The following is a 57671-nucleotide window of genomic DNA, read 5'->3' as shown; positions in this document are numbered from 1 at the left end:
GGGTGCAGAAGAGCGCGGCCAGTCTGAAGCCATTGCACGCAATCTGCGTGAAATGTCAGGCCTGAAAGTGCCTGTTATCTGTACGGTCATCGGTGAAGGCGGTTCCGGTGGTGCACTGGCGATTGGCGTGGGCGACAAAGTTAACATGTTGCAGTACAGCACCTATTCGGTGATTTCACCGGAAGGATGTGCGTCTATTCTGTGGAAAAGTGCTGACAAAGCTCCTTTAGCTGCGGAAGCGATGGGCATCACGGCTGATCGTCTGAAGGAATTGAAACTCATTGATTCAGTGATCCCAGAGCCGCTGGGCGGGGCACACCGCCATCCGGTAGACATGGCCATTTCGCTGAAACAGCAGTTACTGGCCGATCTGGCTGAGCTTGACGGCCTGAGTACCGAAGAGTTACTGGATCGTCGCTATCAGCGTTTGATGAGCTACGGCTACGCCTGATACTGATCATTTAAAACTAAGCGGACTCCGGTCCGCTTTTTTTATGTCTGTAATCTGACAGCGGATCAAGGGGGAATTCGCTATGCTTACCCATGCCACAACAACCGAGGAGGTGTGCAGTGAATATTCTGGCGATCATGGGCGGGCACGGTGTGTTCTATAAAGATGAACCGCTGCGCGAACTGGACGCGGCGTTAGGTCAGCAAGGTTTCCAACTCATCTATCCCAAAAACAGTGAAGATCTGCTCAAGCTGATTGAACACAATCCACGGATTAGCGGTGTTATCTTTGACTGGGACGCCCATAACAGCCTGCAACTGTGCGGTGATATCAATCAGCTTAACGAACATCTGCCGCTCTATGCTTTTATTAACACCCATTCACAGATGGATGTCAGTATTAATGAAATGCGTATGGCGCTGCATTTCTTTGAATACGCGCTCAATGCCGCAGATGATATTGCGCTGCATATCCGCCAGTATACTGATGACTATCTTGATCACATCACACCGCCACTGACCAAAGCCCTCTTCACCTATGTGAAAGAGGGAAAATATACCTTTTGTACGCCAGGCCATATGGGCGGTACTGCATTTCAGAAAAGCCCGGTAGGCTGTTTGTTCTACGACTTTTTTGGCGCGAATACGCTAAAGTCCGACGTGTCGATTTCTGTTACCGAACTCGGTTCTTTGCTCGATCATACCGGGCCACATCTTGAGGCTGAAGAGTATATCGCGCGCACCTTTGGCGCTGAGCAGAGCTATATGGTGACAAATGGCACCTCAACCTCGAATAAAATCGTTGGTATGTACGCTGCGCCATCCGGAAGCACAGTGCTGATCGACCGTAACTGCCACAAATCGTTAACCCATCTGCTCATGATGAGCGATCTGGTGCCCATCTGGCTGAAGCCTACACGCAACGCACTGGGTATTCTGGGGGGCATTCCGAAGCGTGAATTTACCCGAGCCAGCATTGAGCAGAAAATTGCGGCCACACCGCGTGCGACCTGGCCGGTGCATGCGGTAATTACTAACTCGACTTACGATGGCCTGCTCTATAACACCCAGTACATCAAACAAACCTTAGACGTGCCGTCGATACATTTTGACTCAGCGTGGGTGCCGTACACCAACTTTCATCCAATCTATGACGGCAAAAGCGGCATGAGCGGTGAGCGCATCCCGGGAAAAGTGGTATACGAAACGCAATCGACGCATAAACTGCTGGCAGCATTTTCCCAGGCATCGATGATCCACATTAAAGGCGACTATGATGAGCAGACGTTCAATGAAGCCTACATGATGCACACCACCACCTCGCCCAACTATGCGATCGTTTCCTCAATCGAAACGGCGGCAGCCATGCTGCGTGGCAATCCGGGCAAGCGACTGATTAACCGCTCAGTTGAACGTGCGCTGCATTTCCGTCGCGAAATTCAACGATTGCGGGAAGAGTCGGACAGCTGGTTCTTTGATATCTGGCAGCCGGAGCATGTAGACGAAGCGCAGTGTTGGGCGATCCAGCCTGGCGAGGAAGACTGGCACGGATTCACCCAGGCGGATCGCGATCATATGTATCTTGATCCGATCAAGGTGACTATTCTGACGCCGGGCATGAGTGAGCTCGGCGAAATGGCAGAAGAAGGGATCCCGGCTGCGCTGGTAGCAAAATTTCTTGATGAACGCGGCATTGTGGTTGAGAAAACCGGCCCGTATAACCTGCTGTTCCTGTTCAGCATCGGCATTGATAAAACCAAAGCGATGAGTGTACTGCGCGGCTTAACCGAATTTAAACGCGCCTACGATCTTAATCTGCGCGTAAAAAACATGCTGCCGGATCTGTACGCAGAAGATCCCGACTTTTACCGCAACATGCGCATCCAGACGCTGGCACAGGGCATTCATAAGATGATCCGCCAACACGATCTGCCGCGCCTGATGTTAAAAGCCTTTGATGTGTTGCCGGAGATGAAGATGACGCCGTATCAGGCGTTTCAGCAGCAGGTTAAAGGCAATATCGAAACGGTAGATATCAGTCAGTTAGTGGGCCGGGTCTCTGCCAATATGATTTTGCCCTATCCGCCGGGCGTACCGCTGGTAATGCCCGGCGAGATGATCACAGAGCAGAGCCGGGCGGTGCTCGATTTCCTGTTAATGTTGTGCAGTATTGGGCGTCATTATCCAGGCTTTGAGACGGATATCCACGGTGCTACATTGACGGAAGAGGGTGAATACCGGGTTCGGGTACTAAAAAGTGAACAGGTTCAGACCAATGCGGATTGCGACAGTTCAGTGCGGTCCGTAAGGTAAAGGATTGATTACGCTTAAGGAGCTGAAATGCTGCAGTTAACCCAAATTCATCACATCGCTATCATTGCGTCTGATTATCAGCGCAGTAAAGCCTTTACTGCGACGTACTCGGCTTTAGCCTGTTGGGAGAATATTACCGGGAAGCGCGCGATTCATGGAAAGGGGATCTGGCACTGGACGGTCAATATACTATTGAGCTGTTCTCTTTTCCCACGCCACCCGCGCGTGTCAGTCATCCTGAAGCCTGTGGGCTGCGTCACCTTGCGTTTACCGTCGTGGATGTAAAAGCTGCCGTACAGGCGCTGGCAGAAAAAGGCGTTGCTTGCGAACCGATCCGTATTGATGAACTTACAGGAAAGCAATGCACCTTTTTCGCTGATCCAGACGGTTTGCCGCTGGAGCTGTATCAGGCGTAAAATAGCTATCTTTTGCGGGCCGCATCCGGTGGCCCGACATGCTGGATTGCGCCATGTCTTTGCCTTATCTTGATGCCTTAACAGAAACAGACGCTGCGCTGGTGGTGGCGTTCAGCGGCGGGCTTGATTCTACCGTACTGTTACATCAGCTCTGGACCTGGCACCAACAACATCCTCATTCCCGGTTACGTGCTTTACACGTCCATCACGGCCTGAGCCCCAATGCCGACCACTGGGCTGCACATTGCGTGGCGATAGCAGAACAGTGGCAGCTCGGTTGCCAGGTGTTGCGTGTAAAAGTAGACCGCCGCAAGCAGGGCACTGAAGCGGCCGCCCGCCAGGCACGTTACCAGGCGTTAAGCGCGGCGTTACAGCCTGGCGAAACCTTACTGACTGCACAACATCTTGACGATCAATGCGAAACCTTTTTACTGGCGTTAAAACGCGGCAGCGGTCCGGCAGGATTAGCCGCGATGCCTTTAGCTATGACGCTGGGTGAAAATCGTCTGTTGCGTCCGCTGCTGGGCTGTTCACGCCAGAAGCTGGAAAACTATGCCCAGGCACATCAGCTTGAGTGGATCGAAGATGAGAGCAATGAGGATGTGCGCTATGACCGCAACTTTTTACGACAACACTTGTTACCTCAGCTCACTGCACGCTGGCCCCATTTTGCCGAAGCAACAGCCCGCAGCGCCGCATTATGCGGCGAGCAGGAACAGCTGTTAGATGAGTTACTGGCTGAACAGTTGCAGGCGTTGATACAGCCTGACGGAAGTCTGCATTTTACCTGTTTACTCAACCTGAGCGAGGTACGAGTCAATGCGCTGCTGCGCCGCTGGATTGGCTGGCATGGCGGCCCCATGCCATCACGTGACGCGTTAACACGCATTCGCCAGGAAGTCATGTTGAGCCGGGAGGATGCCCAGCCGCGCCTGCAATTAGGGCGTTTTGAAATAAGGCGCTTTCGTCAGCAGCTTTACTGGCTGCCGTTACAAGACACTTTACGAGACTGTGAATTACCCTGGCATAATCTCAGCGAGCCGTTGTTATTGCCCCAGGAATTAGGCTCGCTACAGGCCAGTCAATCAGAACATGTTTTACGCCAGCCGCGGGCAGATGAGCAGGTCAGTATACGGTTCCAGGCGCAGGGCTATTTTCATATCGTCGGACGTGCGGGAGGCCGCGAGATCAAAAAGCTTTGGCAGGCGCTGAACATTCCCCCGTGGCAACGTGAACGCATCCCTTTGATTTATTACAACCAGACGCTGATATGCGCGCCCGGTTTGTTTGTTACTCGTGAAGGCGCGAGCGCAGATGCGCTCGGCTGGCGGGTCGTTTGGCAAAAAAATGAGAACGCTGGAGAGCAATAATGAAATACCTAATCGCTGCCTTGCTGGTTGCGACAGCAGCACCCGTCTTCGCTAACGGCGACGTTAACGCGGGGGCGCAAAAAGCAGCGAGTTGCATGGCGTGTCACGGTGCAGAAGGCAAAACAACGGTACCGCTTTATCCTAACCTTGCGGGGCAAAACGCAGCCTATCTCAGTCATGCGCTGCAGGCGTATAAAAAAGGTGAACGCAGTGGGGGTCAGGCTGAAGTGATGAAAGCGTTTGTGGCGGGATTAAGTGATACGGATATAGAAGATTTGGCGGCGTATTATCATTCGTTGAAGCCTTGATGAAGGAGGCGGGAGTGATCCCGCCCATTGTTACTCTTCGCTAACGAATACCGTGCCCAGCTCAGGGTGACTAAAGCTGGCAATATGATCAAGACGTAACTCACGTGTTTCACCGGAGAGGTCAATCGCCAGATACTCAACATTCTTACGTGACACCATATCTTTGGCTTTTGCCTTAAGCTGCTCGCCATTTTTCAGTTCCAGTGAGAGCATCCAGTTTTTTTGGCAGGCGAGTTCCAGATTATCGTAGTCATCGCAATTGATGGGTTTATAAGCTTCATTCATCAACATAGTCGCTCACCAATAAGTTTGCAGCGGCATATGCCGCCTGTTCCCTGACAGAAGAGTTTAGCGCAGAATTTGCGGCAATATCATTTAGCGCCTTTAATGCGCAGCCTATGGCATCGGGGATGTAACCCAAATCCCCGCTGCCGATCTCGGCATATTTTTGGCGAACTAACTCACAATATGTTTGCACATGCACCTCCTCAGCAGAGCATAAATACTCTGGTTGATGAGTGACTATAACACAGGCATTTCCAGGAAATCAGCCAGACATAAGCAGGATCAGCTCGCTAATCACTGCTAAAGTGACAGATTACGCTGTCTGGCACAGATAAAATAGCAGTATAAAAGGCTATTTTGATGAAACAGTTAGGGCATTTAAGGGCGCATTTTTCTTCAGGAGGTGACAGATGATTATACTATCGCGTGCTGTGGAGCTTCCCGACAGTGAAATCGAACTCACTGCCATTCGTGCGCAGGGTGCGGGCGGGCAGCATGTGAATAAAACCAGTACAGCAATTCATTTGCGTTTCGATATTGCGGCATCGTCATTGCCGCCGTTTTATAAAGAGCGTTTGCTGGCTGCCCGTCATCATTTAATCACGGGTGACGGTGTGATTGTGATCAAAGCGCAGGAGTACCGCAGCCAGGAAATGAACCGTGAAGCCGCACTGCAGCGTTTCGTTAATTTGATTCGCGAACTCACAACTGTTGAAAAAGTCCGGCGCGCCACGCGTCCAACGCGGGCTTCGAAGGTACGTCGGCTGGAAGGCAAAGCGCGCCGCAGTACGACCAAAGCGTTACGGGGAAAAGTACAATAAAAAACGCCCCTGAAAAGGGGCGTTTTATCAGCTTACTTGTTCAAAGCGTTAAGCAGGAAATCAACAATTTCGCTCTGCTTAATCATCTCTTTCTCGCTCGCACGACGTGATTTGTATTCAATCTCTTCATTGTCGAGATTGCGATCGCCAATCACGATGGTGTGCGGTACGCCAATCAGTTCCATATCTGCGAACATCACACCCGGACGCTCTTTGCGGTCGTCAAGGATGACATCAACCCCTTTAGCACGCAGCGTATTGTAAAGCTCTTCCGCCACTTCTTTAACGCGGAAAGATTTCTGCATGTTCATCGGAAGAATGGCCACTTCAAACGGTGCCAGCGCCGCAGGCCAGATAATGCCACGGTCGTCATAATTCTGCTCGATCGCTGCGGCCACGACGCGGGTAATACCGATGCCATAGCAGCCCATGGTCAATACCTGATTGCGTCCATCTTCGCCCTGAACGGCAGCTTTCATCGCCTCCGAGTATTTAGTGCCGAGCTGGAAGATGTGACCCACTTCGATACCGCGTTTAATCTGCAGCGTACCTTTACCGTCAGGGCTGAGATCGCCTTCAACAACGTTGCGAATATCGGCGACGCGGGGCAGCGGCAGATCGCGCTGCCAGTTAATACCGGTGTAATGTTTACCATCAATGTTGGCACCCGCACAGAAATCGCTCATCTTCTCAACCGCACGATCGATGATGACGGGCATCGTCAGTCCAATCGGACCGAGTGAACCTGGACCTGCGCCGACAGCAGCACGAATTTCCTCTTCCGTGGCGAATACCAACGGTGAAGCGACGATATCTGCCTTCTCTGCCTTGATTTCATTCAGAACGTGATCGCCACGAACCAGAAGTGCAACCAGTGCATGACCGCTCTCTTCGCTGCCTTTAACAAACAGGGTTTTTACGGTTTTTTCAACAGGCAGCTGGAATTGCTCAACCAACGCGGCGATAGTTTTCGCGTTTGGCGTATCAATCAGGCTCAGTTCCTGAGTCGGTTCCGCACGCTCACCTGCGGGTGCTACGGCTTCGGCCAGCTCAATATTGGCTGCATACTCAGATTCAGTTGAGAAGATCACATCATCTTCACCGCTCTGTGCTAATACCTGGAATTCATGTGATGCGCTGCCTCCAATGGAACCAGTGTCCGCCTGCACTGCACGGAAATCGAGTCCCATACGGCTGAAGCTTTGACTGTAGGCGCGATACATTGCGTCATAGGTTTCCTGCAGCGATTCTTGCGAAACGTGAAAGGAATACGCATCTTTCATAATGAATTCACGTGAGCGCATTACGCCAAAACGCGGGCGCACTTCATCACGAAATTTGGTCTGGATCTGATACAGGTTAAGCGGCAGCTGTTTGTAAGAGCTCAGTTCATTGCGGATCAGATCGGTGATCACTTCTTCATGCGTCGGACCAAGCACAAAAGGACGCTCATGGCGATCGGCTATACGCAACAGTTCCGGGCCATACTGTTCCCAGCGGCCGCTCTCCTGCCACAGATCGGCAGGTTGCACGACGGGCATTGAAATCTCGATCGCGCCTGCGTTGTTCATCTCTTCGCGTACGATGTTTTCGACTTTTTCAGTACGCGTAAACCGGTCGGTAACCAGGTATACAAGCCAGAAGCCAGTTTACGGATCATTCCGGCGCGCAGCATCAGCTGGTGGCTGATCACTTCAGCGTCAGAAGGCGTCTCTTTCTGAGTGGAGAGCAGATATTGAGTAGTACGCATTGATTACGATTCCATTAATCGGAAAGTCACAGACAGAATTTTGCTGGCGGCTAGTGTACCAGCGAGATCACGGGCTCAAAAGCGGGTTTTCACGCTCGTCGATAGCAATCACTTCCGTACCGATATCGTCAATACGCCAGCGGACGTTAAAATCCAGCAGCCATGCGGCATATTCACGATCAGCGGCTTCGCCTTTTCGATAGGCTGGACGGGGATCTTGCGCCAGTACGTCACAGATAAATCGCGCTAAGTGGGGATAGCGTGATTGCTGTTGCTGAAGCTGCTGTTGCGCCAGCGGGGAAAAGCGTACTGGCATGTTTGCGTCTGGTGCAGCCTGGGCAAAACCCGCTCGCGCCTCAGGCAACGCCTCCGCAAAGGGCAGATAAGGTTTGATATCCACCACCGGCGTGCCATCTACTAAATCGAGGCTGCCGAGTTCCAGGATCACCTGCTGCTTCTCGTAGCGAATGCCTTTTAACTCAACCAGAGACATGCCAATCGGGTTGGGACGAAAAGTTGAGCGTGTAGCAAAAACACCCATGCGCGCATTGCCGCCGAGACGGGGCGGACGTACCGTGGGCCGCCAACCGCCTTGCATCGTTTGATGAAAGACAAACAGTATCCACAGATGACTGAAGCCTTCTAAACCACGAACTGCTTCAGGTTGATTATAGGGGGCAGCAGATGCAGTTCGCCGCCGCCATCTTTCACCAGACCCGGCTGTCGCGGTACGGCAAATTTCTCTTTCCATGGCGAGCGAATGACGCCAATTTGCGCAAAGGCGAATTCACTCATTGACGGCTGACTTCAAGCGCCGAGCCCTGGCAGATCGCCTGACGATAGCATCCCGGCGTGCTGCTCACAATTTCGCACTTATGCAACAGCACTGCATTGGCTTTCATTTGTGATGCTTTGACCTGCAGGCGCTTGCGTGCAGTAGCGATATTTGGGGGTGAATCCTGGGTGCTGGTTTGGCAATCATCGCCAGAGACTTCTCCTAAATCGCGAAACGGTTTGCTAATCAGGTCCGTTGCATCTGTGTAAACCTTGACCGGTGCGGGACGCGGAGCCGGTTTGTGTGTCGGCTTGCTGGATTGTTGTGGGCGAGAAGGTGCACTGCTTATTGGGTGATATTCCCGAACACACCCCGTCAGCATCAATGCCAACAAGCAGAGCGGTAAAAGACGCATAACCACATCCTCATATAATAAAAAGTGGCGTTATTGAAACAAGGACCAGAATAAATAACAAGTCGGGCAGGGCGCTAAGCAAAGAAAGGGCGGCATTACGCCGCCCTGAGCAGAACTGGAAGGTAAAATTACCAGCCTTTAACTGCGCCACCGTTGAAGATTTTGTTCGCGGCGTCGTTAACTTCATCAGACTGATAAGCCTGAACGAATTTTTTTACGTTCTCAGCATCTTTATTGTCTTCACGCGCCACGACCAGGTTTACATAAGGTGAATCTTTGCCTTCAACAAAGATGCCATCTTTCGCTGGCGTCAGGCCAATCTGGCTGGCGTAAGTGGTATTGATAACAGCCAGTGCAATTTGCGCGTCATCCAGAGAGCGTGGCAACTGCGGCGCTTCCAGTTCGACGATTTTTAGCTGTTTTGGATTTTCAGTAATGTCCAGTGAGGTTGGCAGCAAGCCAACACCCTCTTTCAGTTTGATCAGACCGACTTTTTGCAGCAGCAGCAGGGTACGGCCAAGGTTGGTTGGATCGTTGGGAATGGCGATTTGTGCACCGTTCTGCAATTCGTCCAGAGATTTGATCTTTTCGAGTAACCCGCAATAGGGTAAACGAAGGTATTACCAACCGGCACCAGCTTGTAGCCACGATCTTTGATCTGCTGGTCGAGATAGGGTTTATGCTGGAAAGCGTTAGCGTCGATGTCGCCTTTGCTCAACGCTTCGTTTGGCAGAACGTAATCGTTAAACGTCACCAGCTCAACGTCGAGACCATATTTCTCTTTCGCCACTTTTTGAGCCACTTCAGCAACCTGCTGCTCTGCGCCGACGATCACACCCACTTTAATATGGTTTGGATCTTTTTCTTTCTGATCGCATCCTGCCAGCGCAATCGCGCCAATTAATGCACCCACAGCGGCAATGTTTTTAAAATTGAAAGACATATCCCTTCCTTAATAGTGATATTGCTTGCTTACTTATGGGACACAGCACGCACGATGCGGTCGCCACAGAATTGAATTAAATACACCAGAACGACCAGTAGCACTAATACCGTATTCATCACGGTCGCGTTATAACCGATATAACCGTACTGATAACCAATCTGACCTAATCCGCCCGCGCCCACGGCACCGCCCATAGCAGAGTAGCCAACCAGCGTAATCAGCGTAATTGTAGCGGCGTTTATCAATCCCGGCAGAGCTTCAGGCAGCAGCACTTTGCGCACGATTTGCAGCGGCGTTGCGCCCATTGCACGCGAGGCTTCGATTAAGCCCGTCGGCAACTCCAGCAAGGCATTTTCTACCATGCGGGCAATAAAGGCGCAGCCCCTACCGTCAACGGCACGATTGCTGCCTGTAAGCCAATTGAGGTGCCAACAATGACGCGGGTAAACGGAATCATCCACACCAGTAAAATGATGAACGGAATCGAGCGGAAGATATTAACTACCGCTGAAAGCACGCGATATAAGCCACGGCTTTCTAAAATCTGTCCAGGTCGGGTCACGTACAGCAGCACGCCTACCGGCAAGCCCAATACAAAACCAAAAAAGCCGGAGACAAAGGTCATCATCAGCGTTTCCCACACGCCACGCGCCAGTAACCACATCATCGCGTCAGACATAGCCTAATACCTCTACTTTTACATGGTTCTCTTGCAGCCAGGCGATGGCCGCTTTGGTGTCGCTTTCCGTTCCGTGCATTTCGGCCAGCATGATGCCGAACTTCACGCCACCGGCATAATCCATCTGGGCACTAATAATGTTGTTGTTGACGTTGAAACGACGTGCTGCTTCTGACAGCAGCGGCGCATCCACTGATTTGCCGGTAAACTCCAGACGCAGCAGTGGCACGCTGTCACTCTTCGCTTCTGAAGAGAGACGCTGTTGATAGTCATCAGGAATATCAAGGTGCAGCGTAGACTGAATAAACTGCTGCGCCAGCGGCGTTTTCGGATGCGAGAACACTTCGCTAACGCTGTCTTTTTCAATCAATTCGCCGTGGCTGATAACCGCAACCTGATCGCAGATGCGTTTAACGACATCCATCTCATGGGTGATCAACAGAATGGTCAGGCCAAGACGACGATTAATGTCTTTCAGTAATTCGAGAATCGAACGTGTTGTTGCCGGATCAAGCGCGCTGGTGGCTTCATCACACAGCAGGACCTTTGGATTGCTGGCCAGTGCACGAGCAATCGCCACACGCTGTTTCTGTCCACCGGAAAGATTGGCAGGCCAGGCATCATGTTTATCAGACAGGCCCACTAAATCCAGCAATTCCGTGACGCGAGCTTTGATTTCATCACGAGACAGGTTACCCAGCTCCAGCGGCAGCGCAACATTACCAAACACGGTGCGCGAGTTCATAAGATTGAAGTGCTGGAAGATCATGCCAATCTGGCGGCGCGCCTGCGTCAGTTGACGTTCGCTCAGGGCCGTTAAGTCAGCGCCATCCACCAGTACGCGGCCTGATGTCGGACGCTCAAGCAGGTTCACACAACGAATGAGTGTACTTTTACCGGCACCGGAAGACCCGATGACGCCATATATCTGTCCGGCAGGCACATGCAGGCTAACGTCAGATAGCGCCTGAATTGTGCGTGTGCCTTGCTGGAACACTTTTGTGATATTTTCGAGTTTTATCATTAGGTTATTTATTATCGTATTACGTTGTCCGTGGTGTGGAGTGCTTTTTTATAGCCGGGCTACACTAAAGCTGGATGGATGTTAAGGCATCCAGACGTCTAAATCAATCAAAGTCATTCAATCTGGCGTTCTCCCTTTTATTGCAATCATGCGATACTGAACGGCAATTTTTATAGCAGGAGTTCCTACGTGGCGAATAAAGTCCCAGCCATTTTTCTTGATCGTGATGGCACCCTCAACGTTGATCACGGTTACGTTCATGAAATCGATAATTTCCAGTTCATCGACGGCACCATTGAAGCACTACAGCAGTTAAAGAAGATGGGATACGCCCTTGTGGTGGTAACCAATCAGTCGGGTATTGCGCGCGGTATGTTTACAGAAGAGCAGTTTATGCAGCTTACCGAGTGGATGGACTGGTCGCTGGCGGATCGCGATGTTGATTTAGATGGCATCTATTTCTGTCCGCATCATCCAGAAGGGACAGTAGAAGAGTTTCGTCAGTCGTGTGATTGCCGTAAACCGCAGCCCGGCATGTTGTTGTCAGCGCAGCAAGAGTTGAATATTGATATGGCTGCTTCTTATATGGTTGGTGACAAGCTGGAAGATATGCTGGCCGCGCAGGCGGCGGGGGTAGGTAAGAAAGTGCTGGTTCGTAGCGGTAAAGCGGTAACGGCAGAAGGAGAAGCGGCAGCAGACTGGGTCATTGAGAGCCTTGCGGACCTTCCTGCACGGATTAAAAAGGGCTAAGACACCGCTTTTGAACAAAATTCAGACGAACAGCAAAAAGTTTAAATTTGCCCTTGCGCTCTCCGAATCATTCCCTATAATGCGCCTCCACTGACACGGCACGCCGGCTTACGGAATGACGTGTTGAGAGGTTCAGGAGACTGAGCCGCCGGAGAAAAACTTCGAAAAAAGAAGTTGACTCTGAAGGAGGTTAGCGTAATATACGCCACCTCGCGACAGACGGTTAACCCGCTGGTCGCACTGCTCTTTAACAATTTATCAGACAATCTGTGTGGGCACTCGCAGGATTGATATCAGCGTCTCCGGACGTAAAAAATATCAAGTCTCTGCTGGGTGAACACGTAATTCATTACGAAGTTTAATTCACAGAGCATCGCTTCACGGGTTGAAGCAAATCAAACTTTAAATTGAAGAGTTTGATCATGGCTCAGATTGAACGCTGGCGGCAGGCCTAACACATGCAAGTCGGACGGTAGCACAGGAGAGCTTGCTCTTTGGGTGACGAGTGGCGGACGGGTGAGTAATGTCTGGGGATCTGCCCGATGGAGGGGGATAACCACTGGAAACGGTGGCTAATACCGCATAACGTCGCAAGACCAAAGTGGGGGACCTTCGGGCCTCACACCATCGGATGAACCCAGATGGGATTAGCTAGTAGGCGGGGTAACGGCCCACCTAGGCGACGATCCCTAGCTGGTCTGAGAGGATGACCAGCCACACTGGAACTGAGACACGGTCCAGACTCCTACGGGAGGCAGCAGTGGGGAATATTGCACAATGGGCGCAAGCCTGATGCAGCCATGCCGCGTGTATGAAGAAGGCCTTCGGGTTGTAAAGTACTTTCAGCGGGGAGGAAGGGATGAGGTTTAATACGCCTCGTCATTGACGTTACCCGCAGAAGAAGCACCGGCTAACTCCGTGCCAGCAGCCGCGGTAATACGGAGGGTGCAAGCGTTAATCGGAATTACTGGGCGTAAAGCGCACGCAGGCGGTCTGTTAAGTCAGATGTGAAATCCCCGGGCTTAACCTGGGAACTGCATTTGAAACTGGCAGGCTTGAGTCTCGTAGAGGGGGGTAGAATTCCAGGTGTAGCGGTGAAATGCGTAGAGATCTGGAGGAATACCGGTGGCGAAGGCGGCCCCCTGGACGAAGACTGACGCTCAGGTGCGAAAGCGTGGGGAGCAAACAGGATTAGATACCCTGGTAGTCCACGCCGTAAACGATGTCGACTTGGAGGTTGTGCCCTTGAGGCGTGGCTTCCGGAGCTAACGCGTTAAGTCGACCGCCTGGGGAGTACGGCCGCAAGGTTAAAACTCAAATGAATTGACGGGGGCCCGCACAAGCGGTGGAGCATGTGGTTTAATTCGATGCAACGCGAAGAACCTTACCTACTCTTGACATCCACGGGATCAGGCAGAGATGCCTGAGTGCCTTCGGGAACCGTGAGACAGGTGCTGCATGGCTGTCGTCAGCTCGTGTTGTGAAATGTTGGGTTAAGTCCCGCAACGAGCGCAACCCTTATCCTTTGTTGCCAGCGATTCGGGTCGGGGACTCAAAGGAGACTGCCGGTGATAAACCGGAGGAAGGTGGGGATGACGTCAAGTCATCATGGCCCTTACGAGTAGGGCTACACACGTGCTACAATGGCGCATACAAAGAGAAGCGACCTCGCGAGAGCAAGCGGACCTCATAAAGTGCGTCGTAGTCCGGATCGGAGTCTGCAACTCGACTCCGTGAAGTCGGAATCGCTAGTAATCGTGGATCAGAACGCCACGGTGAATACGTTCCCGGGCCTTGTACACACCGCCCGTCACACCATGGGAGTGGGTTGCAAAAGAAGTAGGTAGCTTAACCCCCGGGAGGGCGCTTACCACTTTGTGATTCATGACTGGGGTGAAGTCGTAACAAGGTAACCGTAGGGGAACCTGCGGTTGGATCACCTCCTTACCTGAAGATACCTTCCCGCGAAGTGCTCACACAGATTGTCTGATAGAAAAGTAATGAGCAAGACGGCTGCGAAGTCGTGACACTGACGTGTCCCCTTCGTCTAGCGGTTAGGACTCCGCCCTTTCACGGCGGCAACAGGGGTTCGAATCCCTAGGGGACGCCACTTGCTTGGTGACAGGTGAAAGGTGTCGCTGCTCAGTATCTCAAAACTGATTTGGTCAGCTGATGACCGCATCACGTTTGAGATATTTGCTCTTTAACAATCCGGAACAAGCTGAAAATTGAAACGACGCGTCGCGCCATTTCTCCGTAACAGGGAGTGGCACAGCGATGCGGACGAGTCTCTCAAATGCTTGCAGTCTGCACGCGTTGCAAAACGCCTGTGGGTTGTGAGGTTAAGCGACTAAGCGTACACGGTGGATGCCCTGGCAGTCAGAGGCGATGAAGGACGTGCTAATCTGCGTAAAGCGCCGGTAAGGTGATATGAACCGCTACAGCCGGCGATGTCCGAATGGGGAAACCCGGTGCACTCAGTGCATCATTGCAGCATGAATACATAGTGCTGCAAGGCGAACCGGGGGAACTGAAACATCTAAGTACCCCGAGGAAAAGAAATCAACCGAGATTCCCCCAGTAGCGGCGAGCGAACGGGGAGCAGCCCAGAGCCTGAATCAGCTTGTGCACTAGTGGAAGCGTCTGGAAAGGCGCAGGGTACAGGGTGACACTCCCGTACACAAAAGTGCACGAGCTGTGAGCTCGATGAGTAAGGCGGGACACGTGGTATCCTGTCTGAACACGGGGGACCATCCTCCAAGGCTAAATACTCCTGACTGACCGATAGTGAACCAGTACCGTGAGGGAAAGGCGAAAAGAACCCCGGCGAGGGGAGTGAAACAGAACCTGAAACCGTGTACGTACAAGCAGTGGGAGCCTTCGTGGGTGTGACTGCGTACCTTTTGTATAATGGGTCAGCGACTTATATTCTGTAGCAAGGTTAACCGTATAGGGGAGCCGCAGGGAAACCGAGTCTTAACTGGGCGTTAAGTTGCAGGGTATAGACCCGAAACCCGGTGATCTAGCCATGGGCAGGTTGAAGGTTGGGTAACACTAACTGGAGGACCGAACCGACTAATGTTGAAAAATTAGCGGATGACCTGTGGCTGGGGGTGAAAGGCCAATCAAACCGGGAGATAGCTGGTTCTCCCCGAAAGCTATTTAGGTAGCGCCTCGTGAACTCATCTCCGGGGGTAGAGCACTGTTTCGGCTAGGGGGCCATCCCGGCTTACCAACCCGATGCAAACTGCGAATACCGGAGAATGTTATCACGGGAGACACACGGCGGGTGCTAACGTCCGTCGTGAAGAGGGAAACAACCCAGACCGCCAGCTAAGGTCCCGAAGTCATGGTTAAGTGGGAAACGATGTGGGAAGGCACAGACAGCCAGGATGTTGGCTTAGAAGCAGCCATCATTTAAAGAAAGCGTAATAGCTCACTGGTCGAGTCGGCCTGCGCGGAAGATGTAACGGGGCTAAACCATGCACCGAAGCTGCGGCAGCGACGCCATGCGTTGCTGGGTAGGGGAGCGTTCTGTAAGCCGCAGAAGGTGGTCCGTGAGGGCTGCTGGAGGTATCAGAAGTGCGAATGCTGACATAAGTAACGATAAAGCGGGTGAAAAGCCCGCTCGCCGGAAGACCAAGGGTTCCTGTCCAACGTTAATCGGGGCAGGGTGAGTCGACCCCTAAGGCGAGGCCGAAAGGCGTAGTCGATGGGAAACAGGTTAATATTCCTGTACTTGGTGTTACTGCGAAGGGGGGACGGAGAAGGTTAGGTCAGCCGGGCGACGGTCGTCCCGGTTTAAGCGTGTAGGCTGGTTATCCAGGCAAATCCGGATAATCAAGGCTGAGGCGTGACGACGAGGCTCCACGGAGCTGAAGTGACTGATACCCTGCTTCCAGGAAAAGCCTCTAAGCATCAGGTAACACGAAATCGTACCCCAAACCGACACAGGTGGTCAGGTAGAGAATACCAAGGCGCTTGAGAGAACTCGGGTGAAGGAACTAGGCAAAATGGTGCCGTAACTTCGGGAGAAGGCACGCTGGCGCGTAGGTGAAGGGACTTGCTCCCGGAGCCGAGGCCAGTCGAAGATACCAGCTGGCTGCAACTGTTTATTAAAAACACAGCACTGTGCAAACACGAAAGTGGACGTATACGGTGTGACGCCTGCCCGGTGCCGGAAGGTTAATTGATGGGGTTATCCGTAAGGAGAAGCTCTTGATCGAAGCCCCGGTAAACGGCGGCCGTAACTATAACGGTCCTAAGGTAGCGAAATTCCTTGTCGGGTAAGTTCCGACCTGCACGAATGGCGTAATGATGGCCAGGCTGTCTCCACCCGAGACTCAGTGAAATTGAACTCGCTGTGAAGATGCAGTGTACCCGCGGCAAGACGGAAAGACCCCGTGAACCTTTACTACAGCTTGACACTGAACATTGAGCCTTGATGTGTAGGATAGGTGGGAGGCTTTGAAGCGCGGACGCCAGTCCGCGTGGAGCCAACCTTGAAATACCACCCTTTAACGTTTGATGTTCTAACGTGGGCCCGTGATCCGGGCTGCGGACAGTGTCTGGTGGGTAGTTTGACTGGGGCGGTCTCCTCCCAAAGCGTAACGGAGGAGCACGAAGGTCAGCTAATCACGGTCGGACATCGTGAGGTTAGTGCAATGGCATAAGCTGGCTTGACTGCGAGCGTGACGGCGCGAGCAGGTGCGAAAGCAGGTCATAGTGATCCGGTGGTTCTGAATGGAAGGGCCATCGCTCAACGGATAAAAGGTACTCCGGGGATAACAGGCTGATACCGCCCAAGAGTTCATATCGACGGCGGTGTTTGGCACCTCGATGTCGGCTCATCACATCCTGGGGCTGAAGTAGGTCCCAAGGGTACGGCTGTTCGCCGTTTAAAGTGGTACGCGAGCTGGGTTTAGAACGTCGTGAGACAGTTCGGTCCCTATCTGCCGTGGGCGCTGGAAAACTGAGGGGGGTTGCTCCTAGTACGAGAGGACCGGAGTGAACGCACCGCTGGTGTTCGGGTTGTCATGCCAATGGCACTGCCCGGTAGCTAAGTGCGGAAGAGATAAGTGCTGAAAGCATCTAAGCACGAAACTTGCCCCGAGATGAGTTTTCCCTGACCCCTCGAGGGTCCTGAAGGGACGTTGAAGACGACGACGTTGATAGGCCGGGTGTGTAAGCGCAGCGATGCGTTGAGCTAACCGGTACTAATGACCCGTGAGGCTTAACCTTACAACGCCAGAGGCGTTTTTGAGAGACTTTCAGCTTGTGACGGATAATTCTGCGCGGCCTGCGGGCGGCGCGGAGACAGAATTTGCCTGGCGGCACTAGCGCGGTGGTCCCACCTGACCCCATGCCGAACTCAGAAGTGAAACGCCGTAGCGCCGATGGTAGTGTGGGGCCTCCCCATGCGAGAGTAGGGAACTGCCAGGCATCCAATTAAGACCAGCTTTCTGGTCGTGACCGTTCTGGTGACGCAGAGCGGGTGAAATACCTGAAGTCAGCCTGCGGGCAGACGTCAGTACAGAATCGGTGGAGCGGTAGTTCAGTTGGTTAGAATACCTGCCTGTCACGCAGGGGGTCGCGGGTTCGAGCCCCGTCCGTTCCGCCACTTTATTGAGAGGCCCTGACTGAAAAGTCAGGGCTTTTTCATTTGCGCGGAAAATTATGCGCAAAAAATTGCGAGTACCGCTGGTCTTCCTATGAAGATCAGCGTAAGCGGATTAGTACTAAACAGAAATCACCTTCTTTCTGTATCCTCCCGTCTTCCCCAGGGCTGTTCGGCCACCCATTCACTCAGAAAATCAATAAACGCACGCACTCGCTGGCTCAGGCCCAGATCGCTGTAATACACAGCATTAAAAGGCATTTTTATAGGAAGCCGCTGCTCAGCGAGTACTTCAGTTAACTTACCTTCTGCGATCTCTTTATCGATCATATAATCGGACAGGCATGCAATTCCGTTACCATTCAAGGCTAGCTGCTTGATCGTTTCTCCACTATTAGAAGAAGTGCCAGGCTCAATACCATAAAGCTCACCGTTTGCCTGCGCCACGGGCCAGCGATTGAGATGTGAAGGGTCAACGAAGCTCAGACAATGATGATTGGCTAAATCAGCCACACCCTGTGGTGTGCCGTATTCTTTAAGATACTCAGGCGATGCGACAAGCTTTCTGTAGCTAATAAAAAGCAAACGCGCCCGTAATGTCGAGTCAGTCAGGTCTCCGGCGCGAATAGCGACATCCACCTTACGTTCAATCAGATTGATAAAGCTTTCAGACGAAATCAACGAAAGCGTCACTTCAGGATAGCGTTCGCGAAAGGGCTTTATCATTGGCATCAGCAGATGAAGAATGACAGGTGTAGCCGTATCGATACGCAACAGTCCTTTTGGCGCATCTCTGCTCTCGATCAGATCATTTTCTGCCGTTGTCATTTCCTGAAGAAAACTTTGTACCCGACGAAAATAACGCTCTCCTTCCTGAGTCAGCGCCAGATGGCGTGTCGTGCGCGTGAGCAGGGCTACGCCTAACTTATTCTCTAATTTTTTAATCGTTCTGCTCACTGCAGAATTCGCCAGATGCAACTGCTCAGCAGCACGACTGAAGCTACCGCTTTCAACAACGCTAACGAAAACTTTCAATTCATCGGATGAGGCTTTCATTTTTTTCCTTACCGCACGGCCAGTGCCTAATGAGTATCTTATTGTTATCAAAAAGCACAATGACAGAAACTCTCGTTGCAGACTGTTTTATTATTTATGTATGAGGCCGATTCCGACAATCAACAACACGCATTGAAACCCCGTACTAAAATCCCTATAACAGACGAGGTATAAAATTTTGAGTAATCAGTCAGGCGGGAAAGTGCGTAAAAAAACCTATGCAATGCGTTATGTCGCGGGACAGCCAGCAGAACGGATCTTTCCGTCGAGTGCAATGTTACATCTCGGACAGGCTCTTCCTCCCGGCGCTCCGCTGTCTGCTCATCCCAATTTGAAAGTTTTAGTGTGGAACATTTTCAAACAGCAGCGTGCAGACTGGATGTCAGTATTAGAAGGATTCGGTAAGGATGCCCATCTGGTGCTTCTTCAGGAGGCACAAACCACGCCTGAGCTTGTCAGGTTCGCAACCAGTAATTATCTGGCTGCCGATCAGGTTCCCGCGTTTGTATTGCCTCAGCATCCTTCTGGCGTTATGACGCTGGCGTCTGCACATCCTGTCTACTGTTGTCCTTTGCGTGAGCGTGAGCCACTTCTGCGGCTGGCTAAATCTGCCCTTATCACGGCTTACCCTTTACCCACCGGTGAAATGCTGATGGTTGTAAACATACACGCAGTCAATTTCAGTTTGGGTGTGGATGTTTACAGCAAACAACTTGGACCGATTGGCGAGCAGATAACGCACCATCGTGGGCCGGTCATCATGGCTGGGGATTTTAATGCCTGGAGTCGTCAACGCATTAATGCGCTGTATCGTTTTGCGCATCAGATGAAACTGGAAGAAGTGATGTTTACTGCCGATCATCGACGTAAGGCCTTTGGCAGACCACTGGATTTTGTTTTTTATCGGAACTTAAACGTCAGTGAAGCCTCTGTATTGGTTACACGAGCGTCAGATCATAACCCTTTGTTAGTAGAGTTCAGTTCCACACGTAACACGGAATAAAGGGCCAGCGAAAGAAAGGTAAAAAGAAAAAGGCTGATAATTATCAGCCTTTTTGACGTATCAGGTATCAGGTGTTGCGCTATTATTAACAAACAACGTTAATTTATCGCCGGGCTGAATATCTTTTGCGTTATCCAGCACACTGTTCCAGCGCATCACGTCATGAATATTCACGCCGTGACGCCGTGCAATACTGGCAAGAGAATCACCCTTACGAACACGATAGGTGATGCTGTTGCCGTTATCAGCCAGCTTGGTGCCGCCGGTACTGACACTCAAGGTCTGGCCCGGACGAATAGCTGCACTTCGCAGGTTGTTTTGCTGCTTCAGTGTGGCCACGCTAATGCCTAATTTACTGGCAATACCCGAAAGCGTGTCACCCGATCGTACTTTGTAACCGCCAGACGCACTGGCTTTTGCAAGCTGTGTCGGCTGTACTGCTGCAATATCACCGGAAGCCAGTGAGTTGCGTAGTTTTGCGACGTTCGACTTTGGCACCATAATATAGTGCGGTCCGTTTGGTGCTGTCGCACCGCCTTTGTAACCGGTATTGAAGCTCTTCAGTTTGCTGAGCGACATACCAGCCATTTCAGCGGCCTGTGTTAATTGCATCTGCTGACCGACTTCAACACGTGCCAGGGCACGGCTTTCATTCGGTGTCGGCAGTTTAATACCGTAACGTTTGTTGTTTTTAAGCAGTTCGCTCAAAGCCAACATTTTAGGCACGTAAACGGTGGTTTCACGTGGAAGCGACAGATGCCAGAAGTCGGTAGGCTTACCGCGCGCCTTGTTCTGTTTAATCGCCTTCAATACACGGCCTTCACCACTGTTGTAAGCCGCGACGGTTAATAACCAGTCACCGTCAAACATCTTGTTAAGGCGTTGCATCATATCCAGTGCAACCCTGGTTGACGCGACAACATCGCGACGACCATCGTAATATTGGTTCTGTTTCAAACCATAGTTTCGCCCGGTGGACGCAACGATCTGCCAAATGCCAGCTGCATTAGCGGATGATGTTGCCCGAGGGTCAAAAGCGCTCTCCACTATGGGTAGCAGTACTAGTTCCATCGGCATTTTACGTTTCTGTATCTGCTCGACTATCCAGTACATGTACGGCTCTGCCCGTAATGTTACATCGTGGAGATAGCTCTTATTTCTTAAAAACTTTGTTTTTTGTTCGCGGATCCGGCTGTTTTCCGGAATCCCCATCTTCAACTCGTCACTAATGAAACTCCAGAGATCCGTGTCTTCTGCGAGGCCAGTTCCATCTTCCTGCCATCGCGGCGACAACAACTCGTCTCCGTATTTTCCATTTTCACCTTGACCAGCTGAAGACAAACTCTGGGCATGCTGTTCGGGGATATTGGCGTCATTCCTTGATGCCTGACATCCAACCAGCAAGACCGAGGCGAGTAATATCGCTTTAGCCTTCATGTGTGTGTCAATAGTTCGCTTAAAAGACGAGCAACTATACGTGACGACTTTTCACAACACAACCCGAAATATCAAAAATGGTCTTTCTTCTCGCGTAGAACAGCAAATGTCTCCCATTCTGGTTTTCCGATAGGATCAAAGCATAAAGCGCGTTGTAAATCAGGATCTTGCGTACGCAAAAATAAATTTATTGACCGTTCGTGCGCCAGTTTTGTTGGCAAACTAATGCCATTTTCAGCGCGTAAGTCCTTAATTTTCTGGAATTCGCTCATAATCTGAGGGTCATGAGGCAGAATAGCCGCAGCAAAGGTTAAATTGGATAATGTATATTCATGCGCGCAACAAACTAAAGTGTCATCGGGAAGGGTGTTAAGTTTTTGAAATGATTGATACATTTGCTCTGCGCTTCCTTCAAAAAGTCTGCCGCAGCCGCCTGAAAACATTGTATCTCCACAGAAAAGGTAAGGCGAGCTAAAATATGAGATATGTCCTAAAGTGTGACCCGGTGTCGCGATGACGTTGAACGTCATCCCTAAAACATTCACCTGATCCCCTTCGCTCACCAGAGTCTTTGCCCCTTTGTTTGCAGTTTCCTGTGGCCCGAAAATCTCCACATCAGGAAAATGCTCCGTCAAGGTTTTCACCCCGCCAACGTGATCGTTATGATGATGCGTCAGTAAAATAGCGACGGGCTGCCACCCATTCGCTTTTACTTTTTCCAGTACGGGTTGAGCTTCGCCAGGATCAACAATTAAACATTTGCCTTCATCATCTGTCAGGGTCCAGATGTAGTTATCCTGCAATGCAGGAATACTGGTAAGATTCATAATCACCTCTCGCAGGCCGTAGGAAAAGGAAGATGGTAAAGCATGAAGCCCGCTAAAACACGCCAAATTCTGACCGCGCCACTCTCCTGGCATGATATGCCCTGGGGAGAATATTTCCGTGACGCGTTAACGCAACAGCTGCAGCCTTACCTTGGAAAGCTTTATGGCTTTCATATGCTTAAGCTTGGCAACCTCAGTGCAGAAATCAATACCGAAAACTGCGCTATCTCACATCAGGTGAATGTGGGCAGCGAAGGCGACCTGTTACAGGTGCTGGCAAACCCGTCGCAATTGCCGTTTGAATCAAAGTCAATTGATGCCTGCTTGCTGGCGCATACGCTGGCATGGAGTCAGGATCCACATCGCGTCTTGCGTGAAGTTGATCGCGTATTAATAGACGATGGCTGGATGATTATCAGCGGTTTTAATCCGTTCAGTTTACTGGGCATGAGTAAACTTGTGCCGGGCATACAGCGCAAAGCGCCGTGGAGCGGAAGAATGTTCAGCCAGATGCGTTTACTCGACTGGCTGGGGTTACTCAATTATGAAGTAGTTTTCCGGACGCGTTTTCAGGTGCTTCCCTGGCATCAGCAGGGGGGTAAGATGATCAGCGCCCATCTACCGGCGCTGGGGTGCCTGAATATTGTGGTGGCACGTAAGCGAACTTTCCCGCTTACGCCAACCAAAGCAAAAAGGAGCCTGAGCAAAACGCAGGTACGCCAGACGGTTAATGCGACACGTCAGTTTCGTCAGGCCAAAGATCAGGATTCAGTCTGATAGCCGATATCATCAAAAGCGGGATTGCCTGCTGCGCTGCGTGCTAACTCATCACAGCGTTCATTTTCAGGATGTCCGGCATGACCTTTAACCCATTCCCACGCGATTTTATGATGGCTGAGCGCCGTATCGAGGCGCTTCCAGAGATCAACATTTTTCACAGGCTTTTTATCTGCGGTCTTCCAGCCACGCTTTTTCCAGTTGTGGATCCAGCTGGTAATGCCCTGACGTACATACTGGCTATCGGTACTCAGGACCACATCACAGGGCTGCGTAAGGGCTTCCAGCGAAACGATCGCGGCCATTAATTCCATACGATTATTTGTGGTCAGGTGAAACCCGGCGCTGAATGTTTTCTCATGTGGACCATAACGTAAAATCGCGCCGTAGCCGCCCGGGCCAGGATTGCCGAGGCAAGATCCATCGGTGAATATTTCTACCTGTTTGCGCATCTCTGGTAGACTTCCTTCTGACAAAACGCCAAGTCTGACATAAAACGGGTCCTATGAGCACTGCAAATAACCGCCAGATCGTTCTCGATACAGAAACCACCGGCATGAACATGATCGGGGTGCATTATGAAGGTCATCGCATCATTGAAATCGGTGCGGTAGAGGTGATCAACCGTCGCCTGACCGGCAACAATTTTCATATGTATTTGAAACCCGATCGGCTGGTGGATCCAGAAGCCTTTGGCGTTCACGGTATTGCGGATGAGTTTCTGGCTGATAAACCCACCTTCAGCGACATTGCAGACGAGTTTCTTGATTACATTCGCGGCGCAGAATTAGTGATTCATAATGCTTCGTTTGATATTGGCTTTATGGATTATGAGTTCGGCAAGCTGCAGCGTGATATTGGTAAAACAGAAACTTTCTGCCAGATCACAGACAGCCTGGCGATGGCGCGTAAAATGTTTCCTGGCAAGCGTAATAGCCTGGATGCGCTCTGTTCTCGTTACGAAATTGACAACAGCAAACGTACGCTACACGGTGCGTTGCTCGATGCCGAAATTCTGGCTGAAGTTTTCCTGACCATGACCGGTGGTCAGACATCCCTGGCATTTTCGACGGATGCAGAAAGTGCTCAGCAGGCATCAGGCGAAAGCATTCAGCGCATTGTGCGTCCGGCATCTGCGCTGCGTGTTGTGTCTGCCAGTGACGATGAGATTGCCGCGCATGAATTACGCCTGGATCTGGTGATGAAAAAGGGCGGAAGTTGTTTGTGGCGAGCCTGAAAGCAAGGGGTTGCAGATTAAATCAGCGTTGAGATGAAAAAATCAGCAAACGATTTCCTGCGACAGAAAAAGCGTTGACGACCGATCGTCATGCCATTAATATTCGCCTCGTTCCCGACGGGGAACACAGCGCGGTGCGGTAGTTCAGTCGGTTAGAATACCGGCCTGTCACGCCGGGGGTCGCGGGTTCGAGTCCCGTCCGCACCGCCAACTATTCAGAAAAGCCGATTCAGAAATGAATCGGCTTTTTGCTTTCTGTTGCTCTCACACGGAGAGCAACAGCGCGCCGCCTGACCAAACATCTTACTCTTTTTGCACCGCAACGCTGCCACGATAATCCGCAACGGTGTCAGCTTCCTCACGCTCGTGACGTGCGAGATAGCGATAGCAGCCGGCACCCAACGCTGCGCCAATAAACCAGCTAAAGTTCGCAATGTCATGCAGGGAAGGGATAAAACTGATGACTAAGCCAATACCTACCGACGGCAGCAAAGCCGCAATCGCTTTTGGATTGAAGCCGCCACGATACCAGTAACGGCCTTTTGAGGTGTCATCAAACAGATCATCAACGTAAACGCGGCTGCGTTTAATCAAATAGAAATCTGCCAGCAAAATACCGAACAAAGGTCCAATAAACGAACCCAGCACATCCAGCGTGTAGTGGATTAACTCAGGTGACTGGAACAGATTCCACGGCGTCAGCAAAACTGATCCAACCGCTGCGATCATCCCGCCAGTGCGGAAACTGATTTTTTGCGGTGAGCAGTTAGAGAAATCAAACGCGGGTGACACGAAGTTAGCGACAATATTGATACCAATCGTGGCGGTGATCATGGTCAGCAAGCCAATCGCCACAGCCAAATCGTTACCCACCATACTGACTGTTTCAATAGGATCGGTAATCATTCTGCCAAACAGTGATTGCGTACCCGACACAATCACCACCGTTACGACAGAGAACAGCAGAAAGTTGAACGGCAAGCCCCAGCGGTTGCCGCGCCGGATTTCTGCCATATTTTTGCCATAGCGCGAGAAGTCACCGAAATTAAGCAGCGGGCCGGAAAAATAAGAAACCACCAGGGCAGTCGCGGTAATCATTTGCCATGTCTGTTCTCCCACTGAAAGCTGTTTGCTGGCAAGCGTAAAGGAGATACCGTCGAAACCGGTTTTGTATACAATCCAGCCTGCCAGAGCCACCATGACGACGTAAACGGCGGGGCCAGCCACATCGATAAAGCGTTTAATTGCACTCATGCCGTGCCAGAACACCATCGCCTGTAATAACCACATTACGCCGAAGCAACACCAGCCGAGCTGTGACAGGCCAAGCCAGCCAGCCTGGGTCATCGGGGTCAATGCCGGAAAGAATTTCAACAAGACCAGCATCAGCGCGTTAGCGGCCAGATAAGTCTGGATACCATACCAGGCAAAAGCGATTAAGCCACGAATGACTGCCGGAATGTTGGCTCCGAAAACACCGAACGCCTGACGGCAGATCACTGCATAGGGTACACCCGCCATTTGGCTGGGCTTAGCCACTAAATTTGCACAGATTTGTACGATGCAGATGCCGACCAGCAGGCAAAGCAGCACCTGCCAGCTGGCTAATCCCAAAGTAAAGAAACTGGCGGCAACAACATAGCCGCCCATGCTGTGCACATCCGACATCCAGAACGAGAAAATGTTGTACCACGACCAGTTTTGATCGCGCGTCGGAGCCAGATCCTCATTACAGAGCCGGGGACTGTAATGTGCATTGGCTTCAGAGGCCTTGCTGGCCGCTGTTGAATGATTTGGCATGAAACCTGCTCCTCTGTTAATACGATGAGAATGAATTACAGCGTGAAACGGTATTGCAGGATCCAGGCCACATTTGATTTCTTGTATACAAAAATTGTTATTCACGTATACGATAAACTGCGCACAGACACTTACCGGAGCAGGTAATGAAAAGTGAAACAGGCCAGAGAACGGCTGCCGATCTGCATGATAAAGACGAAGTTATTTTTCAGGCGTTAATGAACGCTATTGTTGAACATCAGTTGCCACCGGGCAGTAAATTGCCGGAAGAGGCCCTTTCGGACGTTTTTGGCGTCAGCCGCACCGGCATTCGTAAAGTGCTACAGCGCCTCGCTGCGGTGCAAATGATCACCCTGACGCCCAAACGCGGTGCACATGTCGCCACGCCAGGCGTAGATGAAGCGCGCGATATCTTTCGCACTCGCAGCTTGATGGAGTGCGCCAATCTTCCTGCCGTGTTAGCGCATTTGCAGTCGCCACATCTGGTGGCGCTGGAAAAATTAATCGGGCAGGAAAAACAGGCTCACGACGATCATGACGGCCCGGCCGCCATCCGCGTTTCGGCTGCGTTTCATATTCAGCTACAGGCGATTTCAGGAAATCAGGTTTTAACCGAGATGATCACACGCCTGACGCAGCGATCGTCGCTGGTGATTGCTGCTTATGGCGCGCCGTGGCAACGCGGATGCCGCTGTGACGATCACGATCGTCTGGTGCAGTTGCTGCGTCAGAGAGAATTACAGCCGCTGAGCGCGGCGTTGCAACATCACTTCGACCATATCGTTTCCAGTCTGCATTTCGAACGCAGTGGCGAAACCCTGCCCGACTTTTCACGTTTATTTTCCGGTCATAAAGGAGCGGCATCATGAGCCTGATCCAGGTTATCAATCCCAACACCAGTCTGGCGATGACGGAAACGATCGGGCAGGCCGCGCGTGCCGTAGCAGCACCGGGCACGGATATTTGGGCGGTATCGCCCGCCCAGGGGGTGCCCTCAATTGAAGGACACTTTGATGAAGCGATTGCCGCTATGGGTGTTTTAGAGCAGGTCAAAATTGGCAAAGCACAGGGCGTCAGCGGTCATGTTATCGCCTGCTTTGGCGATCCCGGCTTGCTGGCGGCGCGTGAACTGGCCAGCGGTCCGGTGATTGGGATTGCCGAGGCTGCAATGCATACCGCCACGCTGGTGGCGACACGATTCTCGGTTGTGACAACACTGCCGCGCACGCTGGTTATCGCACGTCATCTGTTGCGACAGTATGGTTTTACGCATCACTGCGCTGCGTTACACGCTATCGATCTGCCGGTACTGGCGTTAGAAGATAGCAGCGGACTGGCGCAGGAAAAAGTACGCGAGCGTTGTATTCAGGCGAAGCGTGAAGATGGCTGCGGCGCGATAGTTCTGGGGTGTGGTGGCATGGCAACGCTGGCAGCGTCATTAACGCAGGAGTTAGGGCTGCCGGTGATCGACGGTGTGAGTGCTGCGGTCAAAATGGTGGAGTCGCTGGTGGCGCTGGGCTTTGGGACTAGCAAACATGGCGATTTAGCTTATCCTTTGCAGAAGCCGCTCTCAGGTGCTTTTCAGCACCTCAACGATTGACGTTGCAGTTCACAACAGGAAGCAAGCGATGAGTGATGGTGTAGAGAAGAAAGAGTACAGCTTTAACAAAAACTACCCGCGAGACATGGTAGGTTACGGAGCGAATCCGCCTCATGCCGCCTGGCCTAAAGGAGCGCGCGTCGCGGTACAGTTTGTGCTGAATTATGAAGAGGGTGCAGAGAGCAATATTTTGCACGGCGACGCTGGCTCAGAGCAGTTTCTCTCTGACATTATTGGCGCCGCCAGCTATCCCGATCGTCATATGTCGATGGATTCGCTGTATGAATATGGCTCGCGTGCCGGGTTCTGGCGCATTCACAATGAGTTTCAGAAGCGCGGCTTACCGCTGACGGTATTTGGCGTGGCAATGGCGCTGGCGCGTCATCCTGAGATTGTCGAGGCGATCAAGCAGGCGGATTACGATGTTGTCAGCCACGGCTGGCGCTGGATCCACTATCAAGGCATAGACGCAAAAACTGAGCGCCAGCATATGCAGCAGGCGATGGATGTGTTAACCGATCTGTTTGGCAAAACGCCAACCGGATGGTACACCGGTCGTGACAGTCCAAATACCCGCCGTCTGGTAGTGGAGCAGGGGGGATTAACGTACGACAGTGACTATTATGGCGACGATTTGCCGTTCTGGACGCAGGTGACCTGTCAGGATGGCACAGTGAAACCGCACCTGATTATTCCTTATACGCTGGAGTGCAATGACATGCGCTTTGCATCGCCACAAGGGTTTAATACGGCGGAACAGTTTTACACCTATTTGCGCGATACGTTTGACGTGTTGTATGAAGAAGGTGAAACCGCACCGAAGATGATGTCAGTGGGTATGCATTGCCGTCTGCTGGGCCGCCCCGGTAAATTCCGTGCGCTGCAAAACTTCCTTGATCATATCCAGCAGCATGAAAAGGTGTGGATCTGTACCCGACAACAAATTGCCGATCACTGGATGAAGAAGCATCCCGCGCCGGATGTCTGATGGCGCTGACGGGCCGTCAGGAGCGTTGTCTTGCAGACGGCTAAGGCCTGCGGCCTGCTAAGGTCAAGGTCAAAGGCGTTTCGTTCGGCCTGAAGTCCGACCGGGCAGGGCCGGCAGTCGCCCCGGCTCTGCACCCGGGCTATTCGGCAGCGTATTTGCCCGCTTCGCGGGTTCCCTCGTCAAGCCTCCCTTTCTGACGGACCGGACAGATTCGCCATCCCCTGGCTCATCCTGTCCTTTCGCCGCCGTTCTGGCGGCAAATCCTGGAAGCAAGTCTTTCCTCAGCAAATGCAATGCCTCTCCAACACCCCGCTGTGAAACCGCGCTTAAAATTAAAAAATCTATCGCGATTAGATTGTTTAAATCACAACCCTGATATTTTTAATTGCCCATTACAAATAACCCACCACAAGAATAATCTCTCCGGGACAGAGGTTTTGCAGCGGAAGGGCGTCGCCAGAGCCACACGCCTGCCACTGATACATTTAATAACCCACCACAAAAAAGTAATGCCCGTAGAGTTTTTAATAACCCACCACAAAAAAGTAATACCTGTAGAGTTTTTAATAACCCATCATAAAAAAGTAAAACCTGTAGACTTTTTAAGAACCCGCCACAAAAAAACAATCTTCCCAGGGCAGAGGTTTTGCAGCGGAAGGGCGTCGCCAGAGCCACACGCCTGCCACTGATACATTTAATAACCCACCACAAAAAAGTAATACCTGTAGAGTTTTTAATAACCCATCATAAAAAAGTAATACCCGTAGAGTTTTTAATAACCCATCATAAAAAAGTAATGTCTGTAGACTTTTTAAGAACCCGCCACAAAAAACAATCTCTCCAGGGCAGAGGTTTTGCAGCGGAAGGGCGTCGCCAGAGCCACACGCCTGCCACTGATACATTTAATAACCCACCACAAAAAAGTAATACCTGTAGACTTTTTAAGAACCCGCCACAAAAAAACAATCTTCCCAGGGCAGAGGTTTTGCAGCGGGAGGGCGTCGTCAGAATTGCCGAACGAAGGGCGCATTCCAGGACGAGACGACAGGAAGTCGTCGAGAGTGCGGGATGAGCCAGGGATGGCGAATCCGCGCGGTCCGTGGGAAGGCAACTGGCGAGAGGGGACCGCGTAGCGGCAATGATGCCGACAGAGCGGGGGTTCCCAGGGAGGGGCGACTGTCTCCCCTGGGGCGGTCGGCCTTCAGGCCGAACGAAACGCCCTTGACCTAAGCCGTCCGCAGGACAGCCCTGACCTAAGCCGTCCGCAGGACAGCCCTTGACCTAAGCCGTCCGCAGGACAGCCCCTGACCTAAGCCGTCCGCAGGACAACGCCGTCTGCAAGACACTCCATCAAACCATCAGACTCACCTGCGCTGCCACGATGCGCCATCCGCCCGGCATCTTCACCCATGTTTGCTGCTGGCGCCCAATTTTCTCGCTGCCTTCGCGCGTAAATTCAGTGCTGCACACGGCGTAATCCTCACCAAAGGTGGTGATCACCGTATGACGCAGCGTACGGTTCAGACCTGCGGAAGGACGTGCGGCACGGAAGGCGCGAATCTCATCAATACCATATAAGTTCTCACCCGCGCCGAGGCGCACGGTACGCGCGTCGTGCCAAAAGAGTTCATCCAGCACCGCAATATCGTTGCTGATAAGCGCCTGTTCATAGCGATAAAAAGCATCGGTCACTTCAGCGACAATCACTGGACGGTTAATATCTTCAGCTTTCATAAGTTCCCTGTCATGCTCATTTGCGGCATCGTTAAGCCTTGTTGCTCCAGTGCATAAGCAGCACGCAGTGCCGCTTCCCTCTTTAAACGGCGCGGCAATTAGTTGCAGGCCGATGGGTAATCCACGTTTGGTTGCCAGCGGGACAGTACACACCGGTAAGCCGAGGAAAGAGATCGGTTGCGTTAACATGCCCATGCTGGCTTTAGCGGGCAAATCCTGCCCGTTAATATGAATACTCTCCTGACCAATAGTGATAGCGCAACACGGTGTAGCAGGTGCGATGAGGACGTCGAAACGATCAAATAGCGGTAAGACCTGCTGCTGAAAGTGGCGGCGGAAACGTTGCGCCTGTACATACCAGGCACCAGGCATCATTGCGCCAGCCAGCAAGCGTTCACGTGAGTGAGGCTCAAACTGTTCTGGCATTTGACGCAGTGCAGGAAGATAGTGATTACCGCCTTCTGCCGCCGTCATAATAAACGCAGCCGAACGTGCCAGCTCAGCTTCTGGCAACAACACCTCATCATCAGCCTGTAAGGCATGGCTTGCAACTGCCAGCGCCGCGCGAGCATCTTCATCACACCAGGTTGAAAAAAATCCGCCTAACGTGCCACAGCGTAAGCCCTCAACGCCGAGCGTCAGTGTCGGAAACGTTGGTGCAACCGGACGCTCAGCCTGAAAAGCATCTGTGTCGTCGCAGCCTTGCAGCTGGTCATAGACGAAGGCTAAATCGTCTGCCCGGCGGGCAAACGGGCCAATGTGATCGAGACTGGCGACAAAGGATGACTGCCGCTGCGCGACAGCCGACCAAACGTCGGTTTTAAGCCAAAAATACCGCACAGCGACGCGGGAACACGAATGGAGCCGTTAGTATCGGTACCCAGCGAGAAATGCACCAGGCCCGCTGCCACGGCTGCCGCAGAGCCGCCCGAAGAGCCGCCCGCCACGCGGTTGAGATCGCGCGGATTATGAGTGGCGCCGTAGTGGCTATTTTCAGTGGTAAAACCGTAAGCGTAGGCATCCATATTCAGCATGCCGGAGAGCAACGCGCCCGACTGACGCAGCTTCTCAACGGCCCAGGCATCCTGCTGTGCCGCTGGGCGATCGCTGAACAGACGGGCACCGGCTAAAGTGCTGTAACCCGTCACATCGAATAAATTTTTAACCGCATAGGGAATGCCCGCCAGCGGCGCTAACGTCTCCCCACGTTGACGTTGCGTATCAATCTGTTCCGCTTCCGTTAACATGCGTTGCGCAGTGACTTCAGTCCAGGCGTTAAGAGCAGGGTTATGCTGCCTAATCGCCTGAAGCGTGTGGCTGGCGACGTCACGCGCACTCAGTTCGCCTTTTGAATCGCTTGTTGCAGCGCCTGAATCGACATATCACTCAGTTTCATGCCTGATAAACTCCCGCGATTTCCAGTCGATCATCAAGCGGGAACGCCATGAGCGGGGCCGCCATGCTGGCGATACGCGTCATTTGCGTGAGTAATTCAGCGCGGCGCGCATCATCCAGTTCCACACGCAGTAGCTGTTCCATTTGCGCGACATAGATCGCCCAGTCAATGTTCTGATTCATCTGTTACTCCCGTTAAAAGCCGGCGGCGCTGCCGTTGCTGCGTGGATCGCTTGCGCCTTCGAGCATGCCGTTGTTATGTCGCACAATGGCACCGGCGTGACCCACGGCTTCGCTGAAATCAGGCAGCAGTTCTACCTCATGCCCAAGCTGTCGCAATTGCGCAACGGTCTCTGTTGAGAAGCGGCCTTCCAGCTTGAGTGAATCGGAGGACTGGCCCCAGGTGCGACCTAACAGCCAGCGCGGTGCACTCACTGCCTGCTGCAGGGGCAAACCCTGAATAACGTGACGGGTGAAAATCGCTGCCTGGGTCTGTGGCTGCCCGTCGCCGCCCATTGAGCCATACACCATGGTGCGTCCATCTTTGAGGCGTGCGGCGGCGGGGTTGAGCGTGTGGAAAGGCTGTTTACCTGGCGCTAACGCCAGCAGATGTTGGGGATCGAGGCTAAAAGCGGCTCCCCGGTTTTGCCAGGTAATGCCGGTGCCGGGCAGTACCACACCGCTGCCAAACTCATGATAAATGCTTTGAATAAAGGAAACCGCAAGGCCACTGCTGTCCATTACCCCCATCCACACCGTGTCGCCGGGACCGCGCCCGGTTCCCCACGGCGCAGCCCGGTTATCATCAATCTGGCTGGCGAGCGTAGTGAGATGATCGCTGTAAAGCAGGGCCTGGAGATCCTCAGTAATGTGGCGTGGATCGGTAATATGCTTGTCACGCAGCGCAAAGGCTTTTTTGGTCGCTTCCACAACGCGGTGTACGGTTTGCGCATCGTTGGCACTGGCCATATCCAGATGATCGGTAATGCCAAGAATGGCTAGCGACACCATGCCCTGCGTCGGTGGCGTCATATTCCAGATGTCGCCTTCGCTGTGGGCAATGTGCAGCGGCGTGCAGCGTCGGGCGCGATGCCGCTGCAAATCTTCAAGCGTAACCGGCATGCCGAGTGCCGCCATTTCACGCGCCAGATGGTGGGCCAGATTGCCACGATAAAAGCTCTCCAGCCCCTCTTCAGTAAGCTGGCTAAGCGTGTTGGCCAGTGCCGGTTGCGTAAAGCGACTGCCTGGCTGCGGTACTTCACCGTCCGGTAAAAATGTGTCAGCAAAGCCAGGCTGATGCTGTAATTCTGCACGTTTGGATTGGGTCGCTGCCGACTGCGATGCGGTCACTGGAATGCCGTCGGCGGCGTAGCGAATAGCATCGCGCAGCAGGCGGGTCAGCGACAGCGGTGTGCCGCCCAATCCGGCGGACAGCGTTAATGCTTCCTGCCAGCCACTGACAGTGCCTGCTACCGTCAACGCCGATTTAGGGCCACGATGGGGAATATGCGGTTCATTGTGGTAAAAATCAAAATGGGCTAATGAACCCGCCGCGCCGCTGGCATCAATCGCAACCGGCTCGCCTGATGGTGGCAGCACCAACCAAAAACCGTCGCCGCCCAGGCCATTCATATGGGGATAAACCACCGCGATAGTAGCCGCCGCCGCGACCATTGCCTCGATGGCGTTGCCACCTTCACGTAATACCGCCAGTGCGCTTTCGCTTGCCAGGTGATGAGGCGTCACCGCCATGCCGAGCGGTGCCATATTGCTCTGAATCATCTCTTTCTCGTTTTGCTATCGGCTAACAGTACGAAAAATAAAGCAAGAGCTGTTCCAGTTTTCATCGTGAAGGCATAAAGCCATAAACCTGGCGCAAATTATGCTAGCTTGAGCTGAAACGAAAGTTACAGGATGCCCGATGAAACAGCTTGATGAACGGCTCAGAAGCCACTACTCCCAGCTCTCGCCGCAAGAGCAGCGCATTGCTGATTTTGCCTTTGACCATTTTGACGATCTGATCAGCTACAACAGCGCCGAACTGGCGCGTCTTAGCGGCGTATCCAAGGCCACGGTCAGCCGCCTGTTCAAGCGCCTGGGGTATGAAAAGTACAAAGACATGCGTGACGAATTACGCACCCTGCGCCAGAGCGGCATGCCGTTAACCGACAATCGCGATGCGGTGCAGGGCAACACGCTGTTGTCGCGTCATTACAAGCAGGAAATGGCCAATCTGACGCAGTGGGTAAACAGTATTGATGCCCAGCAGTTTGGCGAAGTTATCCAGCAGCTGGCTCAGGCAAAGCGTATATTTATCATCGGGATGCGTAATGCTTATCCGGTGGCGTTGCACCTGCGCCAGCAGCTTATGCAGGCCCGCCCGCAGGTACATATTCTGCCGCAGCCGGGTCAAACACTGGCTGAAGAGCTGGTAGAGATTACACCTGACGATATGGTGGTCGTCATGGCTTTTCGCCGCCGTACACGCATTATTCGTCCCGTCATGCAGCAGCTACAAAACGCGGGCATCCCACTATTGGCGCTGTGTGAGCCGCAGGCACAAACGGTTATTTCGCTGGCGCGCTGGCAGCTCTGCGCCCCGCTCGATAGCGTGTCAGCTTTCGACAGTTATGCGTCGGCCATGAGCCTGATTAACCTGATCGCCAATGCCTTACTGCATGAAACGTTGTCACATGGTCGTCAGCGTATTCATCAAATCGCCGATCTTTATCAACAGTTTGATGAGCTGGAGCACCGTTAACAGGCACTGTTTTGGTGCTTCGCCCTGTTTTGGATCATCTTCTTCTGACGGCTAATCGCACCCGCTATGCGGTCATAGCTTAAAAAATAACGCTTTTACCGTAATTTATTCTTCCCCGGCTGGTTGGCACATTAGTTGCAGAATGCCTGTCAAAGAATCTTTTGTTTCACGTAAACTCACCGGGGTGCATAATGAAAAAAGTGTTGATAGCGGTTGCAACAGCAGCGTTACTGATGGCTCAGGCGGGAAGTGCGCTGGCCGATCAACTGCAAGATATTCAAAAACGTGGGGTGATCCGCGTTGCTGTGCCGCAGGATTTTCCTCCGTTTGGCTCGGTAGGCACCGATCTGCAACCGCAAGGTTATGACATTGACATGGCGAAATACCTCGCCAGAGAGATGAAACTTAAGTTGCAACTGGTGCCAGTCAGCAGTGCCAACCGCGTACCTTATTTGCAAACCGATAAAGTCGATCTGGTGATTTCCAGCATGGGCAAAAACGCTGAGCGTGAAAAAGTCATCGATTTTACCCATGCGTATGCGCCGTTCTTCCTGGGCGTCTTTGGGCCAAAAGGCGAAGAAATTAAAGATGCGGCGGCACTGAGTGGGAAATCAATTGGCGTGACGCGCGGCGCGGTAGAAGACATGGTCCTGAGCGAGGTGGCACCGAAAGAGGCGCAGGTAAAACGTTATGAAGATAATAACACCACGCTGTCAGCCTACCTGTCAGGCCAGGTGGAATATGTCGCTACCGGTAATCTGGTGGTTGCGGCTATCGCCCGTCAGAATCCCGCCAAAGCACCGGTTGCCCAGTTCATGCTGAAAGATTCGCCGTGCTTTATCGGCCTGAAAAAAGAGGAACCGGCGTTAAAAGAGAAAGTGAACGCGCTGATCGAACAGGGCATCAAAGACGGCACGCTGAACAAAATGTCGGAAGAGTGGTTAAAAGCACCGCTGCCTGCCAACCTCGGCGCATAAGGGCGAAACCGTGGGGCAGCTTAATTTTCCTGCATTATGGCCATACTGGCCGGAATTACTTTCCGGCTTATGGATCACCATTCAGTTAACGGTACTTGCCACCATTGGCGGTGTCAGCCTCGGCATTTTTGGCGCGGCGTTACGCAGCGGCAAACCCGGCGGGTTGAGTCGTGCCTGGGGCGTCTACGTCGAACTGATCCGCAATACGCCGTTTGTGGTGCAACTCTTCTTTATCGTGTTCGGCTTACCCAATCTGGGCCTGAAGCTGACGGCGGGGAGGCGGCGCTGCTGGCGATGTTAATTAACCTCGGTGCCTACAGCACTGAAATTATTCGCGCCGGGATTCAGGTCACGCCAAAGGGACAATGGGAAGCGGGACGGGTACTGGGTTTAACGCGCAGTCAGACTTTTTTACGCGTTGTGCTGCCTCCGTCGCTGCAACGCATTTATCCGGCGCTGGTCAGCCAGTGCATTATCGTGATGCTCGGCTCATCGGTGGTTTCTCAGGTTTCTTATGAGGAGCTCACCTTCGCCGCCAACCTGATTCAGTCACGCACCTTTTTAAGTTTTGAGGTCTATCTGGTGACCACGCTGATTTACCTGGGGCTGTCGATTGTTATGCGTCAGTTGCTACTGGCTATCGGCCGCAAATGGTTTGGAGTACAGGCATGATGACGAGCTTTACCGACTGGGACATCGTGCGCAACCTGCTGCTGGCGGCACGCTGGACAATTTTACTGTCGCTGGTGGCCTTTTTTGGCGGCACCCTGGTGACATTACCGCTGCTGTTTATGCGCCTGCTGAAACGTCAATGGCTGACCCGCATCATCCGCGGTTACACCGAGCTGTTTCAGGGCACGCCGCTGCTGATGCAGCTGTTTCTGGCGTTTTTTGGTGTCGGCCTGTTTGGCATTGACGTGGCGCCCTGGACCGCCGCGTCGCTGGCTCTCACGCTCTATACCAGCGCCTTTTTGCTGGATATCTGGCACGGCAGCATTCTCGCCCTGCCAAAAGGACAATGGGAAGCGTCGCGCTGCCTGGGGCTGAACTTTGGTCAGACGCTAACGCGCGTCATTGCGCCGCAGGCGATCCGTATTGGTCTGGCCCCTACGGTGGGGTTTGCCGTACAGGTGATTAAAGGCACTGCCCTGGCCTCTATTATCGGCTTCATTGAGCTGACCAAAGCTGGCACCATCCTGAATAACGTAACTTATCAGCCATTTAAAGTGTTTGGCCTGGTCGCACTTGGTTACTTCCTGATGTGTTATCCGCTGTCTCGCTACAGCCAGTATCTGGAGAAAAAATTCAATGCCGCTCATCACCATTAATCAGGTGCAAAAGTATTACGGCGACAACCATGTGTTGAAAGGCGTCGATCTGGATATTGAAATGGGTGAAGTCATTTCAATTATTGGCCGCAGCGGATCGGGCAAAAGTACGCTGCTGCGCTGCATGAACGGGCTGGAAGGCTATCAGGAAGGCAGCATTAAACTCGGCGGCATGACCATCACCGATCGTGAATCACAGGCGCGGGATATCAGTCGCTCCGTTGGCATGGTGTTCCAGAGCTTCAACCTGTTCCCGCATATGACGGCGCTGGAAAACGTGATGCTGGCACCGCGCCGCGTTTTAAAGAAAAGCGAAGCAGAATGCCGCGCTCTGGCGGCGCAGATGCTGGAGAAAGTCGGTCTCGGTGAACGTCTCGATTACTATCCGGCTAATCTCTCCGGCGGGCAGCAGCAGCGCGTGGCCATTGCCCGGGCGCTGGCGATGACGCCAAAGGTATTACTGTGTGACGAGATCACCTCGGCGCTTGATCCTGAACTGGTGGGCGAAGTACTGAAAGTGCTGGAGCAACTGGCAGCAGAAGGCATGACGCTGATCCTCGTCACCCATGAAATGAACTTCGCCCGTGACGTGGGCGATCGTGTGGTCTTTATGCATCAGGGGCGCGTCTGGGAGCAGGGCAACAGCAAGACGCTGTTTGCCAACCCGCAAACGCCGGAACTGAAACAGTTTATCTCTTCCGTGCGCCTCTAAGTGTTTAACAAGGAATTCACCATGGATATCACCCAATTCTCACAACTTAATCCACCACAACGCCTGCTGATGGGACCCGGCCCAATCAACGCCGATCCGCGCGTGCTACGCGCCATGTCGAGCCAGTTGCTCGGGCAGTACGATCCCGCCATGACGCATTATATGAACGAAGTGATGGCACTCTATCGCGGCGTATTCCGCACGGAAAACCGTTGGACAATGCTGATCGATGGCACGTCGCGCGCGGGCATCGAAGCGATACTGCTGTCGGCGATCCGTCCGGGCGACAAAGTGCTGGTGCCGGTATTTGGGCGATTTGGTCATCTGCTGTGTGAAATTGCGCGCCGCTGTCGTGCTGAAGTCCACACTATTGAGGTGCCGTGGGGAGAGGTTTTCACACCGGATCAGGTTGAAGATGCGATCAAACGGGTGAAGCCACGCCTGCTGTTAACCGTGCAGGGCGACACCTCCACCACCATGCTGCAACCGCTGGCGGAGCTGGGGGAGATCTGCAAAAAATATGGCGTGCTGTTCTACACCGACGCCACCGCGTCGCTGGGCGGCAACGCGCTGGAGACCGATGCCTGGGGACTCGATGCGGTATCAGCCGGCATGCAAAAATGCCTCGGTGGGCCGTCAGGCACATCACCTGTTACCCTGAGTCCGCAGATGGAAGCGGTGATACGCAAGCGTAAATGTGTAGAAGAGGGGATCCGTACGGAAGCGCATCAGGATGGTGAACAGGAGATGATCTACTCCAACTATTTCGATCTCGGCATGATCATGGATTACTGGGGGCCTGAACGATTAAATCACCATACCGAAGCCACCACGGCGCTGTTTGGCGCACGTGAATGCGCGCGATTGATCCTGCAGGAAGGACTGGATAACGGCATTGCCCGCCACAAACTGCACGGGGAAGCGTTGCTGAAAGGGATTCAGGGCATGGGACTGGAAACGTTTGGCGATCTGAAACACAAAATGAATAACGTGCTGGGTGTCGTGATCCCGCAGGGTATCAATGGCGATCGGGTACGCAAGCTGATGCTGGACGATTTCGCGATTGAAATCGGCACCTCGTTTGGTCCTCTGCACGGCAAAGTGTGGCGTATCGGTACGATGGGGTACAACGCACGTAAAGATTGTGTGATGCAAACGCTGGCTGCGCTGGAAATGGTGCTGACGCATCTGGGTTACCGTACACCGCAGGGCGCTGCCTCGCAGGCTGCGTGGGATCATTACGGGAGCCACGCATGAAAATGAACGCCAGCGAAGCGCAGACGGCTGCGGCGCGCGTCATGGCGCGCTGTGACGCGCTGGCAGAGATCAGCGAGTCGTCCGAGGGATTAACCCGCGTTTATCTTTCCCCGGAGCATTTGCGTGCAAATGCTCGCGTAGGAGAGTGGATGAAAGCTGCCGGTATGCAGGTCTGGCAGGATGCCGTAGGCAATATTTGTGGGCGCTATGAAGCCGCGGAAAGCGGCGCACCCGCGCTGTTGCTCGGCTCGCATCTTGATACGGTGCGTAATGCGGGGCGCTATGACGGCATGCTCGGCGTATTGACCGCGATCGAAACCGTACAGTGGCTGCACGATCGGCAGCAACGCCTGCCGCTGGCGATTGAAATTATTGGCTTTGGCGATGAAGAAGGCACACGTTTTGGCATCACGCTGCTCGGCAGTCGCGGTATTACCGGAACCTGGCCAGAAAGCTGGGTGACGCATCCCGACGGAAACGGCATTACCGTGGCGCAGGCAATGCGTGATGTCGGACTGGACAGCGCGCAGATTGCCAGCGCCGCACGTGACGTAACGGATATTGTTGCCTATCTTGAATTGCATATCGAGCAAGGGCCGTGCCTGGAGCAGGAGAATCTGGCGTTAGGGGTGGTGACGGCCATCAACGGCGCGCGCCGCCTGAACTGTCGCTTCGTGGGTGAAGCGGGGCATGCGGGCACAGTCCCAATGACGCACCGCAAAGATGCGCTGGCTGCCGCAGCGGAATGGATGGTGTTTATCGAACACGCCACGCGGGAACAGGATCCGCAGCTGGTGGCGACGGTTGGCACGTTAAGCTGCGCGCCGGGTGCCGTTAATGTGATCCCCGGTGAGGTGAACCTGTCGCTTGATGTCCGTGGGCCACAGGACAATCCGCTGGAATCACTGCTTTCTACATTGTTGACCCAGGCTGAAGCGATCGCGCTGCGCCGTGGTTTAACCTTCGAATCAAATGAGTATTACCGCATTGCGGCAACCGCCTGCGATGCGCAGTTACAGCAGGCGTTGAGCCATGCGGTTGAAACGGTTCAGGGGCGCAGCGTATCCCTGCCGAGCGGGGCGGGACACGATGCGATTGCCATCGCTGAACGCTGGCCGGTTGGCATGCTGTTTGTGCGTAATGAACGTGGCATCAGCCATCATCCGGCAGAAGCGGTGAAAACCGACGATATTGCGCCTGCGGTGCAGGTTTTTTTAGCGGCGATTTGTCAGATTGCTGAACGGAGATAAGCATGGAATTAGCGACGTTTAATCAGCTTTCAGCAGATGATGCTCACGCCGCTCTCGCCCATTGTGTGGCGATCCCTGCCTGGCAGCAGGCAATGGTGGCAGCGCGCCCTTATGCGTCACTCGATGCGCTGGTTGCAGAAGGCGATCGGCTGGCGCGTCAGTGGCAACGCGAGGATTTACGTCTGGCGTTATCGGCGCATCCGCGCATTGGTGAGCGCGTCAGCGGCGCGGGTAAAGAAGCCTCACTGTCGCGTAACGAGCAGTCTGCCATGCAGCAGGCCGATGAAGCGTTACAGCAGGCCATGTTGCAGGGCAACCGGGATTATGAAGCGCGTTTTGGTCGGGTATTTTTGATTCGAGCCAAAGGGCGCAGCGGCAAAGAAATGTTGGCGGAATTAGAGCGCCGTCTCGGCAATGATGATCAGACAGAGCAACAGGAAACGCTGGATCAACTGCGCGAAATTACCCTGTTGCGTCTAAAGGAGAGCTTTTCATGAGCACCATTACCACGCATATCCTCGATACTGCACTGGGTAAACCTGCCAGCGGTGTGGCGATCTCTCTGGAGCAAAACAGCCCGGAAGGATGGTTACCGGTTGCTGAAGGCGTCACCGACACCGATGGACGCCTGAAAGAGTTGACGCCAGAACCGTTAGCGCCGGGCCACTATCGCCTGACGGCTGAAATTGGTGACTACTTTGCCGTGGCGGGACGTGATGCGCTCTATGTCAGCGCGCAGATCGATTTTGTTATTGCTGAAGCGGGCAGTCATTTCCACCTGCCATTTCTGATCTCTCCGTGGTCGTGGTCGACCTATCGCGGTAGCTAACGCACTTTTCCGCGACCTGAGATATCAGGCCGCAGAAGATCATCCTTATAGCGAGAACGCATCCGCATCACGCCACGCCGGGAAACGCTCACGGTAAGCCTTTAATTCATCCAGCGACAGCGTGGCATCCAGACGCGCCGGCTTGAACGGTTCGGCAGCACTGAGAATTTCACCCTGTGGCGAAATAATCTGGCTGTCACCGCTGTATTGATGCTGATTACCGTCGCTGCCGATGCGGTTGCAGCCCGCCACGTAAGCCTGGTTCTCTATTGCGCGTGCGAGTAACAATGCCTGCCAGTGCCGCGCACGCGGTGCAGGCCAGTTAGCCACATACAATGCCAGATCGTAGTCATTGCGATTGCGGGCAAACACAGGAAAGCGCAGGTCGTAACAGATTTGCGGCAAAATACGCCAGCCGCGCCAGGTGAAGATTTCACGCTTCTCGCCTGGCAGATAGTGATGGTGTTCATCTGCCATGCGAAACAGATGGCGTTTATCATACTGATGCAGCGTGCCATCCGGTTCGACCAGTAAAAAGCGATTCACCGCGCCGCTGTCGGTCTGAATGGCCGCACTGCCACCCACCAGGGCATCGCTGGCGCGGGCATGTTTATGGAGCCACTCAACCACCTGGGGTTGTGGCAGCGAACTTTTTGCGGCTTCCATCGCAAAACCCGTGGTAAACATCTCCGGCAGCAGGATCAGATCGCGTCCTTTGATGTCGCTAATGATCCGATCGAAATGGCGCAGGTTCGCTTCGCCATCCATCCAGCTCAGCGTTTCTTGCAGTACAGTAATGTTTAAAGCTGACATAAACGCTCCGCAGCGGCATCCAGGGTCGCTTCCTGTTTAGCAAAGCACAGGCGAATAAGCTTGTGCGGGAATGGATCGGCGCAGAATACCGACAGCGGAATCGCCGCCACGCCAACCTCTTTGGTCAGCCACTGGCAAAAACTGACGTCATCCAAACCGGAGATGGCGCTGTAATCGACCAGCAAAAAGTAGGTGCCTTCACCCGGCAGCACCTTAAAGCGGCTGTTGCTCAACCCCTGAATCAAACGATCGCGCCGCGCCTGGTAAAATGCCGGCAGCTCACGATAATGTTCAGGCTCCTGGCGCAGCATATCGGCAATCGCCAGCTGCGCAGGCGTATTAACTGAAAAGGTCAGATACTGATGAACTTTGCGAATCTCAGCACTAATGGCAGCGGGCGCAATGCAGTAACCGACTTTCCAGCCGGTCATGTGGAAGGTTTTACCAAATGACGACACGGCAATGGCGCGTTGGCGTAATTCGCTGTGCGCCAGCACGCTGGCATGACCCTCTTTTGCGAAGCAGATGTGCTCATACACCTCATCGCTTATGACATAAATTTCTCGTTCGGCAATTGCCTGCCACAGCGCGGCATAATCACTTTCTCGCCAGACGGTAGCAGAAGGATTATGCGGTGTATTGAGGATCACTAAACGTGTTTTATCACTGAGCAAGCCGTTAAATTGGTCCCAGTCAACGCGAAAGCCGGGGGCTGCAAAGCGATGCGTTTCAGTACACCGCCCGCCAGCTGCACGGCGGGCGCATAGCTGTCGTAGCTGGGATCGAAGCAGATGACCTCATCTCCGGCACGCACCAGCGCGGTGATAGCGGCATAAAGCGCCTCAGTGGCACCCGCTGTCACGGTAATATCGCTGTTCACATCGGGCTGGTAGCCGTAAAGCTCTGCGGTTTTAGCTGCGATGGCTTCACGCAGCGGCAGTGCGCCGCTCATCGCTGCATACTGGTTTGCGCCCTGGCTGACGTGATAAGCCAGCCGTTCCTGTAAGTAGCGCGGACCGTCGAAATCGGGAAAACCCTGAGAAAGGTTAATCGCATTGTGCTGCTGCGCCAGTGCGCTCATTTGGGTAAAAATGGTGGTGCCGAGTGCAGGTAATTTGCTCTCCGGAATCAGGTTGTGCTGCGTCATTGTTCTTTGGCCTTAAGCGCGAATGTCGTTGCGGAGTAACCCTGTGTTGCTGCCACTATAAACAGGATGCTAGTATTTGGCAATCGAGACGCTTAGATGGCTAAAACTCTTCCTGCAACGCGAACCACTCAGGGTTTATACCCAATGAAAGGAACTTTATGTCGGACACTCTCCCGTTAGATCAACTCGTTGCCGCGTGTCACTGGATTGGCGCCAAAGGTTGGGCCCCGGCTACCGGTGGCAATATGTCGGTTCGCCAGGATGAACATCTCTGTTTGTTGAGCGAGTCCGGCAAAGATAAAGGTAGCCTGACGCGGGATGATTTTATTCAGGTGGACATTGCTACCAGCCGTGCGCTATCGGGCCGAAAACCTTCTGCTGAGACCGGTTTGCACACTCTGATTTATCGTCTGTTCCCGGACGCTGGCGCGGTATTACATACGCACACCGTTAACTCCACCGTACTGTCGCGCGTGGAAGAAGGCGCGGCGCTGCTGCTCTATGGCTACGAAATGCAGAAATCGTTGACTGGCCAAAGCAGTCACGAAAATACCGTCGCCATTCCGGTTTTTGATAACAATCAGGATATCGCCGCGCTGGCGTCTGAAATTGAAGACTATGCCGGACGCTTTCCATTGCGTTATGGATTTCTGCTACGCGGTCACGGTCTGACCTGTTGGGGCAAAGATGTCAGCGAAGCCCGTCGTCACCTGGAAGGTCTGGAATTTTTATTTGAATGCGAACGCCAACGTCGCCTGCTGGAGAGCAAATGATCCGCGCCATCGTCACTGATATTGAAGGCACCACCAGCGATATTCGCTTCGTACACAATGTGCTGTTTCCTTATGCCCGCCAGCATCTGGCTGCTTTTATTCGCGACCGGCATAATCAGCCGGAGGTTGCCGCTGCGCTGGATGCCGTACGCGCCGAAGTCGATCAACCTGATGCCGATCTCGCTGCACTGACAGCGATCCTGTTCGATTTCATGGACAAAGATCGTAAGTCCACCGGGCTGAAAGCCCTTCAGGGCATGATCTGGCGTGACGGCTACGTAAACGGCAACTTTACCGGACATCTCTATCCTGACGTGCTGCCCGCCCTGACAGCCTGGCAGCAGCAGGGTATGAAGCTCTACGTTTATTCCTCCGGCTCAGTTGCCGCGCAGAAATTGTTATTTGGCTACAGCGATGAAGGTGATATTACTGGCGTGTTTAGCGGCTATTTTGATACCCACGTTGGCGCCAAACGCGAAGTAAATTCATATCGTAATATCGCTGAACAGACGGGCCTGCCCGCTGAGCAACTGCTGTTTCTTTCTGATATTCATCAGGAACTGGATGCAGCAGCAGAAGCGGGCTGGCACACCCTGCAGTTGATTCGTGACGACGTGGATAGCGAAAGCCGTCATCGTCAGGTGAATAATTTTTCCCAGATTAACCCGGAGTCGATTTGAGATGAGTGCACTGACGATTTTTACCGAGAGTGAAGCCAGCCAACCGGTGTGGCACAGCACCGACGCGGATGCCATTGGTGAACGTTTGCAGGCGAAAGGCGTGCGGTTTGAACGCTGGGAAGCGGATCGCGATCTGGGCGACAATCCGGACGCTGAAACGGTGATTAATGCCTATCAGCATGCGATTGATCGCCTGGTAGCGGAGAAGGGCTATCAGAGCTGGGACGTGATCAGCATGCGCGCCGATCACCCGCAAAAAGCGGTGCTGCGTGAAAAGTTTCTCTCTGAGCACACGCACGGCGAAGATGAAGTCCGTTTCTTTGTTGAAGGGGCAGGGTTGTTTTGTCTGCACCTGGACGGTGAGATCTTGCAGATCCTGTGCGAGAAAAACGATCTGATTTCCGTGCCAGCCGGTACGCCACACTGGTTTGATATGGGATCGGCACCGAATTTCACCGCCATCCGTATCTTTGATAATCAGGAAGGCTGGATCGCGAATTTTACTGGCGACAAGATTGCAGATGCGTATCCACGGTTAGATTAATTGTTTGCTGCACTTTGCGCGCTGCCCTAAAAGCAGCGCGCACTTACCCTTATGTCGGCTGGAAAATCCCGGCAGCCACTTCATCGGGCGTGACCACGCCGGTATCTAATACCCAACCGCTGATTAGGGCCGCAGGCGTCATGTCAAATGCCGGATTGGTCACCGCTGCATTTTCAGGGGCCCACTGCACGTGACCAAAACTGCCTGCCACACCTGCGACTTCGCTGGCGGCACGCTGCTCAATCGGAATCGCTGCGCCATCGGGGCACAGGCGATCCAGCGTGGTGTGCGGGGCAGCGACATAAAACGGAATGCCATGATAATGTGCCAGCACGGCCAGGCTGTAAGTACCAATCTTATTTGCCACATCACCGTTGGCCGCAATGCGATCGGCCCCAACCCAAATGGCATCAACCTGCTGGCGGGCCATCAGACTGGCCGCCATTGAATCGGTGATCAGTTGATAAGGAACCGATAACTCGCCTAATTCCCAGGCTGTTAAACGCCCGCCCTGTAACAAAGGACGTGTCTCACCGACCCAGACATTCACTACTTTGCCTTGCTGATGCGCGCGTGCAATAACGCCCAGTGCAGTGCCAACGCCAGCGGTAGCCAGCCCGCCGGTGTTGCAGTGCGTCAATAACTGGCTGCCGGGCTTCACCAGCGCACTGCCCGCCTTCGCGATGCTGTCACACAGCTGTTTATCTTCTTCTACCAGACGCAACGCTTCCTGGCTGAGCGCCGCAACATATGATCCCTGCGCCAGCGCCAGTTTCATCCGATCCAGATTGTTCATCAAATTCACCGCCGTTGGCCGGGCAGCGCGCAGCACGTCAAGCGCCTGAGCCAGTTGGTCGCGCGTTTGCCCCTGTTCTGCCAGCAACGCCAGTAGCAGCGAGGCTGACAGGCCAATCAGCGGCGCACCACGCACGCGCAGTGCATGAATATGATCCACTAACTGCGCCACGCTGTGGGCGGGAAGCCAGTTTTTTTGCTGCGGTAACGCCTGCTGATCGAGGATCCAGAGCTGATTGTCACGAACCTGTAAGCTGGTGGTTTGAAGTGTCTGCATTGTCTGTGAAATCCATGTTGCGTTAATGGCGGATATTGTGCCAACATGCTGAGCGGATGTATAGACGTCTGAACGGCTTATTACTGTCGATTGATAAGGAAAGGGCAATGTCGCAATACCGTACCTTCACCGCTGCTGACGCTGTGGAATATGCCAAAAAGTATGGTGGGGTAAACGATCCCTCTTCACTGGTGAGTGCAGAAGAGATCGGTGATGGTAACCTCAACCTGGTATTTAAAATTTACGATGATCAAGGCATTAGCCGGGTTGTGGTAAAGCAGGCCCTGCCGTATGTGCGCTGCGTCGGTGAATCCTGGCCGTTGACGCTGGATCGTGCACGCCTTGAAGCGCAAACGCTGGTTGAACACTATAAATATTGTCCGCAACACACCGTGGCAGTTACGCATTACGATGCCGATCTGGCGGTTATGGTGATGGAAGATCTCTCCAGCCATCGCATCTGGCGTGGTGAACTGGTGAAAGGGGTATTTTACCCGGAAGCGTCTCGCCAGCTGGGCGAGTATCTGGCACAGACCCTGTTCCATACATCCGATTTCATTCTGCATCCGCACCAGAAAAAAGCGGAAGTGGCGCGCTTCATCAACCCGGAAATGTGTGAGATCACTGAAGATCTCTTCTTCAACGATCCTTATACCGATCATGAGCGCAATAAATACCCGGAAGTGCTGGAGCCGCTGGTTGCCAGCCTGCGCAGCGATGATGCGTTACGCATCGCGGTTGCGGGCCTTAAACATCGCTTTTTTGCACATGCCGAAGCGTTACTGCATGGCGATATTCATAGCGGCTCGATTTTCGTGGCTGATGGCAGCCTGAAAGCGATTGATGCTGAATTTGGTTATTTCGGCCCGATTGGCTTTGATGTGGGAACGGCGATTGGCAACCTGCTGATTAACTATTGTGGCCTGCCGGGCCTGCTGGCCCCGCGTGAAGCGGCTGATGCACGTGAACAGCGCCTGCGTGATGCGCATGATGTCTGGGTGGCGTTCGCGACACGCTTCCTTGAACTGGCTGAGAGCAAAACCACGGACGTGGCGCTGGCTTATCCAGGCTATGCGCAGGCTTTTCTGCGTAAAGTATGGGCAGATACCATTGGTTACTGCGGCACTGAACTGATTCGCCGCACTGTGGGCATGTCACACGTTGCCGACATGAAATTGATCAAGGATGACGCGATGCGCACCGAGTGTATTCGCAGCGCGATTACGCTGGGGCGCACGCTGATTCTGGCTGCCGATCATGTGGAAGATATTGATGCGCTGATTGCGCGTATTCGTCAGGCGGTTTAACAAAAGGGCCGACATGACATCGGCCCCTGTTTATTATGCTGCTTCGCTGGCACGTGTCGGCTTCGGTTCATCTTTTACCGGCACCGCCAGCGCATCTGCTGCAAACTCATCAACATTAATTGAGCGCAGTCGGCTAATTTCGGCGCGTTTCAACACTTCTGCCTCTTTTTCATCGATCAGGCCCTGTTCAAACGCTTTTTTAGCCAGCGCATCCAGACGGGTGAAGGAGAGATGCTGTTTGGTCTGTTTGCACAGGCGATCGTGGATCACTTCCGCTGCCATGACATCCTGCAATGCCTGTTCTAACTGGCCTGCCGGATTGTGCTCGCTGGGGGTCAGATACTGACCGCGGCCTAAACGGGTACGTGTCGCTGAGGGCAGTTGCAGCAAGCGCGCCAGCTGATGATCAAGACGATCTGACGGGGCCGGACACTGTTTACCGCCAGCAAAGATCATCAAACGCAACATGCCCGCCACAAAGCGATGGGGAAATTACGCAGCAGATCGTCCATGGCATTTTCAGCCTGATGCAACGCATCCTGCACGCCCCAGTGAACCAGCGGCAGATCTGCTTCATTACGGCCTTCGTCGTCGTAACGTTTTAAGGTTGCTGAAGCGAGATAAAGCTGGCTCAGGACATCACCTAAACGTGCAGAGATGCGCTCGCGACGCTTCAGACTGCCGCCGAGGACTGCCATTGAGACATCGGACAGCAGGGCCAGATTGGCGCTGATGCGATTCAGTTGTTGATAATAGCGGCGAGTCGCGTCCCGCGTTGGTGTGGTGCTGGTGCGACCGCCGGTGACACCGAGCCACAGGCTGCGCACGGTGTTACTGCCAACGTGACCGATATGGCTAAACAGGGCGTTATCAAAGGCCCGGAGATCGTTGCTGGCTGCGGCAGCCATCTCCTGAAGGACATAAGGATGGCAACGAATCGCGCCCTGACCAAAAATAATCATGCTGCGCGTCAGGATGTTAGCGCCCTCAACGGTAATGGCAATGGGCGCGCCCTGATAAGCACGCGCCAGGAAGTTACTGTTCCCCAACATAATGCCTTTACCACCTGCAATATCCATCGCATCAATAATGGCGCGCTGGCCGCGATGGGTGCAGTGATATTTCACAATGGCCGACAGAACGGCAGGTTTTTCCCCTGCATAATACCGGCAGTGATCAGCGTGGCCGCTGCATCCATTACGTAGGCGTTACCGGCAATGCGCGCCAGCGGCTCTTCAATGCCCTCCATTTTACCGATGGACAACCTGAACTGACGACGAATATGTGCATAGGCACCTGTTGCCAGCGCCACGCTTTTCAGGCTGCCGGTAGAGTTAGACGGCAAAGTAATCCCGCGTCCCACGGATAAACATTCCACCAGCATGCGCCAGCCTTGTCCGGCCATTTCTGGCCCACCGATAATAAAATCGATCGGTACAAAAATATCTTTGCCGCGCGTTGGGCCGTTCTGGAACGGCACGTTGAGTGGGAAATGGCGGTTGCCGATTTCAACACCCGGCGTGTTGGTTGGGATCAAGGCGCAGGTAATCCCCAGCGACTCCGTTTCGCCCAGCAGATGGTCAGGATCGGAGAGTTTAAAGGCCAGGCCCAACACGGTAGCTATCGGAGCCAGCGTAATGTAACGCTTGTTCCAGGTCAGGCGCATGCCCAGCACCTGTTGACCTTGCCATTCGCCCATGCACACCACGCCCTTATCGGGGATCGCGCCTGCGTCAGAGCCTGCTTCCGGGCTGGTCAGCGCAAAGCAAGGGATCTCATCGCCACGCGCCAGACGCGGCAAATAGTGGTTTTTCTGTTTGTCCGTGCCGTAATGTTGCAATAATTCACCCGGGCCAAGCGAGTTCGGCACACCCACAGTAATCGCTAAAATACCGGAAACGCCTGCCAGTTTTTGCAGCACGCGCGCCTGCGCATACGCTGAGAATTCCAGTCCGCCATACTCTTTTTTGATGATCATGGCGAAGAAACGATGTTCTTTCAGGTAGGCCCAAAGCTCTGGCGGCAGATCGGCCATTTCATGGGTAATCTGAAAATCATTTGCCATACGGCAGGCTTCTTCAACTGGCCCATCAATGAACGCTTGCTCGTCGGGCGTCAGACGGGGTTGGGGATAACGGTGAAGTTTCTGCCAGTCAGGCTTGCCCTGAAACAGATCGCCTTCCCACCAGGTTGTACCGGCATCAATGGCCTCTTTTTCGGTGCGCGACATAGGCGGCATCACCTGCTGGAAACGGTGCAACATCGGTTTTGAAAACATGTTGCGACGCATGTCTGGCAGGTTGAAAGGCAGCAGCATTATCGCCAACGGCAGCAGCAGCCAGGGTGTCCACAGGCCAGCAACGGCCAGCGCAGCAGTCCACAGCAGTAAAATGCCGCTGCTCAGCCGTAGCGAAATGCGGTGATAAAACAGGGCGCCAAACAGCACCACCGTCGCAAGAATCGAAACAACCATCATAATGAACCGCTCCGTAAGTAGTAAGAGGTCTGACCTGTTATGGATAGAGGTTTAGAACAGCTGCCTCTGTTTAGCAATTCGTTTACATCGCAATTACAACCTGCTTCACAAAATCAGTTTTGTCAGGATTTTTGCTCAGCACGCTGAACAGGAATTTACCCCCGCAAGCGGGAAGGAGAAGGGAGGGAGCTTTGCGCTGACCGGTCATTCCGTTAAACTTGCTGCGATAAACTCTCCTCCAAAGGACATCCCTATGTATCAGGACATTATTCGTTCAGAACTTAACGAAGCAGCGGATACGCTGAATAAATTTTTGAGCGATGAAGCCAATATCCATGCGATTCAACGTGCAGCGGTGATGCTGGCCGATAGCTTCAAAGCGGGTGGAAAAGTGCTGTCGTGCGGTAATGGTGGCTCGCACTGTGATGCGATGCACTTCGCAGAAGAGTTAACTGGCCGTTATCGCGAAAACCGTCCTGGTTACCCGGCGATTGCTATCTCTGACGTCAGTCACCTTTCCTGTGTCAGTAACGATTTCGGCTACGACTATGTTTTCTCGCGCTACGTTGAGGCGGTAGGCCGAGCCGGTGACGTGCTGCTGGGCATTTCCACATCAGGTAACTCAGCGAATATCATAAAAGCGATTGAAGCGGCCCGAGCGCAAGGGATGAAAGTGATTACCCTGACGGGCAAGGATGGCGGAAAAATGGCGGGCAGTGCGGATATCGAAATCCGCGTGCCGCATTTTGGCTATGCTGACCGTATTCAGGAGATTCACATTAAAGTGATCCATATTCTGATGCTGCTGATTGAAAAAGAGATGGTGAAGTAACAGCGTTCGCCTCTCGCCAGACGGGAGGCGTCTTAACTTAAGGCGGTTGCTATGTGCGAATTGCTCGGGATGAGCGCAAATGTTCCGACGGATATTTGCTTCAGCTTCACCGGTCTGGTGCAGCGCGGCGGCGGAACCGGGCCTCACAAAGATGGCTGGGGTATTACGTTTTACGAAGATAAAGGGTGCCGCACGTTTAAAGATCCGCTGCCCAGCTATAACTCGCCCATTGCTCGCCTGGTACAGGATTATCCCATCAAATCCCATTCGGTGGTGGCGCACATACGCCAGGCCAATCGCGGGCAGGTATCGCTGGAAAATACCCATCCTTTTACCCGCGAACTCTGGGGACGCAACTGGACTTATGCACACAACGGGCAACTCAAAGGGTATCGCCAGTTAGAAACCGGTCATTTTCGTCCGGTTGGCGAAACTGACAGTGAAAAAGCGTTTTGCTGGATCCTGCATAAGCTGGCGACACGCTACCCACGCACGCCGGGAAACTGGCCCGCTGTGTTTCGCTATATTGGCGAGCTGGCCGGCGAATTACGGCAAAAAGGCGTGTTCAATATGCTGTTATCGGACGGGCGCTACTTAATGGCCTTCTGTTCCACCAATCTGTTCTGGATCACGCGTCGTGCGCCGTTTGGCCGTGCTCAGCTGCTTGATCAGGATATTGAGGTCGATTTCCAGCAGCACACCACCGCAAATGACATCGTTACGGTGATTGCAACCCAACCACTGACAGGAAATGAAACCTGGCACCGGATCGTGCCAGGTGAATGGGCGTTATTCTGCCTTGGAGAGCGCCAGGAATGATTTGGACGCAGCATCGGGATTGGTTAACACCGGGCTGCTGTTCATAACATATTTGCCGCTGGTAACGCTGACCGTAGGCGGCTGATGGTATTTAGCAAAATAAGCATAGCCCGGCTGCAGCTCGCGCCAGAAACTGGCGTAAGTGGAGTAACGATGACGCGCCATATTGCTGTCAGTCATGCGAAACGGATAAATGCCGATGTTCACTTCCTGCTGGCCATTGCGCAGCGCCGCATTTACATAATTGAAGATCTCATCCATGTAGGCGTTAGTCATCGCGTAACAGCCGATCGACTTACAGTCTCCATGGATCATTAAGTAGTTGCCGCTGTAGCCCTGATCGCGATCGTACTGATTGGGAAAGCCGATATTGATTGCCCGATAAAAGCGGCTGTCTGGCTTCAACTGATTCAGCTTAACGCTATAAAAGCCTTCTGGACTTTTAAAATCGCCCTGACGACGTTTCGGGCCGAGGCCGCCAGAAAAATTACAGATGCGGTAGGTATCCAGCAGACGATATTCATTACCGATCTTGCCGTACAGCTCAAGCGTACGCTCTTCCTTGAAAATCTGAATATAAACCGGTGTGCCGAGTAACTGTTTCTTTAATTCTTTATTCACCGGTGCCGGTTGCTGAACTGGCTCAGGTGTCATTGCCATGCTGAGGGCTGGCATCAAAATCATCGCAAACAGGAGTGCGATTTTGCCCATGCTGTGTATACCTTGACGTGAAGAAGAACAATGACGCATAAAGGCGTCTCTGCTTGCATTATCGGATAACTCCGCTACCGCTGCGCAACATTAACATTGTCTGTTTTTTTAGCAAGACACCGCCCAGGAAAATAGCGATTTGCTTAAAGGAATACGGCCAGAAATGTGTAAACTTTAATGCGGTTCGCAACAAATATTGCAGTTGCGGCTTTCGACTGTATACTTATCCAGTGCCTGGGGGAGTATGCGTAAGATCATTCACGTCGATATGGACTGTTTTTATGCCGCCGTTGAGATGCGTGATAATCCAACGCTGCGAGATATTCCCATTGCCATTGGCGGCAGTCGTGAACGCCGTGGCGTGATCAGCACAGCGAACTATCCGGCACGTAAATATGGCGTGCGTAGCGCAATGCCAACCGGCATGGCGTTAAAACTTTGCCCTCATCTGCGTTTGTTGCCAGGACGTTTTGACGCCTACAAAGAAGCCTCCGCGCAAATCCGTGACATATTTTCTCGCTATACCGCGTTTATTGAACCTCTCTCACTTGATGAAGCCTATCTGGACGTCACTGACAGTACGCATTGTCACGGCTCTGCGACCTTAATCGCCAAAGAAATTCGCGCAACGATTTTTCGTGAAACCCGGCTCACGGCTTCTGCGGGGATTGCGCCCATTAAATTTCTTGCCAAAATCGCCTCTGATCTGAATAAACCAGATGGTCAGTTTGTGATTACGCCGCCGGAAATGCCGGGCTTTTTGCTGACGCTGCCGCTGGCGAAAATACCGGGCGTGGGCAAAGTCTCGGCAAAGAAGCTGGAAGAGATGGGCCTGCATACCTGTGGCGACGTGCAAAAAGCGGATTTAGCCCAGCTGCTCAAACGCTTTGGCAAATTTGGCCGGGTATTGTGGGAGCGCAGCCACGGTATTGATGAACGTGGCGTGGTGGTTGAGCGTGAGCGGAAATCGCTGGGGGTTGAACGCACGCTGGCAGAGGATATTGATAGCTGGGAAGCCTGCCTGGAAATTATCGATTACCTGTACGCTGAGCTTGATCGCCGCCTGACGCAGATCCGCCCGGATAAGCAAATTGCCCGTCAGGGAGTGAAGTTAAAATTTAACGATTTTCAGCAGACGACACAGGAGCACCTCTGGCCGGTGCTGAATAAAGAGGACATGATCGCCGTCGCACGTAAAACCTGGGATGAGCGCCGGGCGGGCAGGGGAGTCCGGTTGGTGGGACTGCATGTGACGCTGGTGGATCCACAACTGGAGCGGCAGTTGCTTTTAGGGCTGTAAGCGATCAGCGCGCTGCATCCAACACAGCGCGCATTCGACACCCTTACTTCTTGTATTTCGCTTCCAGCGTCGCAAACCACGGCGCAACGAAATCGTTATTGCTGCCCCAGCCAGGGACAATCTTGTTCAACGACGCCACATTCACCGCACCCTGCTGGCTGTTCAACTGCTGCTGAGAAATTGATGCCGCCTTGAACTCATAGGTTGCCGGCGTCGTTTCTCCGGCGATTTTATTCGCCACCAGGCGCATATTCACCGCGCCGATGGTTTTTGGATCAACCGCTACTGTCTCTACCCAGGGGCTGTTTTTCTCACGCATTAACTGCAGATCCTGGTTAGAAACATCAATGCTGTACAGCTTGATCTCAGTGCGACCATTCTCCTGTAACGCCTTGTAGGCACCCTGACTAAAGGCATCCCACGCGCCCCAGATAGCATCGATTTTTCCTTTCGGATATTTTGCCAGGATTGCCCCTATCTTATTCGCCGTATCACCCTGCACATCCGTAGAAACGGCACCAATCGATTCCAGCTGATGAATACCTGGATTCTCTTTCAGCAGTTTTTCATATACGACCTGACGACGTTCCATGGGCGGGAAGCCAGCCACCCACAGCTTGACGATGTTCGCTTTGCCATTGAAGTCTTTAATCATCTGGCCGAGCGACAGCTGTGCCAGCGAAGCATCATCCTGAGCGGTAACGGTTACGCCCTTTACCGGGCCGTCGACAGGCGTATCAAACACCGACAATTTGATGCCCGAACCGGCGATGCGCTTTACCAGATCGCTGGCATAGGGCGCTTTGCCATGCGACAGGATAATGCCGTCATATTTCTGACTGATCGCCTGATTCACGAAATCCTGAAATCGGGCATCGTCACCGTTGCTGAGGAAAGTACTGACTTTAAAACCCAGCTTGCGGCCTTCCTGAATGGCACCTGCCACAAATTGCGTGGTGTTGTCATCCGAACCCAGGTTGCGGATCACGGCGATGCGGATCGGGCCTTGATGAGTAGCGATGGCTGCCGGAACCGCTGCCACGGTATCGGCGAAAGCGGCACTGGCATTCAGCAAACTTAACGCCAGCAGCGAGAGCGTGATTTTTTTCATTATTTGACTCCAGAATAAGCGCCTAACGGCGCTGGATATACGTCATTGCCAGTGCTAATGCCAGCACCAGCCCTTTAATAATGTCCATGGCGTAATACGGCACTGACAGCATCACCAAACCGTTTTGCAACACACCGAGAATAACGGCACCGACTAACGTACCCAGCGCATTAGGTTTACCTGAACCGGCCAGCGAGAAACCGATCCAGGCTGCGGCAACCGCATCCATGAGATAACCGCTGCCCGCATTGACCTGTGATGAGCCAATGCGTGACGCCAGTAAAATGCCGCCCAGCCCTGCCAGTAGCGAGGCGATAACATAAGCCAGTACGCGATAGCGCGTAGTGCGAATACCGGAAAGGCGCGCGGCTTCCGGGTTACCGCCTAAGGCATACATGCGGCGGCCATGTTTGGTGAGCGACAGCGCCAGTTGCGCCACCACGGTCACTACCAGCATGATGATGACGATGGTCGGCACCTGACCGAGCAGGCCAAACGCCGCAGGGATCGTGCCTTCAGCCATATCGCCGCTCGGTAACAGCATGTTTTCGGTAATCGAGCCGCCAAAGCTATAGGTCATTGCCACGCCCTGAATCACAAACAGCGTCGCCAAGGTGGCAAGCATGTCGGGAATGCGCAAAACAACGATCAGAAAAGCGTTAAACAGGCCCACCAGCGTACACAGCGCCAGAGTAATGAGGATCGCTTCAGTGGTATCAAAGCCGTACCAGACGAACAGCGAGATCACCAGCGCGTTTGCCAGCGAAGCAGTTGAACCCACCGAAAGATCGAATCCGCCCACGGTCAGCGAAATTGACACGCCAACCGCAATCACCGTGACAATGGCGATAGAGCGCAGGATGTTGATGATATTGTTGGGATCAAGAAAACTGTCGGAGGCCAGGCCAAACGCGGCAATTAATATCACCACGGTGAGCAACATGCCCCATTTATACAGAAAATCAAAAAGTTGATGGTGCAGCGCAGGTGACGCCGACGTCAGGGTTGGTTCTTTGCTGCTCACGCAGGGTTCCTCCGGTGGAATAAAGCAAAAGCGTCTCTTCAGTGGTTTCCTGAGCATCCAGCTCCGCCACAATGCGGCCGTCCCACAACACACAAATTCGATCGCATAAGCCGACCAGTTCAGAAAACTCACCCGACGCGTAAATAATGCCTTTGCCTTCACGCGCCAGGCGGTCAATCAGGGTAAACAGTTCTGTTTTGGCTTTGATATCGACGCCTTTGGTCGGCTCGTCAAAAATCAGTACGTCAGCGTTGTTACGCAGCCATTTGCCGATCGCCACTTTTTGCTGGTTCCCGCCGGATAAACGCCGCAAATGTTGCGCCGGCCCGGTGGTGCGCACGTTGAGCCGTTGAATAATCGCTTCTGCCCAGCGCCATGCCTGGCGATGCCCGAACAGGCTCCAGCGCGAAAAACTGCTGTCGGCGCTGATGCTCAGATTCATCGCCACCGATTCATCAATAAAAATGCCCTCTTTACGGCGCTCTTCCGGCACTAACGCCATGCCTTGCGATACCGAGTCGTGCGGCGACTGCGGCTTCCAGGCTTTGCCGTGAAGCTCGCCGCGTGTGATGCGACTTTTAGTGGCACCAAACAGCGCCTTACACAGCTCCGTTTTGCCCGCGCCCGCCAGACCGGCGATGCCAAGGATTTCGCCTTTATGCAGGCGCAGCGAAATAGCCTGCAGCCGTTGCTCATCATGCAATCCTTCAACGGCGAGCAGCAGCGGCTGCGACTGACGTTCGCGTGGGGCGGGATAGATATCGTTAAGCTGATGTCCCAGCATTTTCTCGACAATCTGCTCACCGCTCAGCGCCGCCATAGGGCCACTCTCAATCAGGCGGCCGTCGCGTAACACCGTCAGGCGATCGCAAATCGCTTTCAGCTCATGAATACGGTGGGAGATAAACACCACGCCAATACCGCTGGCCTGCAAGCGGCGCACCACGGCAAACAACCGTTCGCTTTCATGCTGATCAAGCGGGGCAGTCGGCTCATCCAGGATCAAAAAGCGACAATGATGTGACAGTGCACGAGCCAGTAAAATTTGCTGTTTCTCTGCCAGTGAGCAACGTTCAACCCGGCGATTAACATCAATAGTGACATCGAGCTGCGCCAGCAGCGCACGCGCCTGACGACGAATCTCGCGCCAGCGATACAGCTGTCCCGGTTCGGCGAGCTGATCCAGCAAAATGTTTTCCGCTACGCTCAACTGCGGCACCAGCGCGACATCCACTTCCTGCTGCACCAGATGAATACCGAGCTGTTTGGCATCGCGTGGGCTACGAATCGACACCGTTTCGCCATCCAGCAGGATCTCGCCGCTGTAGTGGCTGTGCGCACCCGATAACACCGCCATCAGCGTCGATTTTCCTGCACCGTTAGCCCCGGTTAATGCATGCACCGAATGGCCTTCACTGACAAAATCGACGTGCGTCAACGCGGCAAATCCGCCGAAAGCGATGGAGATGTTACGCATTTCAAGGCGGTTTAACGCGCTCATTGAAGGAAGTCTCCAAAAGAATTAACTGGCCGCATTTTTTCCTGAAGCTTCAGGCGCGGCAACAATCGAAAGCGCATAAGCTAGCACGAAATCTTATTAGCCATCCAGACATCTGGACATAACGGCGGCTATAACTGGCTGCCAGCGGTAAGCTGGTGATTAAAAATGGAAAGGAGAGATAAGGTAGTGGATTGTGCTGGGCAGGAGAGGCAGGCAGAAAAAACCAGGCCGTAGCCTGGTCAATATTTTTTACATCACGCCTTTTCTGGGATCACATTCAGCAGAGTCGTGAGGAGCTTCCAGTAAAGACCGACGCTTTCAATGTGCACCTGCTCATCGGGTGAGTGCGGACCGGTAATGGTTGGCCCAATCGAAACCATATCCATATTCGGATAAGGTTTCTTGAACAGACCACACTCCAGACCTGCATGAATCACCTGGATGTTCGGGGTTTTGTCGAACAGCGCGATATAGGTTTGACGGGTCAGCGCCATAACTGGCGAATCCGCGTCGGGCTGCCAGCCAGGGTAACCGCCTTTTGGCGTGGTTTGCGCGCCAGCCAGTTGCCCAAGCGAGGTCAGCATCTGCACCACGTAATCACGACCAGTGTCGATCAGCGAGCGGACCAGGCAGTTGATTTCTGCTTTCTCAGCATCCATTGTCACTACACCAAC

General features: G+C 53.2%; 46 protein-coding genes, 3 tRNA genes, 3 rRNA genes and 10 pseudogenes (2 of these 62 cut by a window edge). 35 read left to right on the top strand and 27 right to left on the bottom strand.

What is annotated here, in order from left to right; translation table 11 throughout:
* The 5 genes and pseudogenes from accA to O3W44_RS09240 form a co-directional block, all read left to right on the top strand.
* Positions 1–451 carry the end of an acetyl-CoA carboxylase carboxyl transferase subunit alpha gene (gene accA / locus O3W44_RS09260; protein ID WP_269292835.1) on the top strand. Its footprint begins 506 nt before the window's first position, so 451 of the gene's 957 nt are visible here — the last part of the coding sequence; the start codon falls outside the window, past its left edge; it ends in the stop codon at positions 449–451.
* Between the two features lie 119 nt (positions 452–570).
* On the top strand, positions 571–2763 hold the full coding sequence (locus tag O3W44_RS09255) for a lysine decarboxylase LdcC (protein ID WP_269292834.1): 2193 nt from the start codon (positions 571–573) through the stop codon (positions 2761–2763).
* Between the two features lie 27 nt (positions 2764–2790).
* A pseudogene (locus O3W44_RS09250) lies at positions 2791–3179 on the top strand (VOC family protein).
* Between the two features lie 53 nt (positions 3180–3232).
* Positions 3233–4549 (top strand): tRNA lysidine(34) synthetase TilS, encoded by a 1317-nt coding sequence (tilS, locus tag O3W44_RS09245; RefSeq protein WP_269292833.1) that lies wholly within the window; start codon positions 3233–3235, stop codon positions 4547–4549.
* A complete protein-coding gene (locus O3W44_RS09240; RefSeq protein WP_269292832.1) occupies positions 4549–4857 on the top strand; it encodes a c-type cytochrome in 309 nt (102 codons plus the stop codon). Before tilS ends, O3W44_RS09240 begins: the two co-directional genes overlap by 1 nt.
* Before the next feature lie 30 nt (positions 4858–4887).
* Here O3W44_RS09240 and rof read toward each other — a convergent pair whose 3' ends face one another.
* Together rof and O3W44_RS09230 are read right to left on the bottom strand one after the other, a co-directional pair.
* On the bottom strand, positions 4888–5148 hold the full coding sequence (gene rof / locus O3W44_RS09235; protein ID WP_269292831.1) for a Rho-binding antiterminator: 261 nt from the start codon (positions 5146–5148) through the stop codon (positions 4888–4890).
* Entirely contained in the window at positions 5135–5335 is a 201-nt protein-coding gene (locus O3W44_RS09230) for a YaeP family protein (protein ID WP_269292830.1), read from the bottom strand. The genes rof and O3W44_RS09230 overlap by 14 nt, the downstream gene beginning before the upstream one ends.
* Before the next feature lie 217 nt (positions 5336–5552).
* On the opposite strand from O3W44_RS09230, the gene arfB reads away from it, so the two are divergent.
* On the top strand, positions 5553–5963 hold the full coding sequence (gene arfB, locus O3W44_RS09225; protein WP_269292829.1) for an alternative ribosome rescue aminoacyl-tRNA hydrolase ArfB: 411 nt from the start codon (positions 5553–5555) through the stop codon (positions 5961–5963).
* 32 nt (positions 5964–5995) lie between these two features.
* Here the strand turns inward: arfB and proS are convergent.
* From proS to metN, 6 genes and pseudogenes are all read right to left on the bottom strand, one after another.
* A pseudogene (gene proS / locus O3W44_RS09220) lies at positions 5996–7713 on the bottom strand (proline--tRNA ligase).
* A 67-nt stretch (positions 7714–7780) separates the two neighbouring features.
* Positions 7781–8508 (bottom strand): annotated as a pseudogene (gene tsaA, locus O3W44_RS09215) (tRNA (N6-threonylcarbamoyladenosine(37)-N6)-methyltransferase TrmO).
* On the bottom strand, positions 8505–8903 hold the full coding sequence (gene rcsF / locus O3W44_RS09210; RefSeq protein ID WP_269292828.1) for an Rcs stress response system protein RcsF: 399 nt from the start codon (positions 8901–8903) through the stop codon (positions 8505–8507). The pseudogene tsaA and the gene rcsF overlap by 4 nt, the downstream one beginning before the upstream one ends.
* A gap of 128 nt (positions 8904–9031) precedes the next feature.
* Positions 9032–9846 (bottom strand): annotated as a pseudogene (locus tag O3W44_RS09205) (MetQ/NlpA family lipoprotein).
* Positions 9847–9875: 29 nt separating this feature from the next.
* Positions 9876–10528: pseudogene (locus tag O3W44_RS09200) on the bottom strand (methionine ABC transporter permease MetI).
* On the bottom strand, positions 10521–11552 hold the full coding sequence (metN, locus tag O3W44_RS09195) for a methionine ABC transporter ATP-binding protein MetN (RefSeq protein ID WP_269292827.1): 1032 nt from the start codon (positions 11550–11552) through the stop codon (positions 10521–10523). Before metN ends, O3W44_RS09200 begins: the two are co-directional and overlap by 8 nt.
* A 189-nt stretch (positions 11553–11741) precedes the next feature.
* Between metN and gmhB the strand changes: the two genes are divergently transcribed.
* The 6 genes from gmhB to O3W44_RS09165 all read left to right on the top strand — a co-directional run bounded on the left by gmhB (position 11742) and on the right by O3W44_RS09165 (position 17922).
* Positions 11742–12302, top strand: a complete 561-nt coding sequence (gene gmhB / locus O3W44_RS09190; protein WP_269292826.1) for a D-glycero-beta-D-manno-heptose 1,7-bisphosphate 7-phosphatase — start codon at positions 11742–11744, stop codon at positions 12300–12302.
* A gap of 404 nt (positions 12303–12706) precedes the next feature.
* Positions 12707–14249 (top strand): 16S ribosomal RNA (locus O3W44_RS09185).
* Between the two features lie 89 nt (positions 14250–14338).
* Positions 14339–14412: transfer RNA gene (locus tag O3W44_RS09180), tRNA-Glu, on the top strand.
* 230 nt (positions 14413–14642) lie between these two features.
* A 23S ribosomal RNA gene (locus tag O3W44_RS09175) occupies positions 14643–17543 on the top strand.
* Between the two features lie 85 nt (positions 17544–17628).
* Positions 17629–17744, top strand: a 5S ribosomal RNA gene (rrf, locus tag O3W44_RS09170).
* The 16S, 23S and 5S rRNA genes sit together here with 2 tRNA genes alongside, the layout of an rRNA operon.
* 101 nt (positions 17745–17845) lie before the next feature.
* A tRNA-Asp gene (locus O3W44_RS09165) sits at positions 17846–17922 on the top strand.
* Positions 17923–18051: 129 nt separating this feature from the next.
* On the opposite strand, the gene yafC is transcribed toward O3W44_RS09165, so the two are convergent.
* On the bottom strand, positions 18052–18975 hold the full coding sequence (gene yafC / locus O3W44_RS09160; protein ID WP_269294407.1) for a DNA-binding transcriptional regulator YafC: 924 nt from the start codon (positions 18973–18975) through the stop codon (positions 18052–18054).
* 202 nt (positions 18976–19177) lie between these two features.
* Here yafC and O3W44_RS09155 point away from each other — a divergent pair, with 202 nt between their 5' ends.
* Entirely contained in the window at positions 19178–19978 is an 801-nt protein-coding gene (locus O3W44_RS09155; RefSeq protein ID WP_269294406.1) for an endonuclease/exonuclease/phosphatase family protein, read from the top strand.
* Positions 19979–20038: 60 nt separating this feature from the next.
* Here the strand turns inward: O3W44_RS09155 and mltD are convergent, their stop codons facing one another.
* Positions 20039–21415 carry a murein transglycosylase D gene (gene mltD / locus O3W44_RS09150; protein ID WP_269292825.1) on the bottom strand — a complete coding sequence of 459 codons (1377 nt, stop codon included), beginning with the start codon at positions 21413–21415 and terminating at the stop codon, positions 20039–20041.
* Positions 21416–21486: 71 nt separating this feature from the next.
* Positions 21487–22242, bottom strand: a complete 756-nt coding sequence (gloB, locus tag O3W44_RS09145) for a hydroxyacylglutathione hydrolase (protein ID WP_269292824.1) — start codon at positions 22240–22242, stop codon at positions 21487–21489.
* 42 nt (positions 22243–22284) lie between these two features.
* On the opposite strand from gloB, the gene O3W44_RS09140 reads away from it, so the two are divergent.
* The gene (locus O3W44_RS09140) at positions 22285–23019 is read left to right on the top strand and encodes a class I SAM-dependent methyltransferase (protein ID WP_269292823.1); all 735 of its coding nucleotides are present in this window, start codon (positions 22285–22287) and stop codon (positions 23017–23019) included.
* On the opposite strand, the gene rnhA is transcribed toward O3W44_RS09140, so the two are convergent.
* Positions 23004–23471 (bottom strand): ribonuclease HI, encoded by a 468-nt coding sequence (gene rnhA, locus O3W44_RS09135; RefSeq protein WP_269292822.1) that lies wholly within the window; start codon positions 23469–23471, stop codon positions 23004–23006. The two genes, O3W44_RS09140 and rnhA, sit on opposite strands and share 16 nt — an antisense overlap.
* Positions 23472–23524: 53 nt before the next feature.
* Between rnhA and dnaQ the strand changes: the two genes are divergently transcribed.
* Both dnaQ and O3W44_RS09125 read left to right on the top strand, forming a co-directional pair.
* A complete protein-coding gene (gene dnaQ, locus O3W44_RS09130) occupies positions 23525–24256 on the top strand; it encodes a DNA polymerase III subunit epsilon (protein ID WP_269292821.1) in 732 nt (243 codons plus the stop codon).
* A gap of 133 nt (positions 24257–24389) precedes the next feature.
* Positions 24390–24466: transfer RNA gene (locus tag O3W44_RS09125), tRNA-Asp, on the top strand.
* A gap of 93 nt (positions 24467–24559) precedes the next feature.
* Here O3W44_RS09125 and O3W44_RS09120 read toward each other — a convergent pair.
* The gene (locus O3W44_RS09120; protein WP_269292820.1) at positions 24560–26056 is read right to left on the bottom strand and encodes an NCS1 family nucleobase:cation symporter-1; all 1497 of its coding nucleotides are present in this window, start codon (positions 26054–26056) and stop codon (positions 24560–24562) included.
* 146 nt (positions 26057–26202) lie between these two features.
* On the opposite strand from O3W44_RS09120, the gene O3W44_RS09115 reads away from it, so the two are divergent.
* From O3W44_RS09115 to puuE, 3 genes are read left to right on the top strand one after another with little or no spacing between them, the layout of a single operon-like run.
* Positions 26203–26925, top strand: a complete 723-nt coding sequence (locus tag O3W44_RS09115) for a GntR family transcriptional regulator (RefSeq protein WP_269292819.1) — start codon at positions 26203–26205, stop codon at positions 26923–26925.
* On the top strand, positions 26922–27656 hold the full coding sequence (gene hpxA, locus O3W44_RS09110; protein ID WP_269292818.1) for an allantoin racemase: 735 nt from the start codon (positions 26922–26924) through the stop codon (positions 27654–27656). The genes O3W44_RS09115 and hpxA overlap by 4 nt, the downstream gene beginning before the upstream one ends.
* Before the next feature lie 28 nt (positions 27657–27684).
* Positions 27685–28644, top strand: coding sequence for an allantoinase PuuE (puuE, locus tag O3W44_RS09105; RefSeq protein WP_269292817.1), 960 nt, complete (start codon positions 27685–27687; stop codon positions 28642–28644).
* Positions 28645–29246: 602 nt separating this feature from the next.
* On the opposite strand, the gene O3W44_RS09100 is transcribed toward puuE, so the two are convergent.
* The 5 genes and pseudogenes from O3W44_RS09100 to O3W44_RS09080 form a co-directional block, all read right to left on the bottom strand.
* The gene (locus O3W44_RS09100) at positions 29247–29546 is read right to left on the bottom strand and encodes a hypothetical protein (RefSeq protein WP_269292815.1); all 300 of its coding nucleotides are present in this window, start codon (positions 29544–29546) and stop codon (positions 29247–29249) included.
* A gap of 448 nt (positions 29547–29994) precedes the next feature.
* A complete protein-coding gene (gene hpxZ / locus O3W44_RS09095; RefSeq protein WP_269292814.1) occupies positions 29995–30378 on the bottom strand; it encodes an oxalurate catabolism protein HpxZ in 384 nt (127 codons plus the stop codon).
* A pseudogene (locus O3W44_RS09090) lies at positions 30375–31774 on the bottom strand (AtzE family amidohydrolase). Before O3W44_RS09090 ends, hpxZ begins: the two are co-directional and overlap by 4 nt.
* Positions 31771–31956 carry an oxalurate catabolism protein HpxX gene (hpxX, locus tag O3W44_RS09085; RefSeq protein WP_269292813.1) on the bottom strand — a complete coding sequence of 62 codons (186 nt, stop codon included), beginning with the start codon at positions 31954–31956 and terminating at the stop codon, positions 31771–31773. Before hpxX ends, O3W44_RS09090 begins: the two are co-directional and overlap by 4 nt.
* A 12-nt stretch (positions 31957–31968) precedes the next feature.
* On the bottom strand, positions 31969–33555 hold the full coding sequence (locus O3W44_RS09080; protein ID WP_269292812.1) for a gamma-glutamyltransferase family protein: 1587 nt from the start codon (positions 33553–33555) through the stop codon (positions 31969–31971).
* 139 nt (positions 33556–33694) lie between these two features.
* Here O3W44_RS09080 and hpxU point away from each other — a divergent pair, with 139 nt between their 5' ends.
* From hpxU to uraH, 9 genes and pseudogenes are all read left to right on the top strand, one after another.
* Positions 33695–34534, top strand: coding sequence for a MurR/RpiR family transcriptional regulator HpxU (gene hpxU, locus O3W44_RS09075; RefSeq protein ID WP_269292811.1), 840 nt, complete (start codon positions 33695–33697; stop codon positions 34532–34534).
* 191 nt (positions 34535–34725) lie between these two features.
* A complete protein-coding gene (locus O3W44_RS09070; protein ID WP_269292810.1) occupies positions 34726–35511 on the top strand; it encodes a transporter substrate-binding domain-containing protein in 786 nt (261 codons plus the stop codon).
* A 10-nt stretch (positions 35512–35521) separates the two neighbouring features.
* Positions 35522–36183, top strand: a pseudogene (locus tag O3W44_RS09065) (amino acid ABC transporter permease).
* Entirely contained in the window at positions 36183–36839 is a 657-nt protein-coding gene (locus O3W44_RS09060; RefSeq protein ID WP_269294405.1) for an amino acid ABC transporter permease, read from the top strand. The pseudogene O3W44_RS09065 and the gene O3W44_RS09060 overlap by 1 nt, the downstream one beginning before the upstream one ends.
* A complete protein-coding gene (locus tag O3W44_RS09055) occupies positions 36820–37551 on the top strand; it encodes an amino acid ABC transporter ATP-binding protein (protein ID WP_269292809.1) in 732 nt (243 codons plus the stop codon). The genes O3W44_RS09060 and O3W44_RS09055 overlap by 20 nt, the downstream gene beginning before the upstream one ends.
* A gap of 21 nt (positions 37552–37572) precedes the next feature.
* Positions 37573–38808: a pyridoxal-phosphate-dependent aminotransferase family protein gene (locus O3W44_RS09050; protein WP_269292808.1), complete on the top strand. Its 1236-nt coding sequence runs from the start codon at positions 37573–37575 to the stop codon at positions 38806–38808.
* Positions 38805–40058 (top strand): allantoate amidohydrolase, encoded by a 1254-nt coding sequence (gene hpxK, locus O3W44_RS09045; RefSeq protein ID WP_269292807.1) that lies wholly within the window; start codon positions 38805–38807, stop codon positions 40056–40058. The genes O3W44_RS09050 and hpxK overlap by 4 nt, the downstream gene beginning before the upstream one ends.
* 2 nt (positions 40059–40060) lie before the next feature.
* The gene (uraD, locus tag O3W44_RS09040; protein ID WP_269292806.1) at positions 40061–40555 is read left to right on the top strand and encodes a 2-oxo-4-hydroxy-4-carboxy-5-ureidoimidazoline decarboxylase; all 495 of its coding nucleotides are present in this window, start codon (positions 40061–40063) and stop codon (positions 40553–40555) included.
* Positions 40552–40887: a hydroxyisourate hydrolase gene (gene uraH / locus O3W44_RS09035; RefSeq protein WP_269292805.1), complete on the top strand. Its 336-nt coding sequence runs from the start codon at positions 40552–40554 to the stop codon at positions 40885–40887. Before uraD ends, uraH begins: the two co-directional genes overlap by 4 nt.
* 45 nt (positions 40888–40932) lie before the next feature.
* On the opposite strand, the gene O3W44_RS09030 is transcribed toward uraH, so the two are convergent.
* Positions 40933–41700 carry an amidohydrolase gene (locus O3W44_RS09030; protein ID WP_269292804.1) on the bottom strand — a complete coding sequence of 256 codons (768 nt, stop codon included), beginning with the start codon at positions 41698–41700 and terminating at the stop codon, positions 40933–40935.
* A pseudogene (locus tag O3W44_RS09025) lies at positions 41688–42781 on the bottom strand (pyridoxal phosphate-dependent aminotransferase). The gene O3W44_RS09030 and the pseudogene O3W44_RS09025 overlap by 13 nt, the downstream one beginning before the upstream one ends.
* Positions 42782–43005: 224 nt before the next feature.
* Here O3W44_RS09025 and O3W44_RS09020 point away from each other — a divergent pair.
* From O3W44_RS09020 to O3W44_RS09010, 3 genes are read left to right on the top strand one after another with little or no spacing between them, the layout of a single operon-like run.
* Positions 43006–43620 carry a methylthioribulose 1-phosphate dehydratase gene (locus tag O3W44_RS09020; protein WP_269292803.1) on the top strand — a complete coding sequence of 205 codons (615 nt, stop codon included), beginning with the start codon at positions 43006–43008 and terminating at the stop codon, positions 43618–43620.
* Positions 43617–44300: an acireductone synthase gene (gene mtnC / locus O3W44_RS09015; protein WP_269292802.1), complete on the top strand. Its 684-nt coding sequence runs from the start codon at positions 43617–43619 to the stop codon at positions 44298–44300. Before O3W44_RS09020 ends, mtnC begins: the two co-directional genes overlap by 4 nt.
* A gap of 1 nt (position 44301) precedes the next feature.
* The gene (locus tag O3W44_RS09010; protein ID WP_269292801.1) at positions 44302–44844 is read left to right on the top strand and encodes a 1,2-dihydroxy-3-keto-5-methylthiopentene dioxygenase; all 543 of its coding nucleotides are present in this window, start codon (positions 44302–44304) and stop codon (positions 44842–44844) included.
* Positions 44845–44893: 49 nt separating this feature from the next.
* Here O3W44_RS09010 and mtnA read toward each other — a convergent pair whose 3' ends face one another.
* Positions 44894–45916 (bottom strand): S-methyl-5-thioribose-1-phosphate isomerase, encoded by a 1023-nt coding sequence (gene mtnA, locus O3W44_RS09005; protein ID WP_269292800.1) that lies wholly within the window; start codon positions 45914–45916, stop codon positions 44894–44896.
* 107 nt (positions 45917–46023) lie between these two features.
* On the opposite strand from mtnA, the gene mtnK reads away from it, so the two are divergent.
* Positions 46024–47223 carry an S-methyl-5-thioribose kinase gene (mtnK, locus tag O3W44_RS09000; RefSeq protein ID WP_269292799.1) on the top strand — a complete coding sequence of 400 codons (1200 nt, stop codon included), beginning with the start codon at positions 46024–46026 and terminating at the stop codon, positions 47221–47223.
* A gap of 33 nt (positions 47224–47256) precedes the next feature.
* Here mtnK and fadE read toward each other — a convergent pair.
* Positions 47257–49699, bottom strand: a pseudogene (gene fadE, locus O3W44_RS08995) (acyl-CoA dehydrogenase FadE).
* Positions 49700–49952: 253 nt separating this feature from the next.
* Between fadE and lpcA the strand changes: the two are divergent.
* On the top strand, positions 49953–50531 hold the full coding sequence (gene lpcA, locus O3W44_RS08990) for a D-sedoheptulose 7-phosphate isomerase (RefSeq protein WP_269292798.1): 579 nt from the start codon (positions 49953–49955) through the stop codon (positions 50529–50531).
* 51 nt (positions 50532–50582) lie between these two features.
* Positions 50583–51350: a class II glutamine amidotransferase gene (locus O3W44_RS08985; RefSeq protein ID WP_269292797.1), complete on the top strand. Its 768-nt coding sequence runs from the start codon at positions 50583–50585 to the stop codon at positions 51348–51350.
* On the opposite strand, the gene dpaA is transcribed toward O3W44_RS08985, so the two are convergent.
* Positions 51321–52061, bottom strand: a complete 741-nt coding sequence (gene dpaA / locus O3W44_RS08980) for a peptidoglycan meso-diaminopimelic acid protein amidase (protein WP_269292796.1) — start codon at positions 52059–52061, stop codon at positions 51321–51323. The two genes, O3W44_RS08985 and dpaA, sit on opposite strands and share 30 nt — an antisense overlap.
* 244 nt (positions 52062–52305) lie before the next feature.
* Between dpaA and dinB the strand changes: the two genes are divergently transcribed.
* The gene (gene dinB / locus O3W44_RS08975) at positions 52306–53361 is read left to right on the top strand and encodes a DNA polymerase IV (RefSeq protein ID WP_269292795.1); all 1056 of its coding nucleotides are present in this window, start codon (positions 52306–52308) and stop codon (positions 53359–53361) included.
* A gap of 43 nt (positions 53362–53404) precedes the next feature.
* Here the strand turns inward: dinB and O3W44_RS08970 are convergent, their stop codons facing one another.
* The 4 genes and pseudogenes from O3W44_RS08970 to pepD form a co-directional block, all read right to left on the bottom strand.
* On the bottom strand, positions 53405–54472 hold the full coding sequence (locus O3W44_RS08970) for a sugar ABC transporter substrate-binding protein (RefSeq protein WP_269292794.1): 1068 nt from the start codon (positions 54470–54472) through the stop codon (positions 53405–53407).
* A gap of 22 nt (positions 54473–54494) precedes the next feature.
* On the bottom strand, positions 54495–55496 hold the full coding sequence (locus tag O3W44_RS08965; RefSeq protein WP_269292793.1) for an ABC transporter permease: 1002 nt from the start codon (positions 55494–55496) through the stop codon (positions 54495–54497).
* A 4-nt stretch (positions 55497–55500) separates the two neighbouring features.
* Positions 55501–56997 (bottom strand): annotated as a pseudogene (locus O3W44_RS08960) (sugar ABC transporter ATP-binding protein); the annotation flags it as partial.
* 254 nt (positions 56998–57251) lie between these two features.
* Positions 57252–57671, bottom strand: partial view of a beta-Ala-His dipeptidase gene (gene pepD / locus O3W44_RS08955; protein ID WP_269292792.1) — the final stretch only. Its footprint extends 1041 nt past the window's final position; 420 of the gene's 1461 nt are visible here — the last part of the coding sequence; its start codon lies beyond the right edge, outside the window; its stop codon occupies positions 57252–57254.

It is taken from the genome of Pantoea sp. LMR881 (genome assembly GCF_027157825.1).
Classification (GTDB): domain Bacteria; phylum Pseudomonadota; class Gammaproteobacteria; order Enterobacterales; family Enterobacteriaceae; genus Pantoea; species Pantoea haifensis.
Note: the sequence above shows the minus strand (reverse complement) of the source record. Positions and strands in the feature narration are given on the sequence as shown.

Bases quoted from the DNA above. Each gene is read 5' to 3' on its own strand.
- tilS (WP_269292833.1), top strand. From the start codon at position 3,233: ATGTCTTTGCCTTATCTTGATGCCTTAACAGAAACAGACGCTGCGCTG.
- O3W44_RS09240 (WP_269292832.1), top strand. From the start codon at position 4,549: ATGAAATACCTAATCGCTGCCTTGCTGGTTGCGACAGCAGCACCCGTC.
- rof (WP_269292831.1), bottom strand. From the start codon at position 5,148: ATGTTGATGAATGAAGCTTATAAACCCATCAATTGCGATGACTACGAT.
- arfB (WP_269292829.1), top strand. From the start codon at position 5,553: ATGATTATACTATCGCGTGCTGTGGAGCTTCCCGACAGTGAAATCGAA.
- rcsF (WP_269292828.1), bottom strand. From the start codon at position 8,903: ATGCGTCTTTTACCGCTCTGCTTGTTGGCATTGATGCTGACGGGGTGT.
- metN (WP_269292827.1), bottom strand. From the start codon at position 11,552: ATGATAAAACTCGAAAATATCACAAAAGTGTTCCAGCAAGGCACACGC.
- yafC (WP_269294407.1), bottom strand. From the start codon at position 18,975: ATGAAAGCCTCATCCGATGAATTGAAAGTTTTCGTTAGCGTTGTTGAA.
- mltD (WP_269292825.1), bottom strand. From the start codon at position 21,415: ATGAAGGCTAAAGCGATATTACTCGCCTCGGTCTTGCTGGTTGGATGT.
- gloB (WP_269292824.1), bottom strand. From the start codon at position 22,242: ATGAATCTTACCAGTATTCCTGCATTGCAGGATAACTACATCTGGACC.
- O3W44_RS09140 (WP_269292823.1), top strand. From the start codon at position 22,285: ATGAAGCCCGCTAAAACACGCCAAATTCTGACCGCGCCACTCTCCTGG.
- rnhA (WP_269292822.1), bottom strand. From the start codon at position 23,471: ATGCGCAAACAGGTAGAAATATTCACCGATGGATCTTGCCTCGGCAAT.
- dnaQ (WP_269292821.1), top strand. From the start codon at position 23,525: ATGAGCACTGCAAATAACCGCCAGATCGTTCTCGATACAGAAACCACC.
- O3W44_RS09120 (WP_269292820.1), bottom strand. From the start codon at position 26,056: ATGCCAAATCATTCAACAGCGGCCAGCAAGGCCTCTGAAGCCAATGCA.
- O3W44_RS09115 (WP_269292819.1), top strand. From the start codon at position 26,203: ATGAAAAGTGAAACAGGCCAGAGAACGGCTGCCGATCTGCATGATAAA.
- hpxA (WP_269292818.1), top strand. From the start codon at position 26,922: ATGAGCCTGATCCAGGTTATCAATCCCAACACCAGTCTGGCGATGACG.
- puuE (WP_269292817.1), top strand. From the start codon at position 27,685: ATGAGTGATGGTGTAGAGAAGAAAGAGTACAGCTTTAACAAAAACTAC.
- O3W44_RS09100 (WP_269292815.1), bottom strand. From the start codon at position 29,546: ATGTATCAGTGGCAGGCGTGTGGCTCTGGCGACGCCCTTCCGCTGCAA.
- hpxZ (WP_269292814.1), bottom strand. From the start codon at position 30,378: ATGAAAGCTGAAGATATTAACCGTCCAGTGATTGTCGCTGAAGTGACC.
- hpxX (WP_269292813.1), bottom strand. From the start codon at position 31,956: ATGAATCAGAACATTGACTGGGCGATCTATGTCGCGCAAATGGAACAG.
- O3W44_RS09080 (WP_269292812.1), bottom strand. From the start codon at position 33,555: ATGATTCAGAGCAATATGGCACCGCTCGGCATGGCGGTGACGCCTCAT.
- hpxU (WP_269292811.1), top strand. From the start codon at position 33,695: ATGAAACAGCTTGATGAACGGCTCAGAAGCCACTACTCCCAGCTCTCG.
- O3W44_RS09070 (WP_269292810.1), top strand. From the start codon at position 34,726: ATGAAAAAAGTGTTGATAGCGGTTGCAACAGCAGCGTTACTGATGGCT.
- O3W44_RS09060 (WP_269294405.1), top strand. From the start codon at position 36,183: ATGACGAGCTTTACCGACTGGGACATCGTGCGCAACCTGCTGCTGGCG.
- O3W44_RS09055 (WP_269292809.1), top strand. From the start codon at position 36,820: ATGCCGCTCATCACCATTAATCAGGTGCAAAAGTATTACGGCGACAAC.
- O3W44_RS09050 (WP_269292808.1), top strand. From the start codon at position 37,573: ATGGATATCACCCAATTCTCACAACTTAATCCACCACAACGCCTGCTG.
- hpxK (WP_269292807.1), top strand. From the start codon at position 38,805: ATGAAAATGAACGCCAGCGAAGCGCAGACGGCTGCGGCGCGCGTCATG.
- uraD (WP_269292806.1), top strand. From the start codon at position 40,061: ATGGAATTAGCGACGTTTAATCAGCTTTCAGCAGATGATGCTCACGCC.
- uraH (WP_269292805.1), top strand. From the start codon at position 40,552: ATGAGCACCATTACCACGCATATCCTCGATACTGCACTGGGTAAACCT.
- O3W44_RS09030 (WP_269292804.1), bottom strand. From the start codon at position 41,700: ATGTCAGCTTTAAACATTACTGTACTGCAAGAAACGCTGAGCTGGATG.
- O3W44_RS09020 (WP_269292803.1), top strand. From the start codon at position 43,006: ATGTCGGACACTCTCCCGTTAGATCAACTCGTTGCCGCGTGTCACTGG.
- mtnC (WP_269292802.1), top strand. From the start codon at position 43,617: ATGATCCGCGCCATCGTCACTGATATTGAAGGCACCACCAGCGATATT.
- O3W44_RS09010 (WP_269292801.1), top strand. From the start codon at position 44,302: ATGAGTGCACTGACGATTTTTACCGAGAGTGAAGCCAGCCAACCGGTG.
- mtnA (WP_269292800.1), bottom strand. From the start codon at position 45,916: ATGCAGACACTTCAAACCACCAGCTTACAGGTTCGTGACAATCAGCTC.
- mtnK (WP_269292799.1), top strand. From the start codon at position 46,024: ATGTCGCAATACCGTACCTTCACCGCTGCTGACGCTGTGGAATATGCC.
- lpcA (WP_269292798.1), top strand. From the start codon at position 49,953: ATGTATCAGGACATTATTCGTTCAGAACTTAACGAAGCAGCGGATACG.
- O3W44_RS08985 (WP_269292797.1), top strand. From the start codon at position 50,583: ATGTGCGAATTGCTCGGGATGAGCGCAAATGTTCCGACGGATATTTGC.
- dpaA (WP_269292796.1), bottom strand. From the start codon at position 52,061: ATGGGCAAAATCGCACTCCTGTTTGCGATGATTTTGATGCCAGCCCTC.
- dinB (WP_269292795.1), top strand. From the start codon at position 52,306: ATGCGTAAGATCATTCACGTCGATATGGACTGTTTTTATGCCGCCGTT.
- O3W44_RS08970 (WP_269292794.1), bottom strand. From the start codon at position 54,472: ATGAAAAAAATCACGCTCTCGCTGCTGGCGTTAAGTTTGCTGAATGCC.